Origin of the sequence: Planomicrobium sp. CPCC 101079 (assembly GCF_007859275.1) — a bacterium.
Lineage (GTDB): Bacteria > Bacillota > Bacilli > Bacillales_A > Planococcaceae > Planococcus.
Window position 1 is genome coordinate 1 of sequence record NZ_VOHC01000033.1, and the last position, 57,671, is coordinate 57,671.

Sequence of the window (57,671 nt, forward strand, 5' to 3'; positions counted from 1 at the left end):
ATATGCTCCTGCGCAAGCTCGTCGCAAAGCTATTGGCCAAAATAACTTCGGCCAATAGCTTCGCAGCTGGTTGGCGAACTATCGGTTAAGGAATGCTCGCTCATACAACGTTAACTTTCTCAACAAGCTAAAAACCAAACCCTGCATCAGAAAGATGCAGGGTTTGGTTTTTTATTATTCAGGTTGGTTATGATAATTGATTGCCGCTGACCCAAGTGTCTTGGCAGCGATCAGCATCGCTTCTTCTTTAAAGTCGAATTTCGGATGGTGATGAGGATAAGCGTCGCCGTCCGGCTTAGCGCCTGTGAAGAAGAACGTGCCCGGCACTTTTTCCAAGTAATAAGAAAAATCTTCGCCGCCCATTTGAGGCGGGGCATCGTATACTTCCTCAACGCCTGGAACAGTTTCAGCAATATTCTTCAAATACATAGTTTCCGCTTCATGGTTAACGACCGCTGGGTAGCCGCGCATATAATTGAAATCGTATGTGCTGTCTGCCGCGCGGCTTGTGCCTTCGATGACACGTTCCATTTCCTTTTCCATCAATGTCCGGATGGATTCGCTGAACGTGCGGATCGTTCCGGATAATTTCGCTTGGTCGGCAATGATGTTGAACGGATTCTCCGCGATGAACGAACCAACGGACAATACAGCAGATTCCAGTGGATCTACGCGTCTTGATACCAATTGCTGCAAGTTTGTGACGATCTGGGAGCCGATGACCACCGCGTCTTTCGTTTCATGGGGGCTGGCACCGTGGCCGCCGCGGCCTTGGATGATCAATTCAAACCGGTCTGAAGCAGCCATGATGGGACCGACTCGGTAGTCGATTCTGCCAAACGGAGTCATGGACCATAAATGTGTGCCAAAGATTACATCGACTCCATCAAGTGCTCCGGCTTCAATCATCGGTTTTGCACCGCCCGGAGCGAGTTCTTCTGCATGCTGATGAATCAGCACATAAGTGCCTTCAAGGTCATCGCGCATCGAATGCAGCACTTTCCCCAGAACGAGGAGAGTCGCAGTATGGCCATCATGGCCGCAGGCGTGCATAGCGTTTGGCACTTGGGAACGATAGGGCACACCTTCTTTTTGGTCTTGTATCGGCAAAGCATCAAAATCTGCGCGCAAAGCAACCGTTTTTCCAGGTTTTGCGCCTTGGATGGTGGCAATGAGACCGTTGCCGCCAACTCCAGAACGAACGTCAACACCAAGTTTTTCATAAAATTCCCGGATGTACGCAGCCGTTTTTTCCTCGTGGAACGATGGTTCCGGATTCATATGTAAATAGCGGCGTATTTCTACCATTTCGTCATAGCCGGCATCTAATTGCTCATAAAGTTTTTCAATCATTTGTATGGCTCCCTTCAATATAATAATTAAAGGATAACATAAAAAGAATGAATTTATTATTTTTTCAGTGAATTGAAAAGTACGCATCCGATTTTTTTTGCATGCCGGATTGCTTGTTTTATAAATGTTTTTACACAGGAAACTGAAAATCCCACGGCTTGTCGGCCGTGGGAAGGAGAAGGGTTTTATTCGTCTTCTGGTTTTGCTGTATAGGTCGTTACATAGGAAGAGCCGGAAAAAATATTCGGGCGCTTTTCTGCAGCACCTTCAGCCGGTTTTGAATGCGCTTGTGAAAAAGCCTGGGATTCTTTCCATTTCTCGAAAAAGTTTGGTGATTCCCATTCGGTCAGCACCACATAGGTATCCGAATCACGCGGGCGGAGTACCCGGAAAGCGATATACCCCGGCTCGTTTTCAATAGCACCAGCCCGGTTTTTAAAGCGGTGTTCAAAAATCGGCCGGCCTTCTTCGGTCACTGGAATATTGTTCATTACGAAAAATCCTTTTTCTTTGAATTCACCGGTGCCATCCACCACTTCATAGCGGCGTGGTGTTTGGAAAACGGTTTTTCCTTCTGTTTCGTGGAGAACCAATGTGGTATTTTCTCCTTGCATGACCACCATGTTTTCATTCGGGTATTTATCCCGCAATTTCTTCATATAACCGTATGTTCCTGTCGTCATATATAAGTTCAAAAAATCGCCTCCAATGCTGTTCTTAATAGTATACCGTTCCCTGAACAAAAACGCATGAAACTCTTTTGTCCATCCCGTGACTGCAGAAGCGTCTAATTTATGACATTTCCTTTCGGAAACTATACAATAAAGGGCAGAGCGTCTATAGTAAATACCGATATGGAATAGATACGCACTGGATTTAACAGACTGAAGGGATGAATTGACACATGACTTTTAACGACACTTTATTGAAGGCAGCGCGCGGGGAAAAGACAGACCATGTACCGGTATGGTATATGCGCCAAGCGGGCCGGTCTCAACCTGAATACCGCAAGATCAAAGAAAAATACTCATTGGAGGAGATCACGCATCAACCCGAGCTTTGTGCATATGTGACAAAGTTGCCGGTCGACCAATATGGCGTCGATGCTGCCATCTTGTACAAGGACATCGTGACTCCACTGCCGGCTATCGGCGTGGATGTTAAGATCAAAGCGGGCATTGGGCCGGTCATCGACAATCCGATCCGCACAATGGCAGATATCGAGCGCTTGGGCGAAATCAACCCTGAGCAAGATGTGGATTTCGTGCTGGAAACGATTCGCATGTTGACGCAAGAACAGTTGAATGTGCCGTTGATCGGGTTTTCAGGAGCGCCGTTTACACTGGCAAGCTATATGATCGAAGGCGGACCTTCAAGAAGCTACAATAAAACAAAAGCCATGATGGCATCCCAGCCGCAAATGTGGTTTGCCTTAATGGATAAGCTGGCAGATACGATCATCCCTTACGTTAAAGCGCAAATCAAAGCAGGGGCGAAAGCCGTTCAGATTTTCGATTCATGGGTCGGTGCATTGAATGTGGAAGATTACCGCATTTTCATCAAACCGGTCATGGACCGCATTTTCTCTGAACTTCGGACAGAAGGAGTGCCGTTGATCATTTTTGGGGTAGGCGCAAGCCACTTGGCAAAAGAATGGCACGACCTTCCAGTGGACGTTGTCGGATTGGATTGGCGTTTGCCGATTTCTGAAGCGCGTTCGATGGGACTGACAAAAGCGCTGCAGGGCAATTTTGATCCTTCTTATTTATTAGCAGACTGGCCGGTCATCGAAAAACGGGCAAAAGCAATCCTGGATATGGGCATGCAGCAAGACGGCTATATCTTCAATCTTGGCCATGGGGTCTTCCCGGAAGTCAATCCGGATACATTGAAGCGTTTGACTGCATTTATCCATGAGTACAGCGCAGCTTATAAATTAAAAAATAATTAATCATATAAATTACTTGCTTTTAGCTACGTTGAATTCTGTTACAGATATTCCGCAAAACAGCTGTGCTTGCCGCGGGTTTGGCGCCCGAATGGATTTCGGCACTTCGCTATCCCACAGGCAGCAATGGCCGAACGGCATTCGGCCATTGCTTTGCGACGAAGCGCAAAGCGCTGCAGGTGCAGTACGATTTTCTCCGCTGTTTTGCTCCATATCTTTTAGTGAGAAAAAATGAAGAATTTTTTTGTTCAACTTATATAATCAAAACTTAGAGGTGACTGATGATGAAAAAGACAATGGGATTATTGGTTATGGCGTATGGTACGCCTTATGAAGAAGCGGATATTGAACGCTATTACACGCACATCCGCCACGGCCGCAAGCCGAGCGAAGAAAGCTTGGAAGATCTGCGCAGCCGCTATAAAGCGATCGGTGGGCTTTCACCGCTTGCGAAAATTACGAAAGACCAAGCGGAAGCTTTGGGAGCACGTTTGAACGAAATCCAGGATGATATTGAATTCAAAGTCTATCTTGGCTTAAAACACATCGAACCGTTTGTTGAAGACGGAGTTGCAGCCATGGAGCGCGACGGTATCAAAGAAGCTGTTTCAATCGTATTGGCACCGCACTTCTCGACATTCTCGGTGAAATCATATAACGGCCGCGCTTTAGAAGCTGCTGAAAAAGCGGGCATCAAATTGACTTCAGTAGAAAGCTGGTACACAGAGCCGAAATTCATTCAGTATTGGGGCGAAAAAGTAAGCGAAGCATTTGCTGAAATGCCGGAAGAAGAACGTGCAAAATCATGCTTGATCGTTTCAGCGCATTCATTGCCTGAAAAAATTATCGCAAATGGTGATCCATATCCAGATCAATTGAAAGAAACTGCTCAATTGATTTCCCAAGCGGCAGGCGTTGAGAACGTAGAAGTCGGCTGGCAAAGCGCTGGGCAGACACCAGAGCCGTGGATTGGGCCGGATGTACAGGATTTGACGCGCGAATTGTTTGAGCAAAAAGGCTATACATCTTTTGTCTACACACCGGTCGGATTTGTAGCAGACCATTTGGAAGTCTTGTTTGACAATGACTATGAGTGCAAAGTGGTATGCGACGAAATTGGCGCAGCTTACCGCCGCCCTGAAATGCCGAATGTGCAGCCATTGTTCATTGATGGTTTGGCAGATGTGGTCTTAAAAAAGTTAAGCGATAAATAAACCCTTATTGGAAGTGATGAACGTGGAGGAGCGAATCCGAAAAGTTGCAGTTGTCGGTGGTGGGATCACCGGCTTGACTGCTGCCTACTTTCTACAAAAATATGCGCAGGAGCAAGGCTTGCCGGTACATATCACATTGATCGAAGCCGCACATCGATTAGGCGGCAAAATCCAGACATTCCAAAAGGATGGCTTTGTGATTGAGCGCGGCTCTGATTCGTTTCCCGCTTATAAAACCAGTATCGGAAGATTGGCGAAAGAGATCGGCATTGCTGACAAACTGGTCCGCGGCGCCAAAGGCCATTGGTCCATCGTAGCGGAAGATAAGCTGCAGCCGATCCCAGACGGTACTGTTATGGGGGTGCCCACAAACTTTGGTGCTTTTCTCACTTCTGATTTGTTTTCCTGGAGCGGCAAGGTGAGGGCCGTTGGTGATTTGGTTTTGCCGAAAGGACGGGCTGCCGGCGATCAATCGTTGGGCAAGTTCATGCGCCGCCGTTTTGGGAAAGAAATGGTGGAAAATCTGCTTGAACCTCTTTTGTCTGGAGTAAACGGAGGAGACATTGACCGCATGAGTTTGGAAGCCGCTTTTCCACAGTTCGCTGAAGTAGAGCAAAAATACCGCAGCTTAATGGCCGGCATGAAAAAAACGAATGCGGGTGCGCGCACAGCAGTTTACAACAGAAACGAAGAAAATGTATATCAGACATTTGAAGGCGGTTTGCAGACGCTTGTCGAGGCACTAGAAAAAAAGCTTAGCGGATGTGCGATTCTAAAAGGGGTTAAAGTTGACGGCATCAGAAAAGAGGCGGATAAAGCTGTCTTAGAGCTAAACAACGCGTCAACCATCATTGTCGATCAAGTGCTTTTTACTGTTCCGCATTCAAAGCTGCAGCCGTTGTTCGAGCCACATGGTTTATTGGGTGGCCTGAAGGAGATGCCAATGACTTCGATCGCGACAGTTTCCATGGCATTCCCTGAAAGTGCAGTGGAATCTGAGGGCGGTACAGGCTTTGTAGTGGCGCGCAACAGTGATTTTGCGATTACGGCATGCAGCTGGGCTCATCGGAAATTTCCTTCTATGGCTATTCCTGAAGGAAAGAAGTTGCTGCGGGCTTTTTTGGGCCGGGTCGGCGATGAAGCGGTGGTTGACTTGGCTGATCACGAAATTGAGAAAATTGTCTTGGCAGATTTACGCAAAACGATGCGAATTGATGGGAATCCGGACTTTACCGTCGTTTCACGCTGGAAAGAAGCAATGCCCCAATACGTCGTAGGGCACAAACAGCGGGTTGCGGAAGCGAAAAGGGGACTTGAAAAAGAATTTCCCATGGTTCAAGTGGCCGGAAGCTCTTTTGGCGGCTTTGATATAGCGGATTGTGCTGAGCAAGGAGAAAACGCAGCCCGCCAACTGTTAGAATGGTTCCAAGTATAACGGAGGTTATGATAATGAAAAAGTTTGCCTGGCTTGGCTTGTCCATACTGCTGCTAGGAGCTTGCGGTACAAACGAAGCCGAAACGTCCGGCGCTGGAAACACACTGGAAGAAGTTGTGGTGGAATTCAATACCGGACAAACAGCTGAAGTGGGCGAAGAAGTAACGTTGTCCGTCACGGTCACCCAGGGCGGCGAAGCAGTGGAAGATGCTGATGAAGTGGTTTATGAAGTGTGGGAATCAGGGCATCGTAAAGATGGAGAAATGATTACCGCTGAACATACGGCTGATGGCATTTACGAAGCCGAAACGGTTTTTGAAGAAGAAGGGCTGTATTATATGCAAGCCCACACAACAGCCCGGCGCCTTCATGCAATGCCGAAGCAGGAAGTGACTATCGGCAATCCGGATCCGGAGTCCATTGTTCCGGATGACAGTGAAGATTCCGAAGGCATGAACATGATTGAAGAACATGGTGGGCATTAATAGTAGTAAATTCAGCTGCAGACAGGCTCAATAAATTTGAGTGTGTCTGCAGCTTTTTCTATATGGCAAAAGAGCTGTCTGCAAACCGCTATGGCCGCTCCGAGAAAGTCCCCTGCGCATACCTTCGGCAAGCGCAGCCGTTTTGCGGAATATCATCAATGCCTAAAAGATGGACTATAAAACAAAAAACTGTAGACTCCTTCGGGTTTTTCGAAGAAATCTACAGTATGTAATAGATATAAGTAAGCTTTGTTTTTATAATTCTTTGCAAGAATCGCATTGTTGGCCATAGCACTCATGCTGCTCTTCAATTTTTTCTCCACAGTTCGCACATTGTTTCGGGGGCAGGTTCTTGAAATACTCTATAACGTTTTCAATCATTGCTTCCAGCTCCTTTTTGTTATAGTACTGTTCGTGTTCAGTAGATTGTATTATAACACAGAAAAATCGTCAACCCTTACTGATGAATAAAATAAAAAAATCCGTTAAACTAATAAGAGTACTGAATCCAAAGGAGAGAGACCATGTATTTCGTAGACAATAAAGGCATCACCGACCCGCGCATTAACTTAGCGATTGAAGAATATTTATTGAATACAATGGATGTGGAAAAAGATTCGTTTTTACTGTTCTATATCAATGAACCATCAATCATCATTGGGAAAAACCAAAACACGGCCGAAGAAATAAATACAGACTATGTTGATTCCAATGGCATCCATGTAGTGCGCCGCTTGTCAGGCGGCGGGGCAGTGTATCACGATCTTGGCAATTTGAATTACAGTTTCATTACAACTGATGACGGAAACAGCTTCCGCAATTTCCGAAAATTCACTGAACCGGTTGTTAAAGCACTGCAAAAGTTAGGCGTCAATGCGGAACTATCCGGCCGCAACGATTTGATGGTTGAAGGCCGCAAGATTTCCGGAAACGCTCAGTTTTCAACTAGAGGCCGTATGTTCAGCCATGGCACGTTGATGTTTGATACCGAAATTGAAGCGGTTGTCTCTGCACTGAACGTCAGCAAAGAGAAAATCGAATCAAAAGGCATCAAATCAATCCGCAGCCGTGTGGCGAACATATCTGAGTTTTTGAAAGAGCCGATGACAGTCACCGAATTCCGCTCAGCGATTCTCCATTCGCTTTTCGAAGGAGAAGAGAACGTCAAGTACTGGGAATTGACTGAAGAGGATTGGGACAATATCCGGGCACTTTCGAAAAAACGATACGGCAACTGGGATTGGAACTATGGCAAATCGCCGAAGTTCAATGTGAAACATTCGCACCGTTTCCCGGTAGGCGGCATTGACGTACGTTTGCAAGTAGAAGGCGGGCTAGTGAAAGAAGTCAACATATACGGGGACTTCTTCGGAGTCGGCGATGTGGCGGAAATTGAAAATGCCATAACAGGCGTGAAATATGAACGGGCCTCTTTGGATGAAGCAATCAGTGGATTTGATATCCCGACATATCTTGGCGGAATTACGAAAGAAGAATTTTTGAAATTAATTTATTAAGAATTTCTGAAGAGCCCGCTTTTTAGCAGGCTCTTTTGTTAAAATGGAAGAAAACAGGAAGGGGGAATCAGCATGGCAGCTCAACGGATATTCATTGTAGAGGACGATTTGAAAATTGCGGAATTGCTGGCGGAAACGCTGCGAAAATACCACTACGAAGTGGAAACGGCAAAAGATTTCGATCGGATTCTAGATGAGTTTGAGGCATTTGATCCCCATATGATATTGCTTGATATTAATCTGCCGTCTTATGATGGGTATTATTGGTGCCGCCAATTGCGTTTGAAAACGACTTGCCCGATTCTGTTCATTTCGGCGCGGTCAGGCGATATGGATCAAGTTTTCGCACTGGAGAACGGTGGAGACGATTTTATCACGAAACCTTTCCATTATGAAATCGTCCTTGCAAAAATAAGAAGCCATTTGCGGCGTGCTTACGGGGAGTATGCACCTAAACAAGAAGAGCGTTCAGTGAAAGTCGGGCGCATCGCTTTGTACATGGAACGGATGGAATTGCATGTGAAAACCGCAATTATTCCGCTTCAGAAAAAAGAATCCACCATCATGGAAATCTTGCTGAGCCAGCATCCGAAAGTGGCGACACGGGAGCAGCTGTTGGAAGAACTGTGGGACGACCAAACCTTTGTTGATGAAAACACGTTAAACGTCAACATGACCCGGGTTCGGAAGAAACTGGCGGATTATCGAGTCCAGTCATCGATCGAGACTGTGCGCGGAGCTGGGTACCGCTTGCTCCTTCATGAGGAGGAAATGTGATGCTGCGTTTGTTTTTGAAAGAGCATGCGGCATTCATCGTCTTCCAATTGCTGCTCGTTTCCTTTATCATGCTGCTTTACTGGCTTGACGGCTTCCGTAATGTGGATACTGCCATTTATTCGTTTGTTATCAGTACGCTTCTCGTGGTGACATTTTTAGCGGCACGTTTTATAAAACGCTACCGCTACTACCAGAAAATCACTGCCAAACCGGCGGATATGGAACATATGCTGCAGCGGGAAGGCCGGTCGCCTGAACAAATCCAAAACGATTTGTATTTGCAGCAGCTGTATAAGCTGTATCAATACGAAGTCCAAGCGCTTTACGCAACACAAAACCGGCACTTGCAGTTCATGAACCAATGGGTGCACCAAATGAAAACACCGCTATCGGTCATGCAGTTATTATTGCAAGAAGAACAGGAACTTGATAAGGCGAGTGTGAGAGAAGAAGTCGAGCGGTTAAAAACGGGGCTTGATACGGTCTTGATGAATGCCAGGCTTGATACGTTTGAACAAGACATGCAAATTGAAAAAGTATCGCTGCGCAGCATGGTGACGGAAATGGTAACGGAGAACAAGCGGCTGTTCATCTCAAAGCGTGTTTATCCAGAAATTGATGTCGATGAAAAATGCACCGTCTTTACTGATCAGAAATGGATGAAATTTATAATCGGACAGTTTTTGACAAATGCCGTTAAATATACATTTGAACCGAACAAGAAAGTTTATATAAGTGCTGTTTGCGAGGATGACCAAGCGTTGTTGACCATCCGCGACGAAGGAATCGGCATTCCATCTTCAGATTTAGGACGCGTTACCAAGGCGTTTTTCACCGGGGAAAATGGCCGGAAAACGGGCGAATCTACAGGCATGGGCTTGTATTTGGCAAACGAAGTCTGCGGCAAACTGGGCCATAAATTAGAGATTGCATCCGAGAAAGGGCATGGCACTACCATCTCTGTCATGTTCTACAACCAAGAGGCAGAAACACAGGAGGAAAATAATGACGTTAGTGAAAATCGACGAAGTGACGAAAGTCTACGAAGGAAAAGTGACGCACCGGGCGCTGAACCAATTGAGTTTCGAAGTGAAAAAAGGTGAATTTTTAGCCGTCATGGGACCTTCTGGGAGTGGCAAAACGACGTTGCTGAACTTGATTTCGACCATTGACAGTTTGACTTCTGGAGACATTTTAATCGATGGTATCAATCCGCATATGCTGGATAAAAACGAGTTGGCTTTGTTCCGCAGACGAAAACTTGGGTTCGTTTTCCAAGACTTTAACTTGCTGCAAATGCTGACAGTGGAAGAGAATTTAGTGCTGCCGTTGACCCTGGACTATGTCCCAACTCAAGAAATGGCCAATAGGGTTCTTGATGTGGCAAAACGGCTGGATTTGACGTCAATTTTGCATAAGCGGCCAAATGAAATATCAGGCGGGGAAGCGCAGCGCACAGCAATTGGACGAGCGCTTATCCATAAACCGGCGCTGATTCTCGCCGATGAACCGACCGGCAACTTGGATTCTAAAGCATCGCGTGATGTGTTGGAGCTGTTGTCGAACATCAGCTATGAAGAAGGGGCGACGATTATAATGGTGACGCACGATCCGATTGCTGCCAGCTATTGTGATCGCGTGCTCTTCATCAAGGATGGCGAGTTTTTCAATGAAATCTACCGGGATGACCGTCGCCAAACGTTTTACCAGAAAATATTAAACGTTTTATCTTTGTTGGGAGGAAACGTGAATGACCTTTCGGCAACTCGCCTACCGTAACGTTCTCCGAAACCGGCGGAGCTATGCCGCCTTTTTAATGGCGAGCGTTTTTTCGGTCATGGTGTTTTTTGTTTATTCCATGTTTATTTTTCATCCGCTTTTCGAAGCAGAAGGGTTGCAGCTATTAGCGGTCCGTGGCATGTTCATCGCGGAAATCGTTCTTTACGTTTTCACGCTGTTTTTCTTGTTCTACTCGATGAGCGCGTTTTTGCAAGCCCGTTCGAAAGAATTTGGCGTCCTGATGCACTTAGGAATGACCAAAAAACAGTTGAGCAAATTGGTGTTTTTCGAGACGCTGATTCTTGGTGCTGCTTCAACTGCTGCAGGAATCGCACTTGGATTTGCTTTCTCTAAGTTCTTTTTCATGGTCGGCCGTGAAATTATGGCGCTGGATTATTTGCCGCTTTATATGTCATGGAAACCATTTCTTTTGACGATTGCCGCTTTTGCCAGTCTTTTCATCATTATCTCGGTTATAAGCGTCGGATTTATCCGGACAAAGCGCATTGTCGATTTGATGCAAGGCTATTGGAAAACAGAAGAAGTTACGCAAGTTTCCGGGCTGCTATCTGTTTTAGGCATTGTTTTGCTGGCAGGCGCGTATACTTTGGCCGCGATGGTGACAGACCAGACCGTTTACCAAATGGTTGTCATTGTCCCGCCGCTTGCGACGCTCGGCACATATTTGTTTTTTACGCATACCATTCATTTTTTATTGGATATATACAAGAAGAAAAAAAGTATTTATTGGAACAAAGCACGTCTTGTTTCTTTAGCGGAAGCTTCAGTCAAATTAAAAGATAGTGCCCAAATGTTTTTTATCGTAACGATCGTTTCAACCGTCGCTTTTTTGGCGGTCGGGACTCTCGCATCGTTCACTTCTTACACCGGTGACTACCGTGAACTCAATCCACTGAGCATGATTTACATTTCATTTGACAGTGATGAGCAGGAGCGTGAACATGTTGAACAGTTGGTGGCACAACTAGAACAGAAAAGGCTTGCTTATGATGTGGCCCCATTAAAGGTCAAAAGGCAGACTTCCGAGTTTTCTGGAAATGTTGTTGACATCCTGAAAGCTTCTGACTTTAACCGGCTGGCGCTTGCACTTGGCTATGAAGCGGTCAATCCAGAAAGAGGGGAAGGGCTGTTCATCCCGTATTCCAAAGAATCGTTGTCTGAGCTTAGCCGCAGCAAAGTCCAAACAGGGTTTGTGGAAAGCGATGTGCCGATTTCTATTTCTTCAGTCTACCCTCATATTCTGTTTCCGAGCCACACATTGAATTTCAACAGCATTGTTGTCAATGACGCGGATTTTGAAGCTGTCACCGAACCATTGACCGGATTTGAAAAAGGAGAATCCGATTTTACGTATTATGCGTTCCATATTCCCCAATGGACTGAAACGATCGGGATTGGCGACAATTTAGCCTTGTCCATGGAAGAGGCTGTGCAAGCTGAAAACTTCCAGCATGTGAATTTCTTTTTTGAAAATCCCGGAGACGATTATCATTGGTTCAAATCTTCTTTTGCTTTGCTGCTGTTTATCGGGCTTATGGTAGCGGCTGTGTTTTTGCTGGCGGCGGGAAGTTTCATTTACTTCAAGCTTTACACAGGACTTGAACGCGACCGGAAGCAATACTTGCTGCTCGTACGTCTCGGAATGACAGAAAAGGAACTGGGTAAAATTGTCAACCGCCAGCTCATTCCACAATTTTTTCTGCCGTGGGTAGTGGCTCTTCTGCACAGTGCCTTCGCGTTTATCTCCCTTCAAGTAGTATGGGATGAATTCGCAGAACTATCGATTCTGGGGGAAATGGCTTTGGTGCTTGCAGGTTTTACAGTTGCCCAAATCCTATATTTCTTTTTAATACGCTGGCGCTATATTGCTCATCTTCAGGCACCGTAAATTTTACGGTGCCTGTTGTATTGTCAGAACATTTATTTTATAATAAAAACAGTTTAAAATATGAATGACCATTCATTCAGGCGAAAGAGGGATGGAAAATGAATTTAGTTGAACGTGTTCACAACATTGCAATTCAGGATTCCAGCAAGACAGCGTACCATTTCATGGGAAAAGACACTTCTTACGGAGAATTTGAGGGAACAGTCGCCAAATTTGCTAATGCGCTCGAATCGCTCGGTGTGGAAAAAGGGGACCACGTTGCCTTTTTACTGGGCAACACGCCACATTTTTTTATTTCACTCTATGCCACTATGCGTATCGGGGCAACGGCAGTTCCAATCAATCCAATCTATGCCCCGAGTGAAATCGCTTACATATTGAATAACAGCGATGCTAAAGTGGTGGTTGCCGTGGATGCACTCCTGCCATTAATTGAAAAAGCACATGAGACACTCCCGACAGTCAGTTCTTATGTGATTTGTGAAACAGATCCGTCTGCAACTGAAAAAATGGCTCAATTGCCAGAAGCGGCAAAAGAGAAAGTCCACTTGTTTTCGAGCCTATTGTCGGCAGCTTCCGTACACCATGAACCGGCAGCGGTTGCCGAAGACGATAACGCGGTGATTTTGTATACATCTGGCACAACCGGAAAACCGAAAGGTGCAATGCTGACACATGGCAATTTGTATTCCAACGCCCGCGATGTCGGCGAGTATTTGCAGATATCGGCAGATGACCGGGTCATTGCCACCTTGCCGGTTTTTCATGTGTTCGCTTTGACGGTCGTCGTCAATGCTCCGCTTTTGCAGGGAGCTGAGATCATTCTTTTGCCACGTTTTAATCCGAAAGATGTTTTTGAAGCAATAAAGGAACATAAAGCGACTGTTTTTGCGGGTGTGCCGACCATGTACAATTTCATGAACCAACTGCCTGGAACCGAGACGTCCGATTTCGAGTCGATCCGCATTGCTGTGTCTGGCGGTTCGGCAATGCCGGTTGCGCTGCTCCACAGTTTCGAAGAAAAGTTCAATGTCAAGATTTCAGAAGGCTACGGCTTGTCTGAAGCTTCCCCGGTGACTTGCTTTAATCCGATTGACCGCGAACGCAAAGTTGGATCGATCGGCACATCCATCGTCAATGTGGAAAACAAAGTAGTCAATGAGCTTGGGGATGAAGTGCCTGTTGGGGAAGTGGGAGAATTGATTGTGCACGGACCAAACGTCATGAAAGGCTACTATAAAATGCCGGAAGAAACAAATGCAGCCATCCGGGACGGCTGGCTTTATACCGGTGATTTGGCGCGTGTCGATGAGGAAGGGTATTTTTATATCGTCGACCGAAAAAAAGACATGATTATTGTAGGCGGCTATAATGTGTATCCGCGTGAAGTGGAGGAAGTGCTGTTTGCTCATCCAGGCATCTTAGAAGCTGCAGTTGTCGGCCTGCCTGATGCCAACTTTGGTGAGGCAGTGCACGCTTATGTTGTGTTGAAAGACCAGTCGGTTACGATAGAAGATCTGCATGTTTACTGCAAAGAGCATTTGGCGAAATATAAAATGCCAAGTCATTTTGAAGTTCTGGAAGAATTGCCGAAAAACACGACGGGGAAAATTCTTCGCCGTGCATTGAAAGCGCAAGCTTTAAGCAAGTAAATCGAAAGCCGGTTCCGAGTTTTCTGTCGGAGCCGGTTTTTTTATTGATTTAATTGAAAAGACTGACTTTTTTCATTATAGTAAAAGAGCAACTAGTACGAGATGCGAAATATTTGTTTCGAGGAGGATCTTTCATTGACGAAAAATGCTGTAGAAATCAAAGACTTAACCACATTGGTATCGGTAGCGAATCCACAGATTTCACCGGACGGCACAGAGGCGGTATTTGTCCGGACACATATCGATGAGGAAGAAAATACATATATTGCCCATTTATACCATTCGGATTTGGCAAGCGGCGAAATTACGCAATGGACATTTGGAAAAGAGCGGGTGTCGGCTCCAGCTTGGTCGGCTGATGGAAAATTCGTCGCCTTTTTGTCGACGCGTGATGAGAAAAACCAGTTATACGTCATGCCTGCAAGAGGCGGGGAAGCACGAAATCTGACAGAATTTGAAAAAGGCGTCAATAGCTTTGTTTGGTCGCCATGCGGCCAGAAAATTTGGTTTACCGCCATGGTAAAAGAAGGACAGGCTTTTACTGATAAAGAGGAAAAAGAGGAGAAGAAAAAGCCGGAGCCCTATGTGGTGGACAAGCTGAAATACAAAATGGATGGCATGGGATTGGTGCCAAAAGATTTTCATCGCCATATCGGTGTTGTAGACGTCGCTTCGAAAAGCGTTGAAAGATTGACCGAGGGCGCCTATCACCACAACTTGGAAGCTGTTTCCCATGATGGCGGCAAATTAGTTTACGGCGTGGCGCGCGAGGAAAATCTCGATTTCATCTTCCGCCAGCCGCTGTATGTATATGATATCGAGACCAAAACCGAAACGCCGATCATTGAAGAAGAAGGCTATTTCGGCGGAGCCGCTTTTTCGCATGATGACGCAAAAATCGCTTTCGTGGGCGGAACACGGGAATATGAAAACGCGACGCACTCAAAAGTTTATGTCTATGACGTTGCAGGGCAATCCTTTGTCTGCTTGACGGAAGGGCTGGATGCCCCGGTTGGCGACTATGCCGTAGCGGACCATCAGCAAGGCGCATCCGCTCCAGCGGTTGTCTGGACAAAAGATAATCATTTGTATTTCCAAGTGTCGACGATGGGCGACGTCCGCCTGTATTTCGCTGACCTTGACGGAGCCATTTTCCCAGCTTCGCAGGAACAGGAACATATTTACGGCTATGATATTTCCCGCGACGGCGTTTTCGCTGTAGTTGCAGCGAGCGATCCCGTCAACCCAGGGGAACTGTACAAATTGGCCATCGCAACAGGCGAGCGCACACCGCTTACGGATTTCAATAAAGCTTATCTCGAAGAAACGGCCTTGATTGCACCGGAAGCGATTGTCGGCAAAGGAGCAAAAGATTGGGATGTGCATGGCTGGCTTATGAAGCCTTATGGTTTTGCTGAAGGAGAAAAATACCCGCTCGTCATCAATATCCACGGCGGGCCGCACGCAATGTACGCCAATACGTTCTTCCATGAAATGCAAGTGCTGGCAGCACGCGGCTTTGGCGTGCTATACGTCAATCCGCGAGGCAGCCACAGCTATAGCCAGGAATTTGTTGATGCTGTTCGGGGCGATTACGGCGGTGGCGATTATGAAGATATCATGAAGGCGCTTGACGGGGTGCTTGAAGAACACGAGTGGATTGATACAGACCGGCTTGGTGTCACAGGCGGAAGCTACGGCGGCTTTATGACCAACTGGATTGTCAGCCATACAAATCGTTTCAAGGCCGCTGTGACGCAGCGTTCAATCTCCAACTGGGTATCGTTCTTCGGAGTATCGGATATCGGCTATTACTTTAGCGACTGGCAAATTCTTGCGGATATGACGGACGTTGACAAGTTGTGGCAACACTCGCCGCTGAAGTACGCCGCTAACGTTGAAACGCCATTGTTGATCCTGCATTCGGAAAACGACTATCGCTGTCCGATCGAACAAGGCGAGCAATTGTATGTGACGCTGAAAAGCATGAAGAAAGAAACCAGATTTGTCCGTTTCCCGGAAGCCGACCACAACTTGTCGCGCACCGGAAAACCAAATCTGCGCTTTGCCCGACTTGAGCAAATTGCCGGGTGGATGGAAGAATACTTATAGTGGATGGAAGAATACTTATAATAGTAGAAAAGCAGGCTGCCGGTTGGCAGCCTGCTTTTTTATCCTTATTTCCCTTTAAATACTGGCTTCCTTTTTTCGCTGAAGGCATTCAGCGCTTCGATGCGGTCTTCTGTCGGGATGGTCAGTTCATACGCTTTTCGTTCGATATTCAAGCCAGTCTGCAAATCGGCGTTCATGCCGTTCTTAATTGCATATTTTGCTTGCTGCAGCGCAATCGGCCCGTTCGCAAGCATCATGTCGGCAAAGTGGCCAGTCACTTCTGCCAGTTCACTGCGGGGCGCCACTTTGGTCACCAAGCCATATTCGAGCGCCTCAGCCGGCTTCAAGCGACGGGCGGTTAAGATAAGCTCCATGGCCTTGGATTCGCCGATCAAACGCGGCAGGCGTTGTGTACCGCCCGCTCCCGGGATGATCGCCAGGCTCGTTTCCGTTAAGCCGAGCAAGGTGTCGTCGGCAATAATGCGGAAATCGCAGGCTAAGGCAAGTTCCATGCCGCCGCCAAAAGCAAAGCCGTTAATCATTGCAATCGTTGGCTGCGGCAAATTTTCGATAACTGTAAAAACTTCGCCGATTTTAAAAATATTGCGTTTCACATGCTGGTCAGTCAATGTCTTGCGTTCTTTTAGATCAGCCCCGACGCTAAATGCTTTTTCGCCCGCTCCTGTAAAAATAACAACGCGGATATCCGGATTGATGCGGATTGCTTCGACTACTTGGCCCAGTTCGGTCAGCATATCGTAGTTGAACGCATTCATGGAATCGGGCCGGTTTAGTGTGATGAAAGCCAAATTTCCATGTTGTTCGTAATGAATCGTATTCATTTACATCCCCCTTTGTAATTGGTCCATCCGTTAAAAACATACCACTTTTTGGACTATTCCGCTATCTGTCTCTATAATGGAGCGCAGGAGGGATTATCACTTATGAACCAAATCGCGTTTGTCCGTATTTTCCGCATTGTCTTTATGGCGTTAAAAGTTTACATGCAAGTGATGCTCTTCCAACGGCGGCACCGCGGCAACTGGAACCCACTAGTCGAAGAAAAATGGAACACTTTGGTTACAAAACAAGCTAAACAATACAAAATTTTGGCGCTGAAACTCGGCGGATTGATGATCAAGATGGGGCAGTTTTTGTCGACGCGCGCCGATATTTTGCCGGCGTCGTTTTTAATAGAGCTCGAAGGATTGACAGACCGGGTGCCTTCGATTTCTCGCGAAAAAATTGTTTCAGTTATGGAGCGGGAATGGAACTCACCACTTTCTACATACTTGAGCAGCTTTTCAGATGAAGCCGTCGCTTCTGCTTCTATCGGCGAGGTATATAAAGGCGTCTTGAAAGACGGAAAGGAAGTAGCGGTTAAAGTCCAACGGCCTGGCACTGACCGCATTTTGCGTGCGGATTTCCAGGCGATGCGCATTGTCATCTGGTTTTTGCGGACATTGACGCCGCTTTCGAAACAAATTGATTTTCGGCAACTATACCGGGAAATGACGGATACCATTGGGGCAGAATTGAATTTTCTGCAGGAACTCCAAAGCGGCCGGGCATTTTCAGATCGTTTTAAAGAAATGGAAGGCATCCGGTTTCCAATGTATTTCGATGAATTTTCCACACGCCGTGTGCTGGTCATGGAGTGGATTGAAGGCGCGCGCATTACGGACTTGGCTTTTATCGAGAAGAATGGCCTGGACCGACATGAAATTTCTGAGCGGCTGTTTATTCTGTTTTTGGAGCAAGTGTTGTACGGCGGCCAATTCCACGCTGATCCGCACGGCGGCAATATTTTGCTTGAGCCAGATGGCACCATTGTCTTAATCGATTTTGGCATGACCGGAACCATTTCAAAATCAGATGCACAGGCGGTGCTGAGGATTGCTGAAGGAGTGGTCTTTAAAAATTACGGCCAAGTGCTTGATTCGCTGGAAGAATTGCGTTTTTTGCTGCCTCATGCCAACCGGGAGCTGCTAGCGGATACTATTGCCCGGCTTGTAACGGCATATGAGTCAAATGAATTGCTGCAAATGGATTCATTCGTCGTGGAGCGGCTGTTGCGTGATATGCAGGATATAGTCCGTACACAGCCAGTTCAGCTGCCTGCGGAATTTGCCTTCTTTGGCCGTGCGGCCTCCATTTTTGTCGGGGTGCTCCATGTACTGGATCCAGGGATTGATCTAATGGAGCTTGCCCGGCCGCGTATATTGGAATGGGCTTCCTCACAGAAGGAAGGCAAGCGGATGTTTGGGAAAGAAGACGTTCTGCGCTGGGCCATTCAAGCATCAGGGCCATTGCGCGTTTTCCCGCAAAAAGTCATCAATTACTTGGAAGAGCCTGAACGCATGCGTCACTATTTGGAAAATCGCGATGGGCGCGAGCGTGAGCACCAGCGGAACCTGCAAAGCCGGATGTTTGCTGGGATTTTTACGGTTTTGTCGTTCTTCGGCATTTCAGGAGGCGTCTGGTTTTCCCATGAACCGTTCCTATGGGTATCTTCTATATTCTTTGTTGGCTCCTTATGGACTTACCGTTCTATTAAATAAAAAAGGTGTTTTGCTCTATGGTTGAAAGGAAAGAACGCAGAGAAATCTTGTCTTTTATTTCGGTTTTTTCTGTTCACTGAACCACAAAATGGCCGCTGCTTTTTAAAGTTCTTAAAAGATCTTGTGTTTATATGAACCTGTAATTGAAAAGGAAGGCAGCGGCTCCCGCGGAAAGCATCCGCCTATTTCTGCGTCGCTTCGCTGGCTTTGAGACATGAAAGTACGCTGGAGCGAAATAAAAAAGCTGTGCCAGATTTGATGGCACAGCTTTTTTTTGCACAGAAAGCCTTGCAATTTTAAAATTTCTGGGTAGAATGATAGATAAGAACAAATGTTCTCATTTTGGAGGAGGTGTAGACATGCCGTTAATCTCACCAGAAGAAGCCGCCCATTTTGAAAACATGATTTATTTGCCAATGGTCCTTATTATTTTGGAACGGGACCGTGCGTTATTCGAAAAAGGCTCTTTTAAGTTAAAAAAACCGTACATAGAATTAGTTGATGGAGCGATCAAGCAAGTGCAGAAAGAATTGACCGAAACCAAAATCCATATGCGGAAACGCCATATGAAGATATTGCGCGGAACTGGTGATGATACGTTTACCGAATATATCTTTTACCATGGGGGCTATGAAGACCATCGGCGCTATTTGAACTTGCGCCTCCGCAATCGAGTGGAAGAATTGCTGCGCGTGTACTTGACGTTGTCGTATAGAGAGCTTTAGTCGAGCGGATATTGAGTTCTCGGCGGATAGGTGCGTTTTGCTACATAAGTCATCTGGTGTTTATGCATTTCTTGCGCCCGTTTAAAATAGCGGCGCAAAGAACCCGCAAACGAGTGCTGGTTTCTGAGAGCGATGGGAGAAACGTCCAGGTGCACGGTTTCGCCATTGCTTAGATAGATAATGCTGCCGCCTCTTTCACTGTCATCGCTTTCCACTAGATCGACAGCATCAAAGTTAAACCAAACGGCATCTTTGTTTTTGGGAGAATGGGTTGGAAAGAAGATAAGTGGATTGCCATAATATTCTCCAATGATGATGGGAGGCTTATGTTTGACGCGTATCGCTTTTTGAGCGTATAAAGTAGCACTTTCCATGGATCCGCGATAGAAGTTGCAGGACCTGCTGACAGTTTTATAGGTAGGTTCTTCAACAAGGAACTCGCTTCGGTCTTCGATGACCCGCGTCCATGTCCGTCGGCCGTCGTTATAGGGCAATAGAGCATATGTATTGCTGCAAATTGTATAAGTCAAGGCATGATCATTTTTGCCCATGAAAAAACACCCCCAAAATTTACTTTCTGTTTCTAATTATATAAAAAATGGAAATTTCGCAATAACAGGAAACAGAAAATATATTTTTTTCTATTTCATCGGAATTTTCAAAAAACGATTGCTTCTTTATAAGCTTTTAATGTATACTAATGAAAAGCATTTGGGGTGAAGCAGAATGGAAAATTATTATTCTTATGCTGATTTCATGAAAGCAATGGCTCAAACGAAAAAGATAACTGAGGCGGAAAAACTGCTTAATGATATTTATTTAGACCTTTTCCTCAAGCACGTTCACCGCTCACAACAAGAAGAACAGCTCATGGCCCTGATCGATGAAGCCCTGGACAGCAACGACCGAGACGCTTTTAAAACCTATTCCGCTCAATTACAGGCTTTGAAGCAAGAAGAAGAAGCCTGAATGATAAAACCGCTCAGAAATGAGCGGTTTTTTATTTTGCCATTTTATGAAACCTGATAAAAAACATACGTTCGCTTTTTGTTAGGGGATTTTTAGGGCATATGATAAAATAGAGAGACTGAAAGAACGGGAGGCCAGCAATTATGAAACAAGAATTTAAGCTACAAGCACCGTACGAGCCAGCCGGCGACCAGCCGGCAGCCATTGCCACATTGACGGAAGGCATCATTAACGGCAAACGGTGCCAAACTTTGCTTGGAGCCACGGGGACTGGGAAAACTTACACAATGTCCAACGTCATCCAGCAAGTAAAAAAACCGACGCTCGTCATGGCCCATAACAAAACGTTAGCGGGGCAGCTCTATAGTGAGTTTAAAGAATTCTTTCCAGACAATGCAGTCGAATATTTTGTTAGTTACTATGACTATTACCAACCAGAAGCGTATGTTCCGCAATCTGACACATATATAGAAAAAGACGCAAGCATCAATGATGAAATCGACAAGCTTCGCCACTCTGCCACGAGTTCTTTATTTGAACGGGACGACGTTATAGTCATTGCTTCGGTATCCTGTATTTACGGTCTCGGTTCGCCAAAAGAATACCGGGAACTTGTCGTTTCTCTTCGGAAAGGCATGGAAATCGAGCGCAACCAGCTGCTCCGGAAATTGGTGGATGTGCAGTATGAGCGCAATGACATTAATTTTATCCGCGGAACATTCCGTGTGCGTGGAGACGTAGTTGAGATCTTCCCGGCCTCGCGCGATGAGAGATGTTTGCGTGTCGAGTTTTTCGGCGATGAAATCGACCGGATCCGCGAAGTGGACGCATTGACAGGCGAGATTATCGGCGAACGCGAACACGTCGCTATCTTCCCGGCATCCCACTTCGTAACGCGTGAAGAAAAGATGGTCAAAGCAATTGAAAACATCGAAGCGGAATTGGAAGAACGCTTGAAAGAAATGCGGGCAGAAGACAAATTATTGGAAGCGCAGCGCCTTGAACAGCGTACACGCTATGATTTAGAAATGATGCGGGAAATGGGCTTTTGTTCAGGCATTGAAAACTATTCCCGCCATTTGACGCTGCGGCCTCCAGGTGCCCAGCCTTATACGCTTATTGATTATTTCCCAGAAGATTTTCTGCTGGTAGTCGATGAAAGCCACGTGACCTTGCCGCAAGTTCGCGGTATGTTCAATGGTGACCAAGCGCGCAAAAAAGTGCTGGTCGACCACGGGTTCCGTTTGCCATCGGCAATGGACAACCGGCCATTGACATTTGATGAGTTTGAAAAACACATCAAACAAGCCGTATTTGTTTCCGCCACACCGGGGCCTTACGAATTGGAGCATACACCGGAAATGGTAGAGCAAATCATTCGTCCAACCGGGCTTCTTGACCCGACGATTGAAGTGCGTCCGATTGAAGGGCAGATTGATGATTTGATGGATGAAATCCAGCAGCGGGTCGAACGCGACGAACGTGTACTAGTAACCACGTTGACGAAGAAAATGTCGGAAGATTTAACTGCATATCTCAAAGAAGCGGGAGTTAAAGTGAATTACTTGCACTCCGAAATCAAAACACTCGAGCGCATCGAAATAATCCGTGAGCTTCGGATGGGCGTCTATGACGTCCTGGTCGGCATCAACTTGCTCAGAGAAGGTCTGGATATACCGGAAGTATCGCTTGTGACAATTTTGGATGCCGACAAAGAAGGCTTCCTGCGGTCCGAACGTTCCCTTATCCAAACAATGGGACGGGCGGCGCGTAACTCGAATGGCCATGTCATCATGTATGCCGATAAGATGACCGATTCGATGAAAAAAGCGATCGACGAAACAACCCGCCGACGCACCATCCAAGCAGAGTACAACGAAAAACATGGCATTACGCCAGTTACGATACAGAAGAAAATCAGAGACGTTATCCGCGCTACTGTGGCTGCAGAAGGCGGAGAAGAATACGTTTCAAAAGCGGCGGCTGGCAAAAAGCTCAAAAAAGAAGATCGCATGAAGCTGATCACTTTAATGGAAAAAGAAATGAAAGAAGCGGCGAAAGCGCTCGATTTCGAACGGGCAGCAGAGTTGCGTGATACAGTTCTTGAATTGAAGGCGGAAGGATGAGTTAACGTGAAAAACCAAGAAATACGGATCCAAGGCGCTAGAGCGCATAATTTGAAAAATATCGATGTTGTCATTCCGCGCGATCAGCTAGTCGTCATGACGGGGCTTTCAGGATCAGGGAAATCATCTTTGGCATTTGATACGATTTACGCAGAAGGGCAGCGGCGCTACGTTGAGTCGTTGTCTGCGTATGCCCGGCAATTTCTCGGCCAAATGGACAAGCCAGACGTCGATTTGATTGAAGGGCTGTCACCGGCCATTTCGATCGACCAAAAAACAACCAGCAAAAATCCACGTTCCACAGTCGCAACGGTAACAGAAATATACGATTACATGCGCTTGATGTATGCGCGCATCGGCAAACCGATATGCCCGAACCATGGCATTGAAATTTCGTCTCAAACAATCGAGCAAATGGTGGACCGTTTGACTGTTTACCCGGAGCGGACCAAAATGCAGATTTTGGCGCCGATCGTTTCAGGCCGGAAAGGGACACACGCCAAATTGTTGGAAGATATTAAAAAACAAGGCTATGTCCGTGTGCGCGTCAATGGGGAATTGATGGATCTCGATGACGACATCACACTCGATAAAAACAAAAAGCATTCAATCGAAGTGGTCATCGACCGCATTATCATGAAAGAAGGCATTGCACCGCGCCTCAGCGATTCCCTTGAATCGGCTTTGCGCCTTGCCGAAGGACGCGTACTCGTCGATGTTATGGAGCAAGAAGAATTATTGTTCAGCGAACATCATGCATGTCCGATTTGCGGATTTTCAATCGGGGAATTGGAGCCGCGCATGTTTTCGTTCAACTCGCCGTTTGGCGCATGCCCGGAATGCGACGGCATTGGCCACAAGCTGGAAGTTGATCCGGAACTGGTGGTTCCGGATTGGAGCTTGTCTTTGAACCAAGGGGCGATCGTCCCTTGGCAGCCGACAAGTTCGCAATATTACCCGCAGTTGCTGCAAGCCATCTGCAAACATTACAAAATCGATATGGATGTTCCAATGAACGAGTTGCCGGAAGAGCACATAAACGCCCTCATGAAAGGGTCTGGAAGAGACAAAATCCGCTTCCGCTACGAAAACGATTATGGCCAGATTCGCGACAACCATATTTACTTTGAAGGGATTTTAGCAAACGTCGACCGACGCTACCGGGATACGACATCTGATTACATTCGTGACCAGATGGAGAAATACATGGGGCAGCAGCCATGTCCGGCATGTGAAGGCCACCGTCTGAAGCCGGAATCGTTGGCTGTCAAAGTGAACGGCATCCATATCGCCAACGTCAGTGAATTTTCGATCGTCGAAGCCATCCAATTTTTCTCGAATTTGGAACTGTCGGAAAAAGATATGCAAATCGCGAGGTTGATTTTGCGGGAAATCGAGGAGCGCCTTGGATTCCTCAACAATGTCGGCCTTGATTATTTGACGCTTAACCGCGCATCCGGCACCTTATCAGGCGGGGAAGCACAGCGGATCCGCCTGGCTACCCAAATCGGCTCTCGGTTGACGGGTGTCCTATACATCCTGGATGAGCCGTCAATCGGCTTGCACCAGCGTGATAATGACCGGTTGATCAGCACGTTGAAAAACATGCGGGATATCGGCAACACACTGATTGTCGTAGAACACGATGAAGATACGATGCTCGCAGCGGATTATCTGATTGATGTTGGTCCGGGAGCAGGGGTGCACGGCGGGGAAATCATCGCTTCCGGCACACCGGAAAAAGTGATGAAAAACAAAAAATCATTGACCGGCCAATACTTGAGCGGCAAAAAGTTCATCCCGCTGCCTGCTGAACGGAGAACATCCGATGGACGAAAAATCACCATCCGCGGCGCAAATGAAAACAATTTGAAAAACGTCAATGTTGATATTCCGCTGGGCATATTTACAGCAGTGACCGGCGTATCCGGTTCCGGAAAAAGCACGCTCATCAATGAGATCTTGTACAAATCGCTTGCCAATAAGTTAAACCGGGCGAAAGCGAAACCTGGGCAGCATGTATCAGTGGAGGGAATTGAAGAACTGGAAAAAGTGATTGATATCGATCAGTCCCCAATCGGGCGGACTCCAAGATCAAATCCTGCTACGTATACAGGCGTTTTTGACGATATCCGGGATGTTTATGCGGCGACAAACGAGGCGAAGGTGCGCGGCTATAAAAAAGGGCGCTTCAGTTTCAATGTTAAGGGCGGACGCTGTGAAGCTTGCCGCGGAGATGGTATTATTAAAATAGAAATGCACTTCTTGCCGGATGTCTATGTGCCGTGTGAAGTTTGTCACGGCAAGCGCTATAACCGGGAAACCTTGGAAGTGAAGTATAAAGATAAAAACATTGCCGATGTGCTGGCGATGACTGTAGAAGACGCGTACTCGTTTTTTGAAAACATCCCGAAAATCAACCGAAAGCTTAAGACCATTGTAGATGTGGGGTTGGGCTATATCACGCTTGGCCAGCCCGCCACCACGCTGTCAGGCGGGGAAGCACAGCGCGTTAAATTGGCGTCCGAACTTCATAAGCGCTCAAACGGCAAGTCGTTCTATATTTTAGACGAACCGACGACCGGCTTGCACGCGGACGATATTTCGCGGCTGCTCCTTGTCTTACAGCGCTTAGTAGATAACGGGGATACGGTGCTGACCATTGAGCACAACTTGGACGTCATTAAAACCGTCGACCACATCATTGACTTAGGGCCAGAAGGCGGCGACAAAGGCGGCACTATTTTAGCTGCTGGAACGCCGGAAGAAATTGCAGAAGTGAAAGATTCCTATACCGGCAAGTATTTGCGCCCGATTTTGGAGCGCGACCGTGCCCGTATGGATGCACTCGTAACGAAAGCGACACGCAAGAAAAAAGTGGCTAAGTGAAACTTTTCCACCGGCTGAACGTATCAATTAGAAGAATACCAAGTCTCAGACTTGTTTAGCCAAAGAGATTTGATTGCTTTGGCTAAACAGTGGAGGCACCAGGAGGAGGCCGCACTACATGCAAAACGAAAAAGAACGCATATTGGACATGGTGGAGAACGGAACAATTTCTGCAAGGGAAGCTGTAGAATTGCTGAGAGCCATTGACGGCGGAGATTCATCGCGCGAGTCGTCTTATGGCCGTGATCGCGATCGATACCGGGACAGACGGGAAAGCAGCAGACGCGGCTTTTTCAGACCGGAAGATATGATCAAAAAATTCTCGAAAGACATGTCCAGAGATTTCAAAAAAGATTTTTCGAAGAACATGTCAAAAGACTTCAACCAATTGGGCGACCGCATGAGAGACTTCGTGCAAACTTCTGTCGGCAAGCTGAAGACAATGGAATTCGATTCTCCTTTCGGGGAAGCGGTTGAATTTGAACATACGTTCACCCAGGAATTTGTCAATGTCAACAAAATTATCGCTGACTTGGCAAACGGCCAGCTTGAAGTGTTTCCTTCACAAGATGAAACGGTTCGGGCAGAGTGCCGAGTGAAAGCTTACCGGACAGAATCGGAAGAACAAGCAAAACAAGATTTCCTTGAAAAATTCGTCTTTATCGCAGATGATCAAAAATTGCGCATCATCAGCGATCTGAAAACAACGCAAGTGAATATTGTATTGTATGTTCCAGCTGCAACTTACCAAGAAATTATCGTCCGTTTATTCAATGGCGGTTTTTCGATGAAACGCATCGATGCAAGTCTGATCAAAGTGAAAACCGCAAACGGCAAAATCGATTTGAAAAACGTTTCTTTTGATGATGCAGAGCTGGAAACGGCAAATGGGGCTATCCAAGCAGTGGAAGTGAGCGGGAAAGTGCTTGAAACCGAAACCTTGAACGGCCGCATTTATGTGGACGGCGATGTCCAAACCATGACAGCTAAATCGATGAACGGCAATGTCGTTGTTACGTCAAGATGCAAAGAAGCCCGGAAAGTGGAAGCTAAGACATTAGCCGGCAATGTGGAACTTTACATTCCATCGCATCTGCCTTTAAAAGGAGAAGTTTCGTCCACTTTAGGCAAGCTGGATGTCTTGTTGTCCGATGTCGACAACACACACGAGCAAGGACAATTGATGCAGAAAATGATCCGTTTCTCAAAAGAAAGCGGCGAAGCGGTAGCTGCTCCGCTATTGGTTTACGGAGAAACAAAAACAGGCACTGTGTTGGTGCGCTATTTGACAATCGAATAAAACAACGCTAAATGAGCCGGTGCATGTGAATGCGCCGGCTTTTTTATGTGGTAAACTAAAAAGCATACTAATGGCATTATTTCGATAATTAAAGGAGGAAAAAAGAATGGCAGACGGATGGAGCGTTGAGGAAGTGAAAGCGGCATATCAAGCGTTATTGGAAAATCACTCGGTGAAGAAGGCACTTGATTTTATTGAGGCAGATCATGGCAACACGGTTGCGGAACAAATAGCGATTACGGAAATTCCAGCTCCTCCATTTAAAGAACAGCAAAGAGCAGAAGATGTTCAACGGCGCTTGCAGAAACTTGGCCTTGAAAACGTGGAGATGGATTCAGAAGGAAATGTTTATGGTATAAGGCGCGGCAGTGGGCAAGGGCCGAAGATTTTCATTTCTGCTCATTTGGATACGGTTTTTCCAGAAGGGACCGATACGAAAGTGAGGGAAGAAAACGGGATATTGCATGCACCGGGAATTGGGGACGACACAAGGGGGCTTGCAGAGCTGTTGGCAGTGGTCCGTGCGTTGAACGAAGCGGAAATTGAAACGGTCGGAGATCTTGTTTTCGGTGGCACTGTCGGAGAAGAAGGGGCTGGCGACTTGCGCGGAGTCAAGGCGTTTTTTACGGAACACCAGGACATTGATGGCTTTTTATCGTTGGACGGCCCCGGTTTCAATCACATTACATATTTAGGGACGGGAAGTTTTCGCTATACAATTACGTATAAGGGACCCGGTGGACACAGTTTTGGCGATTTCGGAACGCCGAGCGCGACGCACGCGATTGGGCGGGCGATTGCAGCCATAGCTGATCTTGAAACATCAAAAGAGCCGAAAACGACGTTTTCTGTCGGAGAAGTGAAGGGCGGAACGTCTGTAAATGCTATTGCCCAAGAAGCCAGCATGGCTGTTGATCTTCGTTCGAATGATGCGGGGGCGCTGGCGGAACTGGACGAGCGGTTTTTAACGATTGTCAAAAAAGCGGCAGAAGCGGAAAATGCCAAGTGGAACGATAGCCGGATAACGGTGGATATCAAGCGCTTCGGCAACCGGCCGCCTGCCAGCCAAAGCGCTGATGCGCCGATTGTCAAAGTGGCTGCCGCCGCTGTAGAAGCGATTGGCGGAACTCCAGAACTATGTACACCGAGCAGCACGGATGCCAATTATCCGATGAGCTTGGGAATTCCGGCTATCACCATCGGTCTTGGCGGAATTTTTGGCGGCGCTCATACACTCGAAGAATGGCACAATCCCGGGGAGGGGCATTTAGGCGTTCAAAAGAGTTTGATGACGGTACTTGGTTTGGCGGGCGTGAAAAATACCAGTCCTGCCTTGTTGAAAAAATAACAAGCAAAATGAAGAAGCTCGGCCAACTGGTATCAGTCGGCCGAGCTTCTACTTTTCTGGATATAAATCCTGCAAAAACGCAATTGATTGCTTGATCAATGCTTTTAATACATCTTGATCGACATCGTCCCACTTATTGATATAGACACATGCTTTTCCGCTGGTATGCTTGCCGAGTTTTGAGAGCAGTTTTTCGCGCTCCGTGTCGCCGGTCGCAAAATATAGGCTGATTTTCGATTTCCGCGGTGAAAAGCTGACAAGCGGGGCATTCCCGGAATGGCCGGATGCATACACATAATGATACGAACCAAAGCCGATGATGCTCGGCCCCCACATTTTAGCCGGATAGCCGCTCGTTTCTTCAAAAAGCTGAAGCAGCTTAAAAGCGTCTTCCCGTTTTTTCGGCGAGTCTGTGTTTTCGATAAATTCAACTACATCTGCATCGGTTGCTTTGGTTTTCGGCTCGTACATGCTTAACCCCTCATTTCTCGGTATGTGTTATAAACAATGCATGGCGTTTTCGGCTTCATCCCAAGGCACTTTATAACCATGGCCTTTCGCACAAAAAATGGAAGTGGAAGTGTATTCGGGATCCGCATCTTTGTTATAAGCAATTTTTTTGATGACTTCCGCTTCGTTGTGGCAGTGGTCATAACCGGCTAAAAGCAAGCGCAGCATGCCTTTGCCATGGGTGAAAGAAGCGAATTCGGTGCTGTAGTTCATGAACGTGGCGACTGGAACAGTGCCTTCAATAATCGCTTTTCCGCCGTTCATTTCCGGTGCTTCAAACCGGCCGGAAGCTTGCTGGATATCAGATAGCACACGGCCCATCTGTTCAATATCCACTTTTATTTTAAAGCGGTAAATCGGTTCAAGCAGCCGGTTTTCGGCTTTTTCAAGGCCTTGGCGGAGCGCCCGGTAAGCGGCTTCCCTGAAATCGCCGCCTGACGTATGCTCGTTATGGCCTCTGCCAGTCAACAGGGTGATCTTAACATCGGTCAGCGGTGAGCCAGTGAGGAGGCCATGATGGTCGCGTTCTGCCAAATGGTGAAGCACCAAATTCTGGTTGCCGACCGACAAAGCATCCGGGTGGCACCTGTTAGCCAACAAGACACCGCTGCCGCGTTCGGCCGGCTCGATTTTCAAATGCACTTCGGCATAGTGGCGGAGCGGTTCAAAATGGCCATAGCCGGTCACAGGCGTTTCAATCGTTTCTTTGTATAAAATTTCCGGTTCGCTGAACGACACGGAAAAGCCGAAGCGGTCGTGCACAACCTGCTGCAGCACTTCAAGCTGGATGATGCCCATGACGTGGATATGGACTTCCTGGAAATGTTCGTCCCACACAACAGCAAGCGTCGGGTCTTCGGCATTCAGGCGTTTGAAATATTTCAATACTTCTTTCGGATGCATAGTGGGGTCGAACAGTACTTTTGATTTTAACGCGGGAATCGATTCTTGGCTGCTGGTTCCTGGATGAATGCCAGCACCGTCTCCAATCGCAGCTTCCGACAAACCGACGACGGCAAAAAGTTCGCCGGCATTTACTTGGTCGACTGTCTGGAATTTGCTGCCGCTGTAACGGCGGATTTGCGTCACTTTCTCCGTTTTTCGGTTTTCGGCTGCGCCGTAGCCCGCTTCCTCGCGAACGCGCAGTGAACCGCTGTGTGCTTTGAGGAACGTTATCCGGCTGCCGTTTTCTTCGTGGCGTATTTTATAGACTTGGGCTGCAAAAGGTTCATCTGCCTTATAATCCGTTAAAGTTAAAAGGTCGAGTTTTTCAAAAAAGCCACTGACGCCGATGTCTTGTAAAGCAGAGCCGGATGAGCACACAAACACTTCGTTTGACCGGATCATCTTTTGCAGCGCCTGCAGCCAGAGGGCTTCGTCATACCCCGAGCTCATATAAAGCTCAAGCAATTGTTCGTCCCGTTCGGCAACGAATTCAGCCAGTTCCTCATCCATTGCACCATGATGGAATGAATGGGTGATGTCGATAGCATTATCTGTCAGCTGGGTTCTTATCTCACCAAGCACCCGTTCCTCGTCCGCGCCTTCCCGGTCGATCTTGTTGATAAAGAAAAAAGTGGGTACTTGATGTTTCCGAAGCAGCTGCCATACGGTTTCCGTGTGGCTTTCGATTCCTTCGACTGCGCTGATGATGACGATGGCATAATCCATCACTTGGACCGCCCGTTCCATTTCAGGGGAAAAGTCGACATGCCCTGGCGTATCAATCAAAAAATAAGTGGAATCGTTATAAGAAACGACGGCTTGATCGGCGAAAATGGTGATGCCTCTGTTTTTCTCAATCACGTGGCTATCGAGAAAAGCATCTTGATGGTCGACCCGGCCGCGTTGCCGGATGCTTTTCGTATGGTACAGCAGTTGTTCTGAGAATGTTGTCTTGCCGGCGTCGACATGGGCAAGAATCCCGATTGTCTTGTTCATAAGTCACCTCGTCGTGTAGCTTCTTCTGCCTTTAGTGTAGCAGAAATATGGCCGGAAGATTACATGAAAAAACCGCGGAAGCAAGGCTTCCGCGGTTTCAGACTGTAGACAAAGTCTATGATTAAAGTATAGAGTACATAAAACCAACCGGGCCGGCCACTCCGCTTTCCGTGGGCTTGGCTTCAGCCTCCTCGACACTAACGTGTCTGCGCGGTTTTCTTCAATTCCGGCTAAAGCAATCGATGCCGAAAGCGATGGCTCTGGCGCACCGCTTTTGATAAGCATCAGATTTCAATAAGGCCAATTCTTCTTGATTGGTCATAAAACCGCACTCGATCAAAACGGCAGGCATCCGGGTATCTCTAAGAACAGCGAAATCAGCCTGTTTTTGCCCGCGATTTTTTCGGCCTGTCGAAAGCACCAACGCTTGATGGATAAAAGAGCTCAATTTTTTTGCGCCTATAGACGCGGCCGAATAAGTGAAAGTCTCAATACCGTTTACAGTATTGAATCCAGTACCGAAAGCATTGGCGTGAATGGATATGAATAGGTCCACTTTCAAGCGGTTGGCAAGTGCAGTTCTTTCATCAAGCGGCACATCCTGGTTTGGCTGATGGCTGAAAATGACGGTATGGCCAAGAGCTTTCAGCTGTTTTTTCACTTCATTGGCTACGGGTGAATTAAATTGGAATTCCCTTAGCCGGCCATCAGGTGAACGTTTGCCTTTTGTTTCCGGACCATGTCCAGCGTCGATCATTATTTTCATTGAGAATAGCCCCCTTTTTCGCTATATAGACCAGAGCTTTCCAAAAGGCGACACGAAAATCTTTAAATTAGAATTTTCCGTGTTAAAATAGGAGCAAACCGTTTAGGATTTGGATGGATTTATCAAAAGTCCAAAATCCTTTTCGCAGAAGGAATGAGGGGAACCATGGGACAAGTAACAGCAAAACAAGTGATGGAAACTTTTGATTTGAAATTGATCAGTGGAGAAGAAGGCATCGGTCGCCATATTCCGATCAGTGATATTTCACGGCCTGGATTGGAGATGGCCGGTTATTTTACACATTACCCGGCAAATCGGGTGCAATTGCTCGGGAAAACCGAACTCTCCTTTTTTGAAATGCTTGAGCCGGATGAGCGGAAAGACCGAATGATGAGATTGTGTACAAATGAAACGCCGGTCGTAATTGTGGCGCACGATATGGACGCGCCTCCGGAATTGATTGCGGCATCGAGCCAAAAGCATGTTCCGGTACTAGGGACGAAAATAGCAACGACGCGTTTCTCGAGTTCATTGACGAACTTTTTAGAGAGCCAATTGGCGCCGACAACAGCTGTCCATGGTGTGCTTGTGGATATTTACGGCATCGGTGTTCTGCTTACCGGGAAAAGCGGTGTCGGAAAAAGCGAAACAGCTCTTGAATTGGTGAAGAAAGGGCATCGGTTAGTCGCTGATGATTGCGTTGAAATTCATCAAGAAGGAGAAAATACGTTGGTCGGCCATTCGCCGAAATTGATCGAGCACTTGCTCGAAATCCGGGGAGTCGGCATCATCGATATCATGACGCTATTTGGCGCAAGCGCGGTTCGCACCTTCAAGCGGATTTCACTGGTCATTGATTTGGAACTATGGGATGCCGACAAAACTTACGACCGTTTAGGTCTTGAAGAAGAGAAGATGAGAATCATCGATACGGATATCACAAAACTGACGATTCCTGTCCGTCCTGGCCGAAATTTATCGGTTATCATTGAAGTGGCAGCGATGAATTACCGCTTGAAGCGCATGGGAGTGAATGCAGCAGAAGAGTTCTCGAAACGGCTCAACGAAGTCATCGCGCTTGATACACACTAATGGAATGGGTAGGTGCAGTACATGTATTCGATTTTAGGTTCAATTGACCCGATCGCATTTTCACTCGGTCCGATTGATGTCCGCTGGTACGGTGTTATTATCGCAGCGGGCATTCTTCTTGCTTTTTTAGTCGGGCAGCGTGAAATGGTGAAGCGGGGGCTTCATCCGGAATTTTTGACGGATCTCTTAATATGGGCAGTTCCGTTGTCGATTATCGGAGCGCGCATTTATTATGTTATTTTCCAGTGGAGCCATTACAAAGAAAACCCTGGTGAAATTATTCAAATATGGAATGGCGGAATTGCGATTCATGGGGCATTGATCGCCGCAGTAATCGTTGCTTATATTTTTACAAAAAGAAGAAATACTTCCTTCTTGAAAGTAGCGGATATTTTAGCGCCGAGTATTTTGATTGGCCAGGCAGTTGGCCGGTGGGGGAATTTTATCAATCAGGAAGCGCACGGGGGTGAAGTGTCGCGGGCATTTTTGGAAAATCTCCTTATTCCCGATTGGATCATCAATCAAATGTACATAAATGGTGCGTATTACCATCCGACTTTTTTATATGAGTCGATGTGGAGTTTAGCAGGAATCATCATTTTGCTTCTTTTGCGGCGGGTCAATTTGGTTCGCGGCGAACTGTTTTTCTTTTATATGATCTGGTATTCCGTTGGCCGCTTTTTTATCGAAGGCATGCGGACAGACAGTTTAGTGGCTAACGGGCTGCGTGCAGCCCAAATCGTTTCGGTGATTGCCATCGTCTTGGCTATCGGATTGATCATCTACCGGCGGGCAACTCTCAAAAACCCGCCTCACTATAAAGACAATTAGAAAGAAGAGATGGAATGTCAACTTTGAAAAACGGCTTGAAAGCAGGGCTTTTAACAACTTGGACATTAGGGAAAGTCATCTTCCCGATCACATTGATCGTGACGATGCTTCAATTTACACCGGTATTGCCGTTCATCATTGATCTGGTTGCCCCGCTGATGGGACTCTTCGGACTCAGTGGAGACGCGGCGATTCCCTTGGTGCTCGGGAATGCGTTGAACTTGTACGCCGGAATCGCAGGGATTTTGTCATTGGAATTAACGGTCAAAGAAGTTTTCATCTTGGCTGTGATGCTGTCGTTTTCGCATAATATATTCATCGAAACGAGCGTGGCGTTGAAAGTGGGCGTCAAGCTTTGGGTCGTATTGGTTGTACGCTTTGGGCTGGCTGCACTTTCCGGCATTGTCATCAATTTGCTCTGGAAAGGCGGCGGGGAAATAGCACAATACGGTTTTGTGCCAAAAGCCGCTGCGGTTCCTGAAAGCTGGCTCGAAATTTTCTTGTTCGGCCTTGAAAAAGCGGCGTTTGGCATCTTGCAGCTGGCAATGATTGTTATTCCATTGATGATCGCGATTCAGATATTGAAAGACAAAAAATACTTGCAGCGGTTTTCAGATTTGCTTGGTCCGCTGACCCGTTTGCTCGGCATCCAAAAAAATGCTTCGATGACTCTTGCTTCAGGTCTGATTTTCGGTCTGGCAATGGGAGCAGGCGTTATGATTCAAGCGGTCAAAGAAGATGGCGTCAGCAAAAAAGACGCGACTCTGGCCTTTATTTTTCTCGTTTCCTGCCATGCGATTGTAGAAGATACGCTGATTTTCATTCCGCTGGGGATACCGGTATGGCCGCTCTTGATCATCCGGGTTATCACGGCTCTCGGCTTGACGATCTTCGTTTCCTATTATTGGCGGCGGACGGAACAAAATCGGAAGGAAGTGCTCTCAACATGAACAAACCCATCACTACACTGTTGTTCGATTTTGATGGAACATTGCTTGATACGAACGAACTGATCATCCAGACATTCCTCTCGGTCCTTGGCCGACGGTATCCTGGCCGCTTCATCCGGGAAGATGCTTTGCATTTTATTGGGCCATCGCTCAAGCAAACATTTGAAGCGATTGACCCAGAACATGTGGAGGAACTGATTGAAGAATACCGTTCGCTCAATAAAACCTTGCATGACGAATTGGTATCGGAATATGATGGCGTGCCGGAAACGCTGCGCTTGCTGAAAAGCCGCGGTTTGAAGATGGCGATCGTTTCCACGAAACGAAGAGAGACCATCTTGCATGGCTTGAATTTGATGGGCATCCCGGACATTTTTGATGTGATTGTCGGACTTGATCAAGTGACCCATCCGAAACCGGATCCCGAACCTCTGATGCTTGCTTTGGAGCTGCTTGCCTCTACGCCGGAAGAAGCGCTGATGATCGGCGACAATTCGCACGATATCGATGGCGGAAAAAATGCAGGCGTCCGGACAGCCGGCGTGGCGTGGGCTGCAAAAGGTGAGGCGTTCCTTGCTTCGCTTGAACCGGATTTTATGCTTCAACACATCAGCGACCTGCTTGACTTGACGAAAGAAGCCGTGCAATGAGAAAGACGGAACGCCATTACGTGACCGGCGCAAATTCGCTTTGGCACATCTACAAAACCGTTCCGTTCTGGAAAGTCATGAAAAACTTCATCGTCATTCAATTAGCACGCTATACACCGTTTTTGCCAATGAAAAATTGGCTCTACAAAACGTTTCTGCGAATGAAAATCGGGAAACAGACTTCTTTTGCGCTGATGGTCATGCCGGATGTCATGTTTCCCGAAAAAATTACAGTCGGGCGAAATTCGGTGATTGGCTATAATACCACCATTCTCGCACATGAATATTTAATAGAAGAATACCGCATTGGTGAAGTTATCATAGGGGACCGTGTCTTGATCGGTGCGAATACTACAATATTGCCGGGCGTTACGATCGGAGATGGCGCCATTGTATCGGCTGCCACACTTGTCCATAAAGATGTTCCAGCTGGTGCTTTTGTCGGCGGAAATCCGATGAAAGTGATCTATACAGCTCAACAAATGGCCGAACGCCAAAAAAAATCCTGAAAGCATCTGTGCTTTCGGGATTTTTTTAACTACAATTCCTTGACGCTTCTTGGAATTTTGCGATAAAATAATAAATACTTCAACACATTAGCAAACTAAAGTAAAATAACCAAAAATAGGAAGTGTTCATATGACGATTGAAATGTTTGAGAAGCCACTTGGCATGCGCGACGATTTTCCTTTCATCGCTAAAAAGAAAGCGGAGCTCCGCGCAAAAGGAACGGAAATCATGCAACAAGCGGGCTATGAGTTGCTTCAGACGCCGACGCTTGAATACTACGAAACAATCGGCAAAATATCGGCCATTCCCGATAATGCATTGTTCAAATTGCTGGATAACCAAGGCCAGACACTTGTGCTGCGCCCGGATATGACTTCGCCGATTGCGAGGGTAGTGGCATCGAAGTTGTTGAAGGAAAAAATGCCGGTACGGCTTGGATACTACTCGAACGTTTTCCGCGCGCAAAAACGCGAAGGCGGCAGGCCGGCTGAATTCGAGCAAATGGGTGTAGAACTGATCGGCGACAATTCCCTATATGCTGACGCGGAAGTCATAATTTTGGCTTCGGAGATTTTGAAAGAACTGGAAGTAGAGTCCAGCCGAATCGTCATTGGCCACACTCAACTCCTGCAATCGATATTACTAGAATTTGGCTTGGATGACCGCCAAATTGAAATTGTCCGTGAAGCGCTGGTGTCGAAAAACAGCGTGAAATTCGAGCAGATTGTCGATGGGCTGGGTATCGAAGCGGACAAAATCGGGTCGTTTAAAGCGCTGAACCGTTCGAAAACGCTGGAAGACTGGAAGCAGTGGATTGATTTTTCAAACTCGGAACAAGCGGATTTATACGAAGAAATGTTAAAGCTGCAAAAGATTGTCGAGCGGAATGGTTTGTCCGGCTCTGTAACATATGATTTGTCTTTCGTCAGCCATATGACTTACTACACCGGTCTTGTGTTTGAGTTTTACGGAGCGGGAAGCGGATTTCCGCTTGGCAACGGCGGACGCTATGATGGATTGATGAAACAGTTTGGCTTGCATATCGGAGCGACGGGCTTTGGTTTGCGGGTTGACCGGTTGCTGGAAGCAATTGCGCCGGATAAGAAATATGCAGCAGACACACTGATTTTGTTTAAGGAAGAAACCGAACAGCAAGCACACGAACGGGCACAGGAATTGCGGACAAAAGGAGTTCATGTGACGTTGCAGTATGCGCCAGCAGTCCAGGCGATTGATGAGTTCGCAGGATTGTTCAAAGAAGTTATACGATTGGATGGTGCTGTAAATGGATGAATTGACGATTGCAATGCCGAAAGGGCGGATTTTCGAAGAAGCTTATGAACTGCTGGTAAATGCAGGATACGATTTGCCGAAGGAGCTTGATGATTCCCGCAAGCTGATTGTCGAAGCGCCAAACGAAAAAATCCGTTTTATTTTAGCAAAGCCGATGGATGTGCCGGTTTATGTGGAACACGGGGTTGCGGATGTGGGGATTGCCGGTAAAGATGTCATGCTCGAACTTGACCGCTCTGTACATGAACTGCTCGATCTTGGCATTAGCCAATGCTATATCGCGACTGCGGGCCTTCCGAACACGGAAATGAACCCGGTGACACCTCGGATTGCGACCAAGTATCCGCAAATCGCTTCCCGGTTTTACCGGGGCAAAGGCGAACAAGTGGAAATCATCGAATTGAACGGTTCAATTGAATTAGCCCCGATGATTGGGCTGGCGGACCGTATTGTCGATATTGTATCGACCGGCAAGACATTAAAAGAAAATGGATTGGTCGAATACGATAAAATTGTAGACATCACGTCCCGGCTGATTGCCAATCCGGTCAGTTACCGGTTGAAGCAAGACCGTATTCAAGAGCTTGTGGAGAAACTGAGAAAGCAGGCGGTAAGATGAAACAGACTCGTTTATCTTCTGGGATTTCCATCCGGCGGACGATTGCTGAAGGAACCCATCAGCAAGTCCAGGCTGTCAAAGACATTATCGCAGCCGTCCGCTCGGAAGGGGACGCCGCACTGCTCCGCTATACCGAAAAATGGGACGGAGCGAAACTGGAACGGCTGCGTGTCACTCCTGAAGAAATTTTGGAAGCTGTGGGACGCTTTGATCCTCAATTGCTGGCAGACTTGGCAGAGGCAGCTGACAATATCCGCCGCTACCATGAAAGTCAAAAACAAGAAGGCTATAAGCATGAAAACAGGGATGGCTCTTATGTGGCGCAGCGCGTGACGGCGATCGACTCAGCAGGACTATATGTGCCTGGCGGTACAGCAGCCTATCCGTCATCGGTTTTGATGAATGTGGTGCCTGCTCAAGTGGCGGGAGTCGGGCGCATTGTCTTGATTTCGCCTCCTGGCAAAGATGGCAGTTTATCAGACGGCGTATTAGCAGCGGCTCATATATTGGGAATTGATGAAGTGTACAAATCAGGGGGAGCGCAAGCTATTGCAGCTTTGGCTTATGGAACCGAATCCGTTGCGCCTGTCGATAAAATAACAGGACCCGGCAATATCTTTGTGGCGCTGGCAAAACGGGAAGTGAACGGGGACGTGGCAATCGACATGATAGCAGGGCCAAGCGAAATTGCCATAATCGCCGATGATACCGCTTATCCTGATGAAGTGGCTGCTGATCTTCTGTCCCAAGCAGAGCATGATCCGTTGGCGAGCGCTGTGCTGCTCACAACGAGTGAACGTTTAGCCGATGCGGTATCGCGGGAAGTCCAGAAGCAAGCGGCCGCTTTGCCTAGGCGTTCTATTGCCCAACAAGCGATTGAGGACCACAGCATGATCTACATCGGCGGAACGCTTGATGAAGTAATTGACGCGGCAAACGAACTTGCGCCGGAGCACCTGGAAATTATGACTGAAGATCCTGAAACTGTAGCGGAAAAAATCCGCCACGCGGGCGCTATTTTTATCGGCCGCTTTTCTTCAGAGCCGGTCGGTGATTATTTTGCAGGGACAAATCATGTACTGCCGACAAACAGCACAGCACGTTTTTCGAGTGCCTTATCAGTTTACGATTTTTTGAAACGGACAAGCATCATCCGCTATAGTGAACAGCAGTGGCAGCAGAACAAAGACAAAATTGCACGCCTCGCGCGATTGGAAGGTTTGGAAGGACATGCGCGCGCTGTCGAATCCAGGTCGTGGAAAAAGGAGACGAAATCATGAGAAAAGCAGAATTGAAACGTGATACGAATGAAACCAAAATAGCCGTATCTTTTTCGCTTGATGGAGAAGGAAAAGCGGATATCAATACCGGCGTGCCATTTATGGACCATATGCTCGATTTGTTCATTAAGCACGGATTGTTTGATGGGGATATTAAAGCGGACGGCGACACGCATATCGACGATCACCATACCACAGAAGATATCGGGATTGTCCTGGGGCAAGCGGTAAAAGAAGCGCTTGGGGACAAAAAAGGCATCCGCCGCTATGGCAATGCTTTTGTGCCGATGGACGATGCGCTGGCGCAAGTGGTCATCGATTGCTCAAACCGGCCGCACCTGGAATTTCGCGGCGACATCCCGAATGCCAAAGTCGGAACGTTTGATACGGAATTGGTTTACGAATTTTTATGGAAATTCGCGCTTGAATCGCGCATGAATGTCCATGTCATCATTCATTACGGCAAAAACACACACCACATCATCGAAGCGGTATTCAAAGCGCTTGCCCGTGCACTTGATGAGGCGACAAGCATCGACCCGCGAGTGAAAGGCGTGCCGTCGACAAAGGGGTTGCTGACATGATCATCGGCATCATCGATTACGGTATGGGCAATTTGTTCAGTGTCGAACAAGCGCTGAAAAAACTGGATTGCACAGTCATTATGTCCGACGATCCCGAAATCCTCGGCGAAGCGGAGGCGATTCTGCTGCCGGGAGTCGGGGCATTTCCAGATGCCATGGAGTTGTTGGACCAAAAGGGCCTTTCTGCATTTATCCAGTCACTTCCGGAAAAAAACATTCCTTTGCTCGGCATTTGTTTAGGGATGCAATTGTTGTATGAAGATAGTACAGAAGGCAAATTGACACAAGGACTTTGCTTGTTGAAAGGCCACATCCGCCGTTTCGAAAAAGGGACAGACCGCATCCCGCATATGGGCTGGAACCGGCTTCAATTTCCGCGCATGCCTTACTGGCTGACGGATATCCAAAGCGACACCCATGTCTATTTTGTCCATTCGTTTCTGGCAACGGATACGGTGCCGGAACAAGTTTGGGCAACAGCCAGCTACAGCGGCGTCGAAGTGCCGGGAGTGGTTGGAAGCGGCCTGATTACGGGCATGCAGTTCCATCCGGAAAAGTCCGGGGATTTCGGCCATTATTTATTGGAACAATGGATTGCCAATGTCAGGAGGAACCAAGATGAGCAAGTTTCAAATCTATCCCGCGATTGATCTGCGAGGCGGAAAATGCGTCCGATTGTTTCAAGGGGACTATGCGCAAGAAACGGTATACGGCGATTCGCCATATGACATGGCGAAGAACTTTGCCGACGCCGGAGCCGAGTGGATCCACATGGTAGATCTGGACGGTGCGAAAGATGGCGTCCGCATAAACGATGGAGCGGTTATTCAAGCGGCAACTTTGCCGGTAAACGTTCAAGTCGGCGGCGGAATCCGGACACGCGAAGATATTGAGCATTATTTAACGAATGGCGTCAGCCGAGTCATCATTGGCAGCTTGGCAATACGAGAGCCGGAACTTGTCGTATCATTCATTGAAGAATTCGGCCCTGAAAAAATCGTCATCGGCATCGATGCCAAAAACGGTATGGCTGCGACAGAAGGCTGGATCGAGACGTCCGGCCAGTCGGCAAAAGACGTCGCCAATTTCTTTGCGTCAAAAGGCGCCAAGCATTTTATCTACACCGATATCGCGACGGACGGAACGCTTGCCGGACCGAATATCGAAGCAAACAAGAGTCTGGCTGATTCAGAACAGGCAGAAATCATTGTTTCAGGTGGCATCGGCTCTTTAGAGGATGTCCGCAACGTTAAAAAAGCGTCGGAAGAAAGCAATATTGCCGGCGTCATCATTGGCAAGGCTCTTTATGAAAACCGCTTTACGCTCGAGGAGGCGCTGTCATGCTGACAAAACGGATCATCCCATGTCTTGACGTAAAAGAAGGGCGTGTAGTAAAAGGGGTGAGTTTCGTCTCGCTGCGCGACGCCGGAGACCCGGTCGAGCTTGCACGCTTTTATGACAAGCAAGGAGCGGACGAACTGGTCTTTCTGGATATTTCGGCATCACATGAAGGCAAAGAAACGATGGTCGAAGTGGTTAAAACGGTTGCCACCGAATTATCGATTCCGTTTACGGTCGGCGGCGGAATCCGTACACTAGAGGACATGAAGCGCATGCTGCGTGCAGGAGCGGACAAAGTGTCATTAAATACAGCGGCTCTTGACCGGCCGGAATTGATCAAAGAAGGAGCGGACTTTTTCGGATCCCAGTGTATCGTTGTTGCGATCGATGCCAAGCGGAACGGCGACAGCTGGGATGTTTATACACATGGAGGCCGCAACAAAACCGAATGGGATGCCATAGAATGGGCGAAGAAAAGCGTTGAACTTGGAGCCGGCGAACTATTGGTGACGAGCATGGACATGGACGGCGTTAAAAACGGCTTTGACTTGGAGCTGACAAAAGCGATCCGGGACGCAGTGGAAGTGCCGGTCATTGCCAGCGGCGGAGCCGGAACGCGCGAACATTTTGAAGATGTCTTTAAACAAGTTGATGCAGATGCGGCGCTGGCAGCATCCATTTTCCATTACAGAGAAACAAGCATCGCTGAAGTAAAGGATTATTTGCGGAAAGAGGGAGTGAACGTTCGATGACAGAAGTGAAATTTGATAAAGACGGGCTGATTCCCGTTATTATTCAAGATGCGAATTCAAAAGAAGTGCTGACGCTGGCATATGCTAACGAAGAAGCTCTCCAAAAAACGATTGAAACAAACGAAACGTGGCTTTATTCAAGGAGCCGGGATGAACTGTGGAACAAAGGCGCAACAAGCGGCAATACACAACAAGTGACGGCTGTCCGCGTAGATTGCGACGGCGATTCGCTTATCTATGAAGTGATTCCAAACGGGCCGGCATGCCATACAGGCGAAAAAAGCTGCTTCCATGAAACGATTCACGGCACGGCCAATGAATCGGCGGCGGATATGTTCAGCCAACTGACCGGCCTTATCAAAAACCGGGAAGAGGAAATGCCAGAAGGGGCTTATACGACGTATTTGTTTACAGAAGGGGTCGACAAAATCTGCAAGAAAGTTGGAGAAGAAGCGGCGGAAGTGATCATTGCAGCGAAAAACAGAGATCCTCAAGAGCTGTCGATGGAAACGGCCGATCTGCTCTACCACGTGCTTGTTTTGTTGCAAGAGCAAAAAGTGGGCTTGGACCAAGTGATAGAGGTTCTAAAAGAACGCCACGCAACCAAAACTGCAAGTAAATAATAGGGAAATATGCTATAATACTAAGTATATTTAAGTGCTGGAACGAAGCTATTCGTTCCTTTTACTTTTTCGGAGGCATATTTTGGAGAATAAAAAGAAGAAAAACAAAGAGAATGTACTGTCATTTATTCCAACAGGCGAATATTATTACAAAAAAGCGCTTAAAGAATTACAGCGCGACCAGTTTCCAAAAGCGCATAAATACTTGCAGCGCGCAACAGAATTGAGTCCGAAAGATCCGCTCATTTTGATGCATTACGGGATTGTGCTAATGGAAATGCAGGAATTTGAACGGGCGATGGACGCTTTGCGGGAAGCCCACAGCATTGACCCTGAAGAAACGGACATCCTTTTTTTCTTAGCGGAAGTTCATGCACATATGGGGATGTTTTTGGAAGCCCGGAAATATGCAAAAAAGTATATTGAGCAGGACATTCAAGGCGATTATGCGGCGGAAGCGATGGAAATCATCGACTTTGCAGAGCAGGAAGACTGGCAGCTTTTTGATGACGAAGGGGAAGCCCAGGACAGCGAGTACTTTTACCAGCAGGAAAAAGCGCGGCGCTGGATGGAACAAGGCAATTTTGCCGGTGCAATCCATCTGCTAGAGCAGCTGATCGAAGAAAAGCCCGACTTTTGGGGAGCGCACAACAATCTGGCGCTCGCTTATTTCTATGTGGGCGAAGCGGAGATGGCAAAGACTTTGCTTCATGACGTGCTTCGGAGAAATCCGGGCAACCTTCATGCACTTTGCAATTTGGCCGTCTTCCATTATTACGAGAAAAACGATGAATTGGAAGATGTTCTAGACTTGCTGAAAAAAATTCAGCCGTATGTTTTTGAACACCGCTACAAATTAGGTGCGACATTCGCACTGGTCGGCAAATACAAGGAAGCATACCGCTGGCTGCGCAGTTTGCAAAAACGCGGATTTGACGGAGACCCCGCTTTCTATTTCTGGCTGTCCCATGCCGCATATCATTCAGGGCATGAAGATGTGGCAAGGCAGGCGTGGAAACAATTGGCGAAAATGGATCCGGACAAAGAAGGCTATGAGCCATGGGCGGAAAACGCCGTAATGCCTCATGCAGATGCACTTGAACACGACCGGGACTATTTGGTGGAAAAATTAGATCACCCGCATAAGAGTGAGCGGTTATTTGGGTTGTTTTTGCTCGGTAAATCATCCCACAAACAAGAAATCATCTCCCATCCAAAATGGCTGGAGGCGGATCAGCCGTCTCTTCTTGAAACATTCTTGCTCGGTTATGCACTTGGCCATCCATTTAAAGAAGCAGTTCCAGAAGAGCAGGCATTTTTGCGTGCCATGAAAGCGACGGAGATCCTTTATGACAAAGAAGGCATGGTGACGCAGCAGGGCTCTTACGCTTTTCAAATGTGGTTCATGATTTTCGATAAAGCGTTTGACCGGAAGTATCAATTCAAGAATCCGAATGCTTTAGCAGCTGCGGCGGACTATATGTTCAATTCATCACGCGACCAATCGGTGACAAAAAAAGCGATTGCGGAAACATACGGCATTTCTCCCGCGACGCTTACCAAATACGTTAATGATCTGATTCAGTATTTGCCGATTTTTGAGTCATAGGCAAATAAGTTGATGGGATTGTAAGAATCTTATACGATTTAGCTACTGGGACTTAGGAGGTTCATTATGACTGAAAACATTAAAATTTATGATGTAATTATTATTGGTGCAGGGCCAGCGGGGATGACAGCTGCTGTTTACACATCGCGGGGCAATCTGTCCACGTTGATGTTAGAGCGGGGAATTCCTGGGGGCCAAATGGCCAACACGGAAGAAATTGAAAACTATCCGGGCTTTGATCATATTTTAGGGCCGGACCTTTCAACAAAAATGTTTGAACATGCGAAAAAATTCGGAGCCGAGTACGCATATGGCGATGTTAAAGAAATCATCGACGGCGAAGAATACAAAACCATTATCGCAGGGTCAAAAGAATATCGTGCGCGTGCGATCATCATTACAACTGGCGCCGAGTACAAAAAAATGGGCATCCCTGGCGAAACAGAACTTGGCGGCCGCGGTGTCAGCTATTGTGCTGTATGTGATGGCGCATTTTTCAAACAGAAACAATTGGTCGTTGTCGGAGGCGGAGATTCAGCAGTAGAAGAAGGCGTATACTTGACTCGCTTTGCGGACAAAGTGACAATCGTTCACCGCCGCGATGAATTGCGTGCCCAGAAAATCCTTCAAGACCGCGCGTTTGCCAATGATAAGATCGACTTTATCTGGAGCAATACAGTTAAAGAAATCAATGCTGAAAATGGCAAAGTCGGAAGTGTAACGCTTGTTTCTACAAAAGATGGAGTTGAACAAGAATTTAAAGCAGATGGTGTATTCATCTATATCGGGATGCTGCCATTGACTAAACCGTTTGCTGACTTGGGAATTTTGAATGCGGAAGGCTATGTTGTCACTGATGACCATATGGCAACTGCAGTTCCAGGCATATTCGCAGCAGGCGATGTGCGGGAAAAAATGCTCCGCCAAGTTGTAACGGCTACAGGAGACGGAAGCATCGCAGCTCAAGCCGTTCAGCATTATGTAGAAGAACTTGCAGAAAAACTTAGTATAAAAGCTTAATTTAATGCTTTCTTAACTCATTTGTAACACGCTTGTCATGAGCGTGGGGTAAAGTAAAAGAGTAAATTGACCCCCTTTTTATAAACTTTGCTTGGCTGTTTTTCGAGTTTCTCGGAGAACGGCCATTTTTTTTTTGAAGAGGCTGCTTGAAAAGAGCTGTTTAGGATGATCCTCAGCTTTTCATTTCGCTGGAGTTGTAACTTTTCTGCCGTGAGTTACAACTTTTTTGAATTGAGTTACAACTTTATGGATTTAAGTTGCAACTTTCATCAATGAAAGACTCAAGAAGTGGTGAGAATTCGCTAAACTTAAGGACTTTTTTGCGTTTGTGGCTGTCGCTAGGGAAAAACAAAGAGCAGCAGAAAGTCCCAAACAAGCCAAATTCTTTTTCAGCCGATAAGTTACGTGGCTGCAGCTTAGATGGATAGTTCACACTTTCGAGGAGCCATATGCTCTGGTGCTTTTCTTTTTTTGCATGACACGCCCGGATAGGTGTATAATAGAGGAAGTTTACAATAGAGGCGGAGTGTCGAATGTGCAGCGAATCGCGAATTTATTAGTTATTCAAAACAACCAAGTTTTATTGCTTAAAAAACCGCGCCGTGACTGGTATGTAGCGCCAGGCGGCAAGATGGAAGCCGGCGAATCGATATATGAGGCGGCCATCAGAGAATTTATGGAAGAAACGAATGCGACGCCTATCGGCACTCATTTGAAAGGTATTTACACAATGGTGATCGAAGATGAAGGCGAAAAAGTGGATGAATGGATGCTTTTTACTTTTGCAGCCAGTGGGCTAACTGGCGTTCCGTTTGAAGAAACACGTGAAGGTGTGCTTGAATGGCATCCAGTGGAAAGTTTGGCCTTTTTGCCGATGGCAGAGGGCGACCGTACCAATTTGCAGTTTGCCGCTCATCAAAGAGGAATGCAGTACGGAACGTTCCGCTACACATCTGATTTTGATTTGTTAGAAGAGACTATTCAAATGTCGACGGAAGAGGTGGATTGCTTTGATGGAAAATAATAACGAAGAAACCGAACTGATTGTCATCACCGGTATGTCGGGAGCAGGCAAGACAGTAGCAATTCAAAGTTTTGAAGATTTAGGATTTTTTACTATAGACAATTTACCTCCAGCTTTGCTGTTGACATTCATGCAATTGATGCGGGATTCTGGCAAGTCGATGAAACGGGTAGCAGCGGTTATGGATTTGCGCGGCGGCGACTTTTTCGACAATCTGGTCGATGCCATCGATGGCTTGTCGAAAGAGCCGAAAATTTCCATCACGATTCTTTTTCTTGATGCCGACAACCAGACGCTCGTCAGCCGCTATAAAGAATCGCGGCGCTCTCATCCATTGTCTCCAGGCGGCTTAGTGCTTGGAGGCATCAAAAAAGAGCGGGACATGCTTGAAGACCTGCAAGGAAGAGCGAAGTTTATTTACAATACATCTCAAATGACTCCACGGCAGTTGAAAGAAAAAATCATCTCAGATTTCTCTACAAAATCAAGCAATGTTTTCACTGTCAATGTCGTCTCTTTCGGCTTTAAACACAGCATGCCGATCGATGCGGATCTTGTTTTTGATGTCCGTTTCTTAACGAACCCTTATTATATAGAAGAACTGAATCCATTGTCCGGATTGGATGAGCCGGTCTCTAGTTACGTGCTTGAAAAACCTGAAACGCAAACCTTGGTTAATAAGTTAACCGATCTTTTCGAGTTTATGATTCCGCTCTACAAGAACGAAGGAAAAGCGCAATTGGTCATCGCTTTCGGCTGTACAGGAGGCCAACACCGGTCTGTTACCTTGGCAGAATATTATGGAAAGCTATTGGCCAAAGATTATAAAACCATCGTGACACACAGGGACGTCAAAACAAGAAAGGGCTGAGTGGATGGAACAACACGTTCGCCGTAAACGCATTGTGATCATTGGCGGAGGCACAGGGCTTTCCACTCTCCTTCGGGGATTGAAAAAGTTTCCGCTTGATTTGACTGCGATTGTCACTGTGGCAGATGATGGCGGCAGTTCTGGGCGTTTAAGAGACGATTTGGATATTCCACCTCCAGGAGATATACGCAACGTGATGGCGGCGTTGTCGGATGCGGAACCGTTGGTGGCAGAAATGTTCCAGCACCGGTTCAAAGGTTCATTGGATCTAGGCGGCCATTCGCTGGGCAATTTAATGCTGGCGGCTTTAACTGAAATTACAGGCGATTTTTCACTCGCCGTCCGCGAAATGAGCCGGGTTCTTAATGTCAACGGCACAGTGCTTCCCGCGGCCAACCAATTGGTGACGCTTTATGCCGAATTGGAAGACGGATCGATGGTCAAAGGCGAATCCAAAATACCGGCATATTTGCAGAAAATAAAGCGGGTTTATTTGGAGCCGCACGACGTCAAGACACTCCCGGATACCATTGCGGCTATCCGCAATGCGGATATTATTGTTGTTGGTCCAGGATCTTTGTATACCAGCATCCTGCCGAATTTATTGGTAAAAGATATTAAAAAAGCAGTGATTGCGTCAAAAGCAAAAAAAATCTATATTTGTAATTTAATGACCCAAGCGGGTGAAACCTACCGCTATACAGCGGCAGACCATGTACGAGCTCTCTATGACCATGTAGAAGAAGGCTTTTTGGATGCGATCTTGCTTGATAAAGTCGAAATCCCGCAGAACATTGCGGAGCGCTATAAAAAAGAACGGGCGTGGCCTGTAGAATACGATGAAGAACGCCTGCGCCAAATGGGCCTTCGCATCTTTAAGGAAGACATTGCCAATATTTTAGGGGAAGCTGTACGGCATGAACCATTGAAAGTAGCAGAATGGCTTTTTGAATATGCAGGAGGCCTCGCCAAAGAAGATTCAACACAGTTGTATTTCTAGTGTTTGAAAAGGGGGGAACATGTTTTGTCTTTTGCATCCGAAACAAAAAAAGAAATGACTCAAATTGAAGTGGATGACTGCTGTGGAAAAGCCGAACTTTCGGCGTTAATCCGCATGAACGGAACGCTGTCGTTCTCAAACCGGCAGCTGAGCCTTGATATACAGACAGAGAACGCCGCGATTGCAAGGCGGATCTATACAATGTTAAAACGTTTTTACCCGGTCTATCCGGTAGAATTGCTGGTCCGGAAAAAAATGCGCTTAAAAAAGAATAACGTCTACATATGCCGTATACGTGAAGGGTCCAAGCATATGCTAGAAGATTTAGCGATCATTTCAGAAGGCTTTCAATTCCAACACGAAATTGATAAAACATTAATCGAAAAAAATTGCTGCAAACGCGCCTATTTGCGCGGCGCTTTTTTAGCGGGAGGATCGGTTAACAATCCGGAAACTTCTTCCTATCATTTGGAAATTTATTCATTATACAAAGACCACGCTGATTCATTGGTTGAGTTGATGAACGAGTTCCAATTGAACAGCAAAACCATTGAACGGAAAAAAGGGTTCGTCACCTATTTAAAAGAAGCTGAAAAAATATCCGATTTTTTCAGCATCACTGGAGCCCATTCCGCTTTGCTGAAGTTTGAAGATGTCCGCATCATCCGCGATATGCGCAATAGTGTAAACCGTTTGGTGAATTGCGAAACGGCCAATTTGAACAAAACCATCGATGCCGCTCTTCGGCAAGTCGAAAATATCCGTTTTATCGACAAAGCGATCGGCATTGACCAATTGCCGGAACGGCTTCGTGAAATTGCACGGCTGCGTGTTGAATTCCAGGACATCACACTTAAAGAGCTTGGGGAAATGGTATCAAGCGGCAATGTCAGCAAGTCTGGCGTCAATCACCGCTTGCGGAAAATTGACGAAATCGCAGAGTCGCTGCGCAAAGGGGAAATGATCGGCCGGTAAAATCCGGCTGTTCTTTTATAGATGAAAGTTTAGTCGAGTTTCTGGAGGAGGATCAGCATGGTTGAAAAAGAAGTGAAAGTTTTATTGAATACTGGGCTACAAGCAAGGCAAGCGGCGTTGTTTGTCCAAGAAGCGAACCGGTTCAACTCCGATGTCTATTTGGAAAAAGAAAATAAAAAAGTCAACGCTAAAAGCATCATGGGCCTTATGAGCTTGGCCATCAGCAAAGGCACAACGATTAAAATCTCCGCCGATGGTTCAGATGAAGAAACAGCAGTGAACTCTCTGACTGCTTTAGTTGAAAAGCAAGCGTAAAAAACTCACAGCCTCTTTGGCTGTGAGTTTTTTTTCTTGATTAATTTTTTTCGTTCGGCAATTTGTTGCGTGTAATGATTTTGTCGACCAAGCCGTATTCAAGAGCACGTTCAGCAGTCATGAAGTTATCGCGGTCTGTATCTTTTGAGATAACATCCAGTGGCTGGCCTGTACGGTCAGCAAGAATTTGGTTTAGTTTTTCATGCAAATGCAAAATGCGTTTTGCCGCAATTTCGATTTCAGTCGCTTGTCCTTGAGCACCGCCCAGTGGTTGGTGAATCATGACTTCAGCATTTGGAAGAGCATAGCGTTTGCCTTCAGTTCCAGCTGCAAGAAGGAAAGCCCCCATTGAAGCAGCCATACCGATGCAGACAGTTTGAACATCCGGACGGATGAATTGCATAACATCGTAAATCGCCATACCGGCAGTGATGCTGCCGCCTGGGCTGTTAATGTAGATGGAAATATCTTTTTCAGGATCTTCCGCCTCCAGGAATAGAAGCTGTGCAACAATAGAATTGGCAACATTATCGTCGATGCCGCTTCCTAGCATAATCACGCGGTCTTTCAGCAAACGTGAATAAATGTCATACGCGCGTTCGCCACGGCTTGTTTGTTCAATTACTGTTGGGATTAAGTTCATGAATAGATCCTCCTCATATAGATGATTAATAGCATTGCTGAAACATGTTTCAGCTGTATTATTATCATACACATGATGGTCAATGAAGGTCAAATATAACGAATTGAAAAAAGTGGGTTGATAATTCAAAAATACTTTTGTATAATAGAAAAGTCGCTAAGAAAGAAATGCGAAATACCAAAGCGCCCTCGTAGTGTAATGGATCACACGCAAGATTCCGGTTCTTGAAATGGGGGTTCGATTCCCTCCGAGGGTATTAAGATTTAAAAGCTGAGCTGTTTGTCCGGTTTTCCGGACAGACGGTTCGGCTTTTTTCTTTTTAGCGGCTTCAGCTATAATGGAATGGATAAAAGTTTTCCAGAACACCAATTTCATACTTTACGAAAAGCGTAGAGAACTTGTAAAGAAAGAAGGGGATATCATGTTTGTTCTATACACACGCCCGAACTGTCCGCTATGCGAAGAGGCCAAGCTAATGATTGAGCTGGTAAAGGAAGATTTCCCTTTAGAATACCAAGAAGTAAATATTGAAAGCGATGACGATCTTCATGAAAAGTACATGCTGATGATTCCAGTACTTGAGAAAAACAACGAAATTTTATTATATGGCAATATTGGTTATGCCGATTTACTCGAAGCGTTGTAATTATAACGCTTTTTTTGTTTGCTTTTTCATTTTTAGTTCGCTAGAATGAATCTTGTGGGACACTATTTAATGTAATGGGACAAAAAACGTCCAGCTGAAGGAGTGAAGCAATGGATCCATTAACGGAAGCGCAGCAAAAGCTCATGCCGGAAATGACCGAACTCCTGAAAAAACGCTATCAGATATTATTGACGATCAAAATGGAGGAGCCGATTGGCAGGCGTGCGCTCAGCGAGCTTGCCGGTTCCACCGAAAGAGAAATTAGGAAAGAAACCGATCTATTGCGAAACCAGCAATTGATCAACGCAAGATCCGCCGGCATGGTTGTATCTGAGCAAGGCGTGGCTGTGCTCGATGCTTTAAAAGATTTCATGCGCGATGTGTCCGGATTGATAGCGATGGAAAAGCGATTGAAATCCCTCCTTGGGATTTCAAGAGTGCTCATCCTTCCGCAAGACAGCGACGACATACCTGCCGTGAAAGCGAACATCGGCAAAGAAGCAGCCCGGCTCTTGGAGTCCCTTTTCGCACAGCATAAAAAGATTGCTGTGACGGGCGGCAGCACGATGGCCGCCATTTCAAAGGAATTATCTTCTGATAAAAAGGACAGCACGCTGCAATTTATTGCTGCGCGCGGGGGACTTGGCGAAGATGTCCTGCATCAAGCCAATACAATCGCTTCCTCGTTTGCGGGGAAAACCGGAGGATCTGTCAAGACGCTTTACTTGCCCGATCATCTTAGTGCTGAAGCATATGAAATGATGATGCGGGAGCCGGTGATCAAGGAAATGATGAATTTGTATGACCAGACAGATGTGGTGGTCCACGGAATCGGAAATGCAGAAGAAATTGCCCTTCAACGGCAATCTTCAACTGAGGAAGTCGAAAGGATTCGTTCAGGCGGCGCGGTAAGCGAAGCGTTTGGCTATTACTTCGATAAAGAAGGAAAAGTTGTTTATCGCATCCGCACAGCGGGAATCCAATTAGAGCAAGTTCAAAAAGCCCCAGCTATCCTGGCAGTCGCAGGAGGCCGGTCGAAAGCAAAAGCGATTCTTTCTTATTTCAGAAATGCGGCCCCTCAGACGGTACTTATTACGGATGAAGGCGCTGCTCAACAAATACTTGAGTTAACTCAAAATCGGGAGGAAATTTAAATGACTTTAAAATTAGCAATTAACGGATTTGGACGTATCGGACGCATCGTATTCCGCCAGGCATTGGCAAACAACGAGGTAGAAGTGGTAGCAGTAAACGATTTAACAGATGCAAAAATGCTTGCACACCTTTTGAAATACGATTCTATCCACGGTATCTTGGATGCTGAAATTTCAGCTGAAGGCAACGATTTGATCGTTAACGGCAAAAGAATCCATGTTTACTCTGAAAAAGATCCTGCAAACCTTCCATGGAAAGAAAACAACATCGACATCGTTATCGAATCTACTGGATTCTTCACAAATGCCGACGATGCAAAAAAACACATCGAAGCAGGAGCGAAGAAAGTTATCGTTTCAGCACCAGGCAAAGGCATGAAGACTCTTGTAATGGGCGTTAACCATGAATCATACAACCATGAAGAAGACCATGTAGTATCAAATGCTTCTTGTACTACTAACGGCCTTGCTGGAATTTCAAAAATCCTGAACGACAAATTCGGCATCAAAAAAGCGATGATGACGACAATCCACTCATACACAAACGACCAGATTTTGTTGGATTCTCCTCATAAAGATTATCGCCGTGCACGTGCTGCAGCAGAATCAATGATTCCGACAACTACAGGTGCAGCTGTTGCTGTAACGCTCGTATTGCCTGAATTAAAAGGCAAACTTGACGGAATGGCAATCCGCGTTCCTACGCCAAACGTGTCTTTGATCGACTTGGTTGCTGAATTGGAAACAGATGCAACAATCGAAGATGTAAACAACGCAATCAAAGAAGCGATCGACAATGACGAGAACGACTTCTTGAAATACAGCGAGCTGCCGCTTGTATCACGCGACTATAACGGCAACACAGCTTCTTCGACTGTTGACCTTCCGTCTACAATGGCTCTTGGAGGCAACATGGTTAAAGTTCTTGCTTGGTACGATAACGAATCAGGCTACTCTGCCCGCTGCATCGACATTGCATTACACTTATACAACAACGGTTTGAAGTCTTAAAATCATAGCTTAATTTCTTATGAACCTCTATAATGAAAGAGGGTAAAAGGGGTGGGGACTTACCCTGCCTCTTCTTTTTATTTTTGAAAATATATAGAGCCATTCAGCACTGAAAGAAAATGGGAGGTATTTTCATGACGAAGAAAATGACCATGAAAGACGTAGACTTAAAAGGAAAACGTGTATTTTGCCGGGTGGATTTCAATGTCCCGATGTCAGAAGGGCAAGTTACTGATGACACACGAATCCGCGCAGCTCTTCCGACAATCCAATACTTGATTGAAAACGGAGCAAAAGTAATTCTTGCAAGTCACTTAGGCCGACCAAAGGGTACTGTCAACGAAGAGATGAGAATGGCTGCAGCGGCTGCCAAGTTAAGTGAATTATTACATAAAGATGTGAAAAGCCTCGATGAATCAATCGGGGAAAAAGTGGAGCAGGAAATTGCGTCGATGAACGAAGGCGACGTCATTCTGCTTGAAAATGTCCGTTTCCATGCGGGCGAGGAGAAAAACGATGAAGAATTGGCAAAAGCGTTTGCCGCTTTGGCAGATGTTTTCGTCAACGATGCTTTTGGAGCTGCGCATAGAGCTCATGCATCAACTGCGGGAATCGCGAAGCATTTGCCTTCGGTTTCCGGGTTGTTGCTTGAAAAAGAATTGGACGTATTAGGCAAAGCGTTATCCGAGCCAGACCGTCCGTTTACCGCTATTATCGGCGGAGCAAAAGTAAAAGACAAAATCGGCGTTATCGATAATTTGTTGGAAAAAGTTGACAATTTGTTGATTGGCGGCGGACTTTCATATACGTTCTTGAAAGCCCAAGGCATTGAAATCGGCACATCGCTGCTTGAAGAAGACAAAATGGAGTTGGCGCTATCGTTCCTCAAAAAAGCGGAGGAAAAAGGCGTAAAGCTTTATCTGCCAATTGATGTTGTCATCACGCAGGAATTTTCGAATGATGCAGAGACAAAAGTGGTCAAAATCGATGAAATTCCTTCCGACTGGATGGCCCTTGATATTGGACCGGATACTGTGAAATTGTATTCTGATGTGATCGCTAATTCCAAATTGATTCTTTGGAACGGACCGATGGGTGTGTTTGAAATGTCTTCATTTGAAAACGGCACTAAGTCGGTGGCAGAAGCAATGGCCAAAACAGAGGCATACACCGTTATCGGCGGAGGAGATTCGGCAGCGGCTGTAGAACAGTTTCACATAGCGGATAAGATGGATCATATTTCTACAGGCGGCGGAGCTTCCTTGGAGTTCATGGAAGGCAAAGAATTGCCGGGCGTGACTGCATTAACTGATAAATAACAACTTATTTGGTTGAACAATTTAAGCTTAATCGTCAGTAAACTCCGGCGAAAGCGGGAAGTTACTGACCGTTAAAGCTGGATAAAGGGAGTGGCTTTTTTGAGAAAACCAATTATTGCAGGAAACTGGAAAATGTACAAAACGGCATCTGAAGCAAAAGAATTTGTGGAAAAAGCAAAAGGCCTTGTTCCGGATGCTGAAAAAGTGGATGCAGTTATCTGCGCCCCAGCGTTGTTTTTAAATCAATTGGTGGTTTCAGCGGAGTCGAGCCCGCTTCAAATCGGTGCTCAAACAATGCACGAAGAAAAAGAAGGTGCTTTTACAGGCGAAATCAGCGCAGCCCAATTGGTTGATCTTGGCGTTAAATACGTCATTATCGGCCACTCGGAGAGACGCCAATACTTCAACGAAACTGATGCTTCAGTCAATAAAAAAGTCCATGCGGCGTTTGCTAACGGCTTAACACCACTGATGTGCGTGGGTGAAACGCTTGAAGAGCGCGAAAGCGGATCGACAAGAAAAATTGTAGAAGATCAGGTGGAACAAGGCATTGCAGGATTATCCGAAGAGCAAGTTGCTGACTTGGTCATTGCTTATGAACCTATTTGGGCAATTGGAACGGGTAAAACGGCAACAGCAGAAGATGCCAACGAAGTATGTGGAACTATCCGGGAGAAAGTTGCAGCGCTTTACAGCCAAGAAACAGCTGACAAAGTCCGCATCCAATACGGCGGCAGCGTGAAACCGGCGAACATTGAAGAACTGCTTGGCATGGAACATATTGACGGCGCTTTAGTCGGTGGGGCCAGCTTAGAAGTTGATTCGTTTGTGAAATTGCTGGAGGCTGGTTCGAATGCGTAAAGGAAAGTACCCGGTAGCACTGATTATTCTGGATGGCTTTGGCTGCCGCCAAGAATCGTTTGGCAACGCAGTGGCACAGGCGAAAAAACCAACTTTTGATGGATTGTGGAACAGCTATCCGCACAGTTTGTTGACGGCGTCGGGCGAAGCGGTAGGATTGCCGGAAGGCCAAATGGGCAACTCGGAAGTTGGCCATTTGAATATCGGCGCCGGGCGGATTGTTTATCAAAACTTGACGCGCATCAATAAATCCATCCGGGATGGCGACTTTTTCCTGAATCCGGCTTTTGTGGAAGCCATTACTCAGGCAAAAGCGAACGGCAAAGCCCTGCACTTAATGGGCTTGTTATCGGATGGCGGCGTCCATAGCCATTATGAGCATCTTTTTGCTCTGTTAGAGCTTGCGAAGCAGCACGGCTTGAGCGAAGTTTACGTCCATGGATTTTTGGATGGACGCGATGTTGGTCCAAAAACGGCGCTTGCTTATGTAGAAAAAACGGAAGACAAAATGAAAGAAATCGGCATCGGGAAATTTGCATCGATCAGCGGACGCTATTATGCAATGGACCGCGACAAGCGATGGGAGCGAGTTGAAAGCGCGTATCGGGTACTAGTGGACGGGGAAGGCTCTACGGCTCCTTCTGCGATCGAAGGCATTTCGCGGTCATATACTACTGAAGTATTCGACGAATTTGTTGTGCCGTTTGCCATCACAGAAGATGAAAAACCGGTAGCGACCATTGAGACCGGCGACTCAGTCATCTTTTTCAACTTCCGTCCTGACCGGGCCATTCAATTGACTTCGGTGTTCATTCTTGATGATTTTGATGGATTTGCAAAAAGCTCCAGCCATCCGCAAGAACTGGCCTTTGTCTCTTTTACAACTTATAGCGATGAATTGGAGACACGCGTGGCCTTCACCAGCCAAAATCTGGATCAGACGATTGGGGAAGTGGTGGCAGCGAACGGTTTGACGCAATTGCGGATTGCTGAAACGGAAAAATACCCGCACGTCACGTTCTTCATGAGCGGCGGACGTGAAGATGTGTTTGAAGGCGAAGAGCGCATTTTGGTCGATTCTCCGAAAGTGGCGACATATGACTTGAAGCCGGAAATGAGCGCCTATGAAGTAACCGATCGCCTGGTGGAGCAAATCCAAAACGATGCCCATGATTGCATCATCTTGAATTTTGCGAATCCAGATATGGTCGGGCATAGCGGAATGCTGGAACCAACCATCAAAGCAATCGAAACGGTTGATGAATGCTTGGGCCGTATCATCGAAGCACTTCATGCCAAAGGCGGTTCAGCGATTGTTACGGCGGATCACGGCAATGCCGATGAAGTGGTAACAATAGAAGGGCTGCCGATGACCGCGCATACGACCAATCAGGTTCCGGTCATCGTCACGAAAAATGGCGTAGTTTTGCGAAAAGACGGCATTCTCGCAGATTTGGCGCCGACTGTATTAAAATTATTGAATGTTGAACAACCAGCAGAAATGACTGGAAAACCATTATACTAAACCAAAGGGAGCTGTTTTTAATGCCAATTATCACTGACATTCTTGCACGCGAAGTACTAGATTCACGAGGAAATCCAACAGTAGAAGTAGAAGTATTCACAGAAAGCGGAGCATTCGGGCGCGCAATCGTCCCTTCAGGCGCTTCTACAGGAGAACATGAAGCAGTAGAACTTCGTGATGGCGATAAAGGCCGTTACCTTGGAAAAGGTGTATTGAAAGCGGTAGAGCATGTCAACACTGAAATTGCTCAAGAAATCGTTGATAACTATTCTGTGCTTGATCAAGTATCCATCGACAAAGCGTTAATCGAACTTGATGGCACAGAAAACAAAGGCCGCCTTGGCGCGAACGCTATCTTAGGTGTATCCATGGCCGTTGCCCACGCAGCAGCTGATTACTTGGATATTCCGCTTTACCAATACTTGGGCGGTTTCAACGCGAAGCAATTGCCAGTGCCGATGATGAACATTGTGAACGGCGGCGAACACGCTGACAACAACGTTGATATCCAGGAATTCATGGTTATGCCAGTTGGAGCAGAAAGCTTCCGCCATGCGATTCGCATGGGCGCTGAGATTTTCCATAACTTGAAAAACGTTCTGAAAGAAAAAGGTTATAACACTGCAGTTGGAGACGAAGGCGGATTTGCTCCGAACTTAGGATCTAATGAAGAAGCATTGACTACTATTATGGAAGCAATTGAAAAAGCCGGCTACACGCCAGGCAAAGACGTTTTGCTGGCAATGGACGTTGCTGCTTCTGAAATTTACGATAAAGAAAAAGGTGTTTACAACTTGCCAGGCGATAATGCAGTGAAAACGTCTGAAGAAATGGTTGACTGGTACGAAGAGCTTTCCAACAAATACCCGATCGTTTCTATTGAGGACGGTTTGGATGAAAACGACTGGGCTGGACACAAATTATTGACTGAACGCATCGGCGACCGCGTCCAATTGGTTGGTGACGACTTGTTCGTTACAAACACGAAAAAATTGGCACAAGGGATTTCTGAAGGCGTCGGCAACTCAATCTTGATCAAAGTAAACCAAATCGGTACATTGACAGAAACTTTCGATGCAATTGAAATGGCGAAGCGTGCTGGCTATACAGCAGTTATCAGCCACCGTTCAGGTGAATCGGAAGATGTAACGATTGCGGATATCGCAGTTGCAACAAATGCCGGACAGATCAAAACGGGTGCTCCGTCACGTACAGACCGCGTTGCGAAATACAACCAGTTATTGCGCATCGAAGACCAATTAAATGACACATCAAGCTACTTAGGTTTGAAAACTTTCTATAACCTGAGAAAATAAGCGGTCAGCCATCTTTTTCCTATCGCTATTGTCTTAGTTCAAAAATTTTGATAAACTAAATGATAGTGTTAGGTTCTTTTCAGGAGGTGGAATTATGCATACGTTGTTAATGACTTTACTCGTCATCGTATCGCTCGCATTGATCGTTGTCGTATTATTACAATCAGGGAAAAGTGCAGGTCTTTCAGGAGCCATCTCCGGTGGAGCTGAGCAACTTTTTGGCAAGCAAAAAGCACGCGGGGTGGACTTGATCCTTCACCGGGTAACGATTGTACTTGCTGCCTTATTCTTTATACTGGCTATCGCCGTAACGAAAGTTTAATGTAGATGATCTACGCCTAACCGATCTTTGGTTAGGCGTTTTCTTTTTTTTGAATAGTTATGGGGTTTTCCATTGATATTCCGCAAAACAACTCCGCTTTCCTGCGGGCTTGCGCCGAACTAACTCGAGCTGCGCCCGAGTGGATTTCGGCACTTCGCTGTCCCGCGGGAGTCTCCGTTGTTTTGCTCCATATCTATACAGAGAACAATAGAAAGAAAA

At 46.6% G+C, this 57,671-nt stretch carries 56 protein-coding genes, 1 tRNA gene and 1 pseudogene; 48 read left to right on the top strand and 10 right to left on the bottom strand.

Annotated elements, in window-relative coordinates; all coding sequences use genetic code 11:
- Positions 1–174: 174 nt before the first annotated feature.
- The gene (locus FQV28_RS18190; RefSeq protein WP_146497945.1) at positions 175–1,353 is read right to left on the bottom strand and encodes a M20 family metallopeptidase; all 1,179 of its coding nucleotides are present in this window, start codon (positions 1,351–1,353) and stop codon (positions 175–177) included.
- 185 nt (positions 1,354–1,538) lie between these two features.
- Entirely contained in the window at positions 1,539–2,048 is a 510-nt protein-coding gene (locus FQV28_RS18195; RefSeq protein ID WP_146497946.1) for an antibiotic biosynthesis monooxygenase family protein, read from the bottom strand.
- A gap of 209 nt (positions 2,049–2,257) precedes the next feature.
- Between FQV28_RS18195 and hemE the strand changes: the two genes are divergently transcribed.
- Entirely contained in the window at positions 2,258–3,304 is a 1,047-nt protein-coding gene (gene hemE, locus FQV28_RS18200; protein ID WP_146497947.1) for a uroporphyrinogen decarboxylase, read from the top strand.
- Between the two features lie 9 nt (positions 3,305–3,313).
- Here the strand turns inward: hemE and FQV28_RS18205 are convergent, their stop codons facing one another.
- Positions 3,314–3,553 carry a hypothetical protein gene (locus FQV28_RS18205; RefSeq protein ID WP_146497948.1) on the bottom strand — a complete coding sequence of 80 codons (240 nt, stop codon included), beginning with the start codon at positions 3,551–3,553 and terminating at the stop codon, positions 3,314–3,316.
- 29 nt (positions 3,554–3,582) lie between these two features.
- On the opposite strand from FQV28_RS18205, the gene hemH reads away from it, so the two are divergent.
- The 4 genes and pseudogenes from hemH (at position 3,583) to FQV28_RS18220 (ending at position 6,435) form a co-directional block, all read left to right on the top strand.
- Entirely contained in the window at positions 3,583–4,515 is a 933-nt protein-coding gene (gene hemH / locus FQV28_RS18210) for a ferrochelatase (protein ID WP_146497949.1), read from the top strand.
- A gap of 6 nt (positions 4,516–4,521) precedes the next feature.
- A pseudogene (locus tag FQV28_RS19685) lies at positions 4,522–4,572 on the top strand (hypothetical protein); the annotation flags it as partial.
- On the top strand, positions 4,550–5,950 hold the full coding sequence (gene hemY, locus FQV28_RS18215; protein ID WP_370455153.1) for a protoporphyrinogen oxidase: 1,401 nt from the start codon (positions 4,550–4,552) through the stop codon (positions 5,948–5,950). The pseudogene FQV28_RS19685 and the gene hemY, both read left to right, overlap by 23 nt.
- A gap of 14 nt (positions 5,951–5,964) precedes the next feature.
- Positions 5,965–6,435 carry a FixH family protein gene (locus FQV28_RS18220; RefSeq protein ID WP_146497951.1) on the top strand — a complete coding sequence of 157 codons (471 nt, stop codon included), beginning with the start codon at positions 5,965–5,967 and terminating at the stop codon, positions 6,433–6,435.
- A gap of 255 nt (positions 6,436–6,690) precedes the next feature.
- On the opposite strand, the gene yhfH is transcribed toward FQV28_RS18220, so the two are convergent.
- Positions 6,691–6,816 carry a protein YhfH gene (gene yhfH, locus FQV28_RS18225; protein WP_146497952.1) on the bottom strand — a complete coding sequence of 42 codons (126 nt, stop codon included), beginning with the start codon at positions 6,814–6,816 and terminating at the stop codon, positions 6,691–6,693.
- 143 nt (positions 6,817–6,959) lie between these two features.
- Here yhfH and lplA point away from each other — a divergent pair, with 143 nt between their 5' ends.
- The 7 genes from lplA to FQV28_RS18260 all read left to right on the top strand — a co-directional run bounded on the left by lplA (position 6,960) and on the right by FQV28_RS18260 (position 16,181).
- The gene (gene lplA / locus FQV28_RS18230; RefSeq protein WP_146497953.1) at positions 6,960–7,952 is read left to right on the top strand and encodes a lipoate--protein ligase; all 993 of its coding nucleotides are present in this window, start codon (positions 6,960–6,962) and stop codon (positions 7,950–7,952) included.
- Positions 7,953–8,024: 72 nt separating this feature from the next.
- On the top strand, positions 8,025–8,729 hold the full coding sequence (locus tag FQV28_RS18235) for a response regulator transcription factor (RefSeq protein WP_146497954.1): 705 nt from the start codon (positions 8,025–8,027) through the stop codon (positions 8,727–8,729).
- Positions 8,729–9,832 (top strand): sensor histidine kinase, encoded by a 1,104-nt coding sequence (locus FQV28_RS18240; protein ID WP_146497955.1) that lies wholly within the window; start codon positions 8,729–8,731, stop codon positions 9,830–9,832. Before FQV28_RS18235 ends, FQV28_RS18240 begins: the two co-directional genes overlap by 1 nt.
- Positions 9,735–10,508 (top strand): ABC transporter ATP-binding protein, encoded by a 774-nt coding sequence (locus FQV28_RS18245; protein ID WP_146497956.1) that lies wholly within the window; start codon positions 9,735–9,737, stop codon positions 10,506–10,508. The genes FQV28_RS18240 and FQV28_RS18245 overlap by 98 nt, the downstream gene beginning before the upstream one ends.
- Complete coding sequence (locus tag FQV28_RS18250) at positions 10,480–12,417, top strand: FtsX-like permease family protein (RefSeq protein ID WP_146497957.1); 1,938 nt, start codon at positions 10,480–10,482, stop codon at positions 12,415–12,417. The genes FQV28_RS18245 and FQV28_RS18250 overlap by 29 nt, the downstream gene beginning before the upstream one ends.
- 98 nt (positions 12,418–12,515) lie before the next feature.
- On the top strand, positions 12,516–14,069 hold the full coding sequence (locus tag FQV28_RS18255) for a fatty acid--CoA ligase family protein (RefSeq protein WP_146497958.1): 1,554 nt from the start codon (positions 12,516–12,518) through the stop codon (positions 14,067–14,069).
- Between the two features lie 135 nt (positions 14,070–14,204).
- Entirely contained in the window at positions 14,205–16,181 is a 1,977-nt protein-coding gene (locus tag FQV28_RS18260) for a S9 family peptidase (protein WP_255473004.1), read from the top strand.
- 65 nt (positions 16,182–16,246) lie between these two features.
- Here the strand turns inward: FQV28_RS18260 and FQV28_RS18265 are convergent, their stop codons facing one another.
- On the bottom strand, positions 16,247–17,023 hold the full coding sequence (locus FQV28_RS18265) for an enoyl-CoA hydratase-related protein (RefSeq protein WP_146497960.1): 777 nt from the start codon (positions 17,021–17,023) through the stop codon (positions 16,247–16,249).
- Positions 17,024–17,125: 102 nt separating this feature from the next.
- Here FQV28_RS18265 and FQV28_RS18270 point away from each other — a divergent pair, with 102 nt between their 5' ends.
- Together FQV28_RS18270 and FQV28_RS18275 are read left to right on the top strand one after the other, a co-directional pair.
- Positions 17,126–18,742 (top strand): ABC1 kinase family protein, encoded by a 1,617-nt coding sequence (locus FQV28_RS18270; protein ID WP_146497961.1) that lies wholly within the window; start codon positions 17,126–17,128, stop codon positions 18,740–18,742.
- A 359-nt stretch (positions 18,743–19,101) separates the two neighbouring features.
- Positions 19,102–19,467 (top strand): YhjD family protein, encoded by a 366-nt coding sequence (locus FQV28_RS18275; protein WP_146497962.1) that lies wholly within the window; start codon positions 19,102–19,104, stop codon positions 19,465–19,467.
- On the opposite strand, the gene FQV28_RS18280 is transcribed toward FQV28_RS18275, so the two are convergent.
- Entirely contained in the window at positions 19,464–20,018 is a 555-nt protein-coding gene (locus FQV28_RS18280; RefSeq protein ID WP_146497963.1) for a competence protein ComK, read from the bottom strand. The two genes, FQV28_RS18275 and FQV28_RS18280, sit on opposite strands and share 4 nt — an antisense overlap.
- Positions 20,019–20,193: 175 nt before the next feature.
- Between FQV28_RS18280 and FQV28_RS18285 the strand changes: the two genes are divergently transcribed.
- From FQV28_RS18285 to FQV28_RS18305, 5 genes are all read left to right on the top strand, one after another.
- Complete coding sequence (locus tag FQV28_RS18285) at positions 20,194–20,436, top strand: IDEAL domain-containing protein (protein WP_146497964.1); 243 nt, start codon at positions 20,194–20,196, stop codon at positions 20,434–20,436.
- A gap of 143 nt (positions 20,437–20,579) precedes the next feature.
- Positions 20,580–22,562 carry an excinuclease ABC subunit UvrB gene (uvrB, locus tag FQV28_RS18290; RefSeq protein ID WP_146497965.1) on the top strand — a complete coding sequence of 661 codons (1,983 nt, stop codon included), beginning with the start codon at positions 20,580–20,582 and terminating at the stop codon, positions 22,560–22,562.
- A 6-nt stretch (positions 22,563–22,568) separates the two neighbouring features.
- Entirely contained in the window at positions 22,569–25,451 is a 2,883-nt protein-coding gene (gene uvrA / locus FQV28_RS18295; RefSeq protein ID WP_146497966.1) for an excinuclease ABC subunit UvrA, read from the top strand.
- Positions 25,452–25,569: 118 nt separating this feature from the next.
- A complete protein-coding gene (locus tag FQV28_RS18300) occupies positions 25,570–26,751 on the top strand; it encodes a DUF4097 family beta strand repeat-containing protein (RefSeq protein ID WP_146497967.1) in 1,182 nt (393 codons plus the stop codon).
- 106 nt (positions 26,752–26,857) lie between these two features.
- The gene (locus FQV28_RS18305) at positions 26,858–28,099 is read left to right on the top strand and encodes a M20/M25/M40 family metallo-hydrolase (RefSeq protein ID WP_146497968.1); all 1,242 of its coding nucleotides are present in this window, start codon (positions 26,858–26,860) and stop codon (positions 28,097–28,099) included.
- Positions 28,100–28,147: 48 nt separating this feature from the next.
- On the opposite strand, the gene FQV28_RS18310 is transcribed toward FQV28_RS18305, so the two are convergent.
- From FQV28_RS18310 to FQV28_RS18320, 3 genes are all read right to left on the bottom strand, one after another.
- A complete protein-coding gene (locus FQV28_RS18310; RefSeq protein WP_146497969.1) occupies positions 28,148–28,570 on the bottom strand; it encodes a DUF1801 domain-containing protein in 423 nt (140 codons plus the stop codon).
- 27 nt (positions 28,571–28,597) lie between these two features.
- Positions 28,598–30,550 (bottom strand): GTP-binding protein, encoded by a 1,953-nt coding sequence (locus tag FQV28_RS18315; protein ID WP_146497970.1) that lies wholly within the window; start codon positions 30,548–30,550, stop codon positions 28,598–28,600.
- Positions 30,551–30,770: 220 nt separating this feature from the next.
- The gene (locus tag FQV28_RS18320) at positions 30,771–31,316 is read right to left on the bottom strand and encodes an N-acetylmuramoyl-L-alanine amidase (protein ID WP_146497971.1); all 546 of its coding nucleotides are present in this window, start codon (positions 31,314–31,316) and stop codon (positions 30,771–30,773) included.
- A gap of 165 nt (positions 31,317–31,481) precedes the next feature.
- On the opposite strand from FQV28_RS18320, the gene hprK reads away from it, so the two are divergent.
- From hprK to FQV28_RS18420, 20 genes are all read left to right on the top strand, one after another.
- Entirely contained in the window at positions 31,482–32,408 is a 927-nt protein-coding gene (gene hprK / locus FQV28_RS18325; protein ID WP_146497972.1) for an HPr(Ser) kinase/phosphatase, read from the top strand.
- A 21-nt stretch (positions 32,409–32,429) separates the two neighbouring features.
- The gene (gene lgt, locus FQV28_RS18330) at positions 32,430–33,239 is read left to right on the top strand and encodes a prolipoprotein diacylglyceryl transferase (protein WP_146497973.1); all 810 of its coding nucleotides are present in this window, start codon (positions 32,430–32,432) and stop codon (positions 33,237–33,239) included.
- A 14-nt stretch (positions 33,240–33,253) separates the two neighbouring features.
- Positions 33,254–34,189 carry a nucleoside recognition domain-containing protein gene (locus tag FQV28_RS18335; RefSeq protein WP_146497974.1) on the top strand — a complete coding sequence of 312 codons (936 nt, stop codon included), beginning with the start codon at positions 33,254–33,256 and terminating at the stop codon, positions 34,187–34,189.
- Entirely contained in the window at positions 34,186–34,839 is a 654-nt protein-coding gene (ppaX, locus tag FQV28_RS18340; protein ID WP_146497975.1) for a pyrophosphatase PpaX, read from the top strand. The genes FQV28_RS18335 and ppaX overlap by 4 nt, the downstream gene beginning before the upstream one ends.
- Entirely contained in the window at positions 34,836–35,348 is a 513-nt protein-coding gene (locus tag FQV28_RS18345) for an acyltransferase (RefSeq protein ID WP_146497976.1), read from the top strand. Before ppaX ends, FQV28_RS18345 begins: the two co-directional genes overlap by 4 nt.
- Positions 35,349–35,478: 130 nt before the next feature.
- On the top strand, positions 35,479–36,642 hold the full coding sequence (locus FQV28_RS18350) for an ATP phosphoribosyltransferase regulatory subunit (protein ID WP_146497977.1): 1,164 nt from the start codon (positions 35,479–35,481) through the stop codon (positions 36,640–36,642).
- Complete coding sequence (hisG, locus tag FQV28_RS18355) at positions 36,635–37,261, top strand: ATP phosphoribosyltransferase (RefSeq protein ID WP_146497978.1); 627 nt, start codon at positions 36,635–36,637, stop codon at positions 37,259–37,261. The genes FQV28_RS18350 and hisG overlap by 8 nt, the downstream gene beginning before the upstream one ends.
- Positions 37,258–38,541, top strand: a complete 1,284-nt coding sequence (gene hisD / locus FQV28_RS18360; protein ID WP_146497979.1) for a histidinol dehydrogenase — start codon at positions 37,258–37,260, stop codon at positions 38,539–38,541. The genes hisG and hisD overlap by 4 nt, the downstream gene beginning before the upstream one ends.
- Positions 38,538–39,125 (top strand): imidazoleglycerol-phosphate dehydratase HisB, encoded by a 588-nt coding sequence (gene hisB / locus FQV28_RS18365; protein ID WP_370455150.1) that lies wholly within the window; start codon positions 38,538–38,540, stop codon positions 39,123–39,125. The genes hisD and hisB overlap by 4 nt, the downstream gene beginning before the upstream one ends.
- Positions 39,122–39,775 (top strand): imidazole glycerol phosphate synthase subunit HisH, encoded by a 654-nt coding sequence (gene hisH, locus FQV28_RS18370; RefSeq protein ID WP_146497980.1) that lies wholly within the window; start codon positions 39,122–39,124, stop codon positions 39,773–39,775. The genes hisB and hisH overlap by 4 nt, the downstream gene beginning before the upstream one ends.
- Positions 39,744–40,472, top strand: a complete 729-nt coding sequence (gene hisA, locus FQV28_RS18375; RefSeq protein WP_146497981.1) for a 1-(5-phosphoribosyl)-5-[(5-phosphoribosylamino)methylideneamino]imidazole-4-carboxamide isomerase — start codon at positions 39,744–39,746, stop codon at positions 40,470–40,472. Before hisH ends, hisA begins: the two co-directional genes overlap by 32 nt.
- Positions 40,466–41,218 carry an imidazole glycerol phosphate synthase subunit HisF gene (gene hisF / locus FQV28_RS18380; RefSeq protein WP_146497982.1) on the top strand — a complete coding sequence of 251 codons (753 nt, stop codon included), beginning with the start codon at positions 40,466–40,468 and terminating at the stop codon, positions 41,216–41,218. The genes hisA and hisF overlap by 7 nt, the downstream gene beginning before the upstream one ends.
- Positions 41,215–41,841: a bifunctional phosphoribosyl-AMP cyclohydrolase/phosphoribosyl-ATP diphosphatase HisIE gene (gene hisIE, locus FQV28_RS18385; protein ID WP_146497983.1), complete on the top strand. Its 627-nt coding sequence runs from the start codon at positions 41,215–41,217 to the stop codon at positions 41,839–41,841. The genes hisF and hisIE overlap by 4 nt, the downstream gene beginning before the upstream one ends.
- A gap of 82 nt (positions 41,842–41,923) precedes the next feature.
- Positions 41,924–43,450: a tetratricopeptide repeat protein gene (locus tag FQV28_RS18390; protein ID WP_146497984.1), complete on the top strand. Its 1,527-nt coding sequence runs from the start codon at positions 41,924–41,926 to the stop codon at positions 43,448–43,450.
- 66 nt (positions 43,451–43,516) lie between these two features.
- Positions 43,517–44,470 (top strand): thioredoxin-disulfide reductase, encoded by a 954-nt coding sequence (gene trxB, locus FQV28_RS18395; protein WP_146497985.1) that lies wholly within the window; start codon positions 43,517–43,519, stop codon positions 44,468–44,470.
- A gap of 535 nt (positions 44,471–45,005) precedes the next feature.
- On the top strand, positions 45,006–45,494 hold the full coding sequence (locus tag FQV28_RS18400) for an NUDIX domain-containing protein (protein WP_146497986.1): 489 nt from the start codon (positions 45,006–45,008) through the stop codon (positions 45,492–45,494).
- The gene (gene rapZ, locus FQV28_RS18405) at positions 45,484–46,365 is read left to right on the top strand and encodes an RNase adapter RapZ (RefSeq protein ID WP_146497987.1); all 882 of its coding nucleotides are present in this window, start codon (positions 45,484–45,486) and stop codon (positions 46,363–46,365) included. Before FQV28_RS18400 ends, rapZ begins: the two co-directional genes overlap by 11 nt.
- A gap of 4 nt (positions 46,366–46,369) precedes the next feature.
- On the top strand, positions 46,370–47,365 hold the full coding sequence (locus FQV28_RS18410) for a gluconeogenesis factor YvcK family protein (RefSeq protein WP_146497988.1): 996 nt from the start codon (positions 46,370–46,372) through the stop codon (positions 47,363–47,365).
- 24 nt (positions 47,366–47,389) lie between these two features.
- Entirely contained in the window at positions 47,390–48,340 is a 951-nt protein-coding gene (whiA, locus tag FQV28_RS18415; protein ID WP_146497989.1) for a DNA-binding protein WhiA, read from the top strand.
- A 57-nt stretch (positions 48,341–48,397) separates the two neighbouring features.
- Positions 48,398–48,655: an HPr family phosphocarrier protein gene (locus FQV28_RS18420; protein ID WP_146497990.1), complete on the top strand. Its 258-nt coding sequence runs from the start codon at positions 48,398–48,400 to the stop codon at positions 48,653–48,655.
- Between the two features lie 40 nt (positions 48,656–48,695).
- Here the strand turns inward: FQV28_RS18420 and clpP are convergent, their stop codons facing one another.
- Positions 48,696–49,298 (bottom strand): ATP-dependent Clp endopeptidase proteolytic subunit ClpP, encoded by a 603-nt coding sequence (gene clpP, locus FQV28_RS18425; protein ID WP_146497991.1) that lies wholly within the window; start codon positions 49,296–49,298, stop codon positions 48,696–48,698.
- Between the two features lie 184 nt (positions 49,299–49,482).
- Between clpP and FQV28_RS18430 the strand changes: the two genes are divergently transcribed.
- The 9 genes from FQV28_RS18430 to secG all read left to right on the top strand — a co-directional run bounded on the left by FQV28_RS18430 (position 49,483) and on the right by secG (position 57,452).
- Positions 49,483–49,554, top strand: a tRNA-Arg gene (locus FQV28_RS18430).
- A 165-nt stretch (positions 49,555–49,719) separates the two neighbouring features.
- Positions 49,720–49,944 (top strand): glutaredoxin family protein, encoded by a 225-nt coding sequence (locus tag FQV28_RS18435; protein WP_146497992.1) that lies wholly within the window; start codon positions 49,720–49,722, stop codon positions 49,942–49,944.
- Positions 49,945–50,054: 110 nt separating this feature from the next.
- Positions 50,055–51,098: a sugar-binding transcriptional regulator gene (locus tag FQV28_RS18440; RefSeq protein WP_146497993.1), complete on the top strand. Its 1,044-nt coding sequence runs from the start codon at positions 50,055–50,057 to the stop codon at positions 51,096–51,098.
- Entirely contained in the window at positions 51,099–52,109 is a 1,011-nt protein-coding gene (gene gap / locus FQV28_RS18445; protein ID WP_146497994.1) for a type I glyceraldehyde-3-phosphate dehydrogenase, read from the top strand.
- A 134-nt stretch (positions 52,110–52,243) separates the two neighbouring features.
- Positions 52,244–53,428 (top strand): phosphoglycerate kinase, encoded by a 1,185-nt coding sequence (locus FQV28_RS18450; RefSeq protein WP_146497995.1) that lies wholly within the window; start codon positions 52,244–52,246, stop codon positions 53,426–53,428.
- Between the two features lie 99 nt (positions 53,429–53,527).
- Positions 53,528–54,289 (top strand): triose-phosphate isomerase, encoded by a 762-nt coding sequence (gene tpiA / locus FQV28_RS18455; RefSeq protein WP_146497996.1) that lies wholly within the window; start codon positions 53,528–53,530, stop codon positions 54,287–54,289.
- Complete coding sequence (gene gpmI / locus FQV28_RS18460; RefSeq protein ID WP_146497997.1) at positions 54,282–55,814, top strand: 2,3-bisphosphoglycerate-independent phosphoglycerate mutase; 1,533 nt, start codon at positions 54,282–54,284, stop codon at positions 55,812–55,814. Before tpiA ends, gpmI begins: the two co-directional genes overlap by 8 nt.
- A 20-nt stretch (positions 55,815–55,834) precedes the next feature.
- Positions 55,835–57,130 carry a phosphopyruvate hydratase gene (gene eno / locus FQV28_RS18465; protein ID WP_146497998.1) on the top strand — a complete coding sequence of 432 codons (1,296 nt, stop codon included), beginning with the start codon at positions 55,835–55,837 and terminating at the stop codon, positions 57,128–57,130.
- 94 nt (positions 57,131–57,224) lie between these two features.
- Entirely contained in the window at positions 57,225–57,452 is a 228-nt protein-coding gene (secG, locus tag FQV28_RS18470) for a preprotein translocase subunit SecG (RefSeq protein ID WP_106534161.1), read from the top strand.
- Positions 57,453–57,671 lie beyond the last annotated feature (219 nt).

What these genes read in the sequence shown, in the direction of transcription:
- uvrB (WP_146497965.1), top strand. Translation starts at nt 20,580, where the DNA reads ATGAAACAAGAATTTAAGCTACAAGCACCGTACGAGCCAGCCGGCGAC.
- trxB (WP_146497985.1), top strand. Translation starts at nt 43,517, where the DNA reads ATGACTGAAAACATTAAAATTTATGATGTAATTATTATTGGTGCAGGG.
- hisB (WP_370455150.1), top strand. Translation starts at nt 38,538, where the DNA reads ATGAGAAAAGCAGAATTGAAACGTGATACGAATGAAACCAAAATAGCC.
- FQV28_RS18320 (WP_146497971.1), bottom strand. Translation starts at nt 31,316, where the DNA reads ATGAAAATAATGATCGACGCTGGACATGGTCCGGAAACAAAAGGCAAA.
- lplA (WP_146497953.1), top strand. Translation starts at nt 6,960, where the DNA reads ATGTATTTCGTAGACAATAAAGGCATCACCGACCCGCGCATTAACTTA.
- yhfH (WP_146497952.1), bottom strand. Translation starts at nt 6,816, where the DNA reads ATGATTGAAAACGTTATAGAGTATTTCAAGAACCTGCCCCCGAAACAA.
- rapZ (WP_146497987.1), top strand. Translation starts at nt 45,484, where the DNA reads ATGGAAAATAATAACGAAGAAACCGAACTGATTGTCATCACCGGTATG.
- FQV28_RS18255 (WP_146497958.1), top strand. Translation starts at nt 12,516, where the DNA reads ATGAATTTAGTTGAACGTGTTCACAACATTGCAATTCAGGATTCCAGC.
- hisH (WP_146497980.1), top strand. Translation starts at nt 39,122, where the DNA reads ATGATCATCGGCATCATCGATTACGGTATGGGCAATTTGTTCAGTGTC.
- FQV28_RS18190 (WP_146497945.1), bottom strand. Translation starts at nt 1,353, where the DNA reads ATGATTGAAAAACTTTATGAGCAATTAGATGCCGGCTATGACGAAATG.
- FQV28_RS18420 (WP_146497990.1), top strand. Translation starts at nt 48,398, where the DNA reads ATGGTTGAAAAAGAAGTGAAAGTTTTATTGAATACTGGGCTACAAGCA.
- FQV28_RS18335 (WP_146497974.1), top strand. Translation starts at nt 33,254, where the DNA reads ATGTCAACTTTGAAAAACGGCTTGAAAGCAGGGCTTTTAACAACTTGG.
- FQV28_RS18350 (WP_146497977.1), top strand. Translation starts at nt 35,479, where the DNA reads ATGACGATTGAAATGTTTGAGAAGCCACTTGGCATGCGCGACGATTTT.
- hisA (WP_146497981.1), top strand. Translation starts at nt 39,744, where the DNA reads ATGAGCAAGTTTCAAATCTATCCCGCGATTGATCTGCGAGGCGGAAAA.
- hemH (WP_146497949.1), top strand. Translation starts at nt 3,583, where the DNA reads ATGATGAAAAAGACAATGGGATTATTGGTTATGGCGTATGGTACGCCT.
- FQV28_RS18345 (WP_146497976.1), top strand. Translation starts at nt 34,836, where the DNA reads ATGAGAAAGACGGAACGCCATTACGTGACCGGCGCAAATTCGCTTTGG.
- secG (WP_106534161.1), top strand. Translation starts at nt 57,225, where the DNA reads ATGCATACGTTGTTAATGACTTTACTCGTCATCGTATCGCTCGCATTG.
- FQV28_RS18240 (WP_146497955.1), top strand. Translation starts at nt 8,729, where the DNA reads ATGCTGCGTTTGTTTTTGAAAGAGCATGCGGCATTCATCGTCTTCCAA.
- hprK (WP_146497972.1), top strand. Translation starts at nt 31,482, where the DNA reads ATGGGACAAGTAACAGCAAAACAAGTGATGGAAACTTTTGATTTGAAA.
- FQV28_RS18235 (WP_146497954.1), top strand. Translation starts at nt 8,025, where the DNA reads ATGGCAGCTCAACGGATATTCATTGTAGAGGACGATTTGAAAATTGCG.
- FQV28_RS18305 (WP_146497968.1), top strand. Translation starts at nt 26,858, where the DNA reads ATGGCAGACGGATGGAGCGTTGAGGAAGTGAAAGCGGCATATCAAGCG.
- FQV28_RS18275 (WP_146497962.1), top strand. Translation starts at nt 19,102, where the DNA reads ATGCCGTTAATCTCACCAGAAGAAGCCGCCCATTTTGAAAACATGATT.
- FQV28_RS18270 (WP_146497961.1), top strand. Translation starts at nt 17,126, where the DNA reads ATGAACCAAATCGCGTTTGTCCGTATTTTCCGCATTGTCTTTATGGCG.
- FQV28_RS18450 (WP_146497995.1), top strand. Translation starts at nt 52,244, where the DNA reads ATGACGAAGAAAATGACCATGAAAGACGTAGACTTAAAAGGAAAACGT.
- lgt (WP_146497973.1), top strand. Translation starts at nt 32,430, where the DNA reads ATGTATTCGATTTTAGGTTCAATTGACCCGATCGCATTTTCACTCGGT.
- FQV28_RS18280 (WP_146497963.1), bottom strand. Translation starts at nt 20,018, where the DNA reads ATGGGCAAAAATGATCATGCCTTGACTTATACAATTTGCAGCAATACA.
- FQV28_RS18245 (WP_146497956.1), top strand. Translation starts at nt 9,735, where the DNA reads ATGACGTTAGTGAAAATCGACGAAGTGACGAAAGTCTACGAAGGAAAA.
- FQV28_RS18435 (WP_146497992.1), top strand. Translation starts at nt 49,720, where the DNA reads ATGTTTGTTCTATACACACGCCCGAACTGTCCGCTATGCGAAGAGGCC.
- FQV28_RS18300 (WP_146497967.1), top strand. Translation starts at nt 25,570, where the DNA reads ATGCAAAACGAAAAAGAACGCATATTGGACATGGTGGAGAACGGAACA.
- eno (WP_146497998.1), top strand. Translation starts at nt 55,835, where the DNA reads ATGCCAATTATCACTGACATTCTTGCACGCGAAGTACTAGATTCACGA.
- gap (WP_146497994.1), top strand. Translation starts at nt 51,099, where the DNA reads ATGACTTTAAAATTAGCAATTAACGGATTTGGACGTATCGGACGCATC.
- FQV28_RS18285 (WP_146497964.1), top strand. Translation starts at nt 20,194, where the DNA reads ATGGAAAATTATTATTCTTATGCTGATTTCATGAAAGCAATGGCTCAA.
- hisD (WP_146497979.1), top strand. Translation starts at nt 37,258, where the DNA reads ATGAAACAGACTCGTTTATCTTCTGGGATTTCCATCCGGCGGACGATT.
- hemE (WP_146497947.1), top strand. Translation starts at nt 2,258, where the DNA reads ATGACTTTTAACGACACTTTATTGAAGGCAGCGCGCGGGGAAAAGACA.
- FQV28_RS18440 (WP_146497993.1), top strand. Translation starts at nt 50,055, where the DNA reads ATGGATCCATTAACGGAAGCGCAGCAAAAGCTCATGCCGGAAATGACC.
- clpP (WP_146497991.1), bottom strand. Translation starts at nt 49,298, where the DNA reads ATGAACTTAATCCCAACAGTAATTGAACAAACAAGCCGTGGCGAACGC.
- FQV28_RS18315 (WP_146497970.1), bottom strand. Translation starts at nt 30,550, where the DNA reads ATGAACAAGACAATCGGGATTCTTGCCCATGTCGACGCCGGCAAGACA.
- FQV28_RS18410 (WP_146497988.1), top strand. Translation starts at nt 46,370, where the DNA reads ATGGAACAACACGTTCGCCGTAAACGCATTGTGATCATTGGCGGAGGC.
- hisF (WP_146497982.1), top strand. Translation starts at nt 40,466, where the DNA reads ATGCTGACAAAACGGATCATCCCATGTCTTGACGTAAAAGAAGGGCGT.
- hisG (WP_146497978.1), top strand. Translation starts at nt 36,635, where the DNA reads ATGGATGAATTGACGATTGCAATGCCGAAAGGGCGGATTTTCGAAGAA.
- ppaX (WP_146497975.1), top strand. Translation starts at nt 34,186, where the DNA reads ATGAACAAACCCATCACTACACTGTTGTTCGATTTTGATGGAACATTG.
- FQV28_RS18220 (WP_146497951.1), top strand. Translation starts at nt 5,965, where the DNA reads ATGAAAAAGTTTGCCTGGCTTGGCTTGTCCATACTGCTGCTAGGAGCT.
- FQV28_RS18310 (WP_146497969.1), bottom strand. Translation starts at nt 28,570, where the DNA reads ATGTACGAGCCGAAAACCAAAGCAACCGATGCAGATGTAGTTGAATTT.
- FQV28_RS18265 (WP_146497960.1), bottom strand. Translation starts at nt 17,023, where the DNA reads ATGAATACGATTCATTACGAACAACATGGAAATTTGGCTTTCATCACA.
- hisIE (WP_146497983.1), top strand. Translation starts at nt 41,215, where the DNA reads ATGACAGAAGTGAAATTTGATAAAGACGGGCTGATTCCCGTTATTATT.
- gpmI (WP_146497997.1), top strand. Translation starts at nt 54,282, where the DNA reads ATGCGTAAAGGAAAGTACCCGGTAGCACTGATTATTCTGGATGGCTTT.
- FQV28_RS18250 (WP_146497957.1), top strand. Translation starts at nt 10,480, where the DNA reads ATGACCTTTCGGCAACTCGCCTACCGTAACGTTCTCCGAAACCGGCGG.